Raw genomic sequence first — 54006 nt, forward strand, 5'->3', positions numbered from 1 at the left:
GCCCGGCGGCGGCGCGGGCGGCCGCCAGGCGTTCGGCCAGATCGTCGGCCGCATCCCCGCCACCCACGGCCTTCAGCACCTCGGCCAGGGCGGCCTCGTGTTCCGCCAGTTCGGCCTCGAAGCGGCCGACAAGATCGTCCAGCGACGCCGCGCGCGCCGCCTTCATCGCGGCTTCCCGGTCCAGCCGCTCCAGCGACGCCCGCGCCTGCCCGGCGCGTTGCTCCAGGGCCGGAGGCTCCCGCCGGGCGGCGCGCAACGCCTCATCGGCCGCACGCACACGCGCCAGGGCGGCCGCCGCCGCCTCACGCGCCGCCTTCGCCCGCGGCTCCAGCGCCTCGATCCCGGTCTCGAGCTCGGCGAGGCGCGTCTTCTGCTCCAGGCGGATCGCCGCCGGCTTGGGCGCCTCGGCGCGCGCGGTGAAGCCGTCCCAGCGCCAGAGGTCGCCTTCCTTAGACACCAGCCGCCCGCCGGGCGGCAGCGCCTTCTGCAACCGATCGCCGTCGGCGCGGTCCACGAGCGCCACGAAGGCCAGTCGCGCGGCCAACGCCCCGGGCGCCCGCACCAGCGGACCGAGCGGCGTCGCCCCTTCGGGCCATGCTGGCGCCACGACCTCCCGCCCGCTCCAGTGCGCAGGCGCGGCGGGGTCGAGAGCGGCGTCCAGGTCGTCGCCGAAAGCCGCCGCCAGGGCGGCCTCGTAGCCGCGATCGGGCGCCACGCTGTCGAGCACCGGGGCGAAGCCGCCGCGCTTCGCCTGCGCCACCAGCCCGGCCAGCGCGCGGGCCTCGGCGGTCAGGCGGCCGAGCTGTTCCTCGAGCTTCCGGGCCGCGTCGCGCGCCACCGCCTCGGCCTCGGTAGCCCCTGCGCGCTCGTCCTCGGCGGCGTCCAGGGCGGCGCGAGCGGCCGCAAGGGCGGCCTCGGCGGCGGCCAGAACCGTCCGCGCCGCATCGGCCTGGGGATCCGCGGCGGGGCCTAGCGCGGCGCGCTCGCCACGAGCCTGCTCCAGGGCGCGACGGGTTCGGGCCACGCGCATCTGCGCCTCTTCCACCCGCGCCTGGGCGGCCCGGCGCTCGGCCTCGCGCGCAGCCGCCTGGGCGGCCAGCCGCTCGACGTCGGCGTCGGCCTCCGCACGGGCGGCCTCGGCGGCGCGGGCGACGGCCTCCAGCTCGGGTCCCCGTTCGGGCGCCGCGGAGATCTCGGCCTCCAGCGCGGCCAGGTCGGCAGCCAGCCGCGCCAGCGCCTGCCCGGCGTCCTCGACGATGTGCGTCTCCCGCGCGCGGTCGGCGTCGATCCGCGCGAGGTCGTCGGACAGCCGCTTCAGCTCGGCGGCATGGGCCTCGGCCTCGCGGTCCAGGCGGTCCTTGTCGATGGCCAGCTTGTGCAGGATCGCGGCGGCCACGGTCTCGGCCTCGCGCAGCGGCTTCAGCGCCGCCTCGGCCTCGGCGACCCTCGTCGTCGCCGACGCGGCCGCGCGGGCGGTCTCCTCCACCGCCTGGTGGGCGGCGCGGGCCTCGGCGGCCAGCCGCTCGGCCGCGGCCTTCGCTTCGGTCCACTTCGCCACCAGGACGGCGCCCTGCAGCGCCCGGATCTCGGCCGAGAGCTTCTTGTAGCGCTCGGCCTGCCGCGCTTCGCGCTTCAGGCGGCCCAGGCTGGCCTCGAGCTCCTGGCCCACGTCGTCCAGTCGCGTCAGGTTGGCTTCGGCCGCCCGCAGGCGCAGCTCGGCCTCGTGCCGCCGCGAATGCAGGCCCGAAACGCCAGCGGCCTCCTCCAGGATCAGCCGCCGGTTCTGCGGCTTGGCGGCGATCAGCTCGGAGATCTGGCCCTGGCGCACCAGGGCGGGCGAGCTCGCGCCCGTCGAGGCGTCGGCGAACAGGAGCTGGACATCGCGGGCGCGCACCTCGCGGCCGTTGATCCGGTAGGTCGAGCCCGCGCCCCGGTCGATGCGCCGGATCACCTCGATGACGGGATGGTCGTTGTAGGCCGGCGGGGCGCGCCGGGCGGCGTTGTCGATGGTGAGCGAGACCTCGGCGTGGTTGCGCCCGGGGCGGTTGGCGGCGCCGGCGAAGATCACGTCGTCCATCCCGCCGGCGCGCATCGCCTTGGCGGAATTGGCGCCCATGACCCAGCGCAGCGCCTCCAGCAGGTTCGACTTCCCGCAGCCGTTCGGCCCGACGACGCCCGTGAGTCCCGGCTCGATCCGGAACTCGGTCGGATCGACGAAGGACTTGAAGCCCGCGAGCCTGAGCCGCTGGAAATGCACGGCCGCTAGCGCCTCCCCCCGGTCTTGCTGAGCGCCTTGGCGATGGCCGCGTCGAGCTCGGCCAGGGTGGGCGTGTGGCCCACCTGGAGCATGACGCCGTTGATGAAGAACGTGGGCGTGCCCGTCACCTTGTCGACGCCGGTCGCATATTCCAGGCGACTGGAGAGGGCGTCGTTGGCCTTCGCATCGCTGAGGCAGGCGTCGAACTGGGCCTCGGTGATCCCGTTCTGGGTGGCGATCTCGAGGAAGATCGGCTTGATCTGCCCCGAGCCCCAGCGGCCCTGGCTGCGGAAGACCTGATCCAGGATGGTGAAGTAGCGCGTCCCGCCGTTGCAGCGGGCCAGGAGGAAGCCCGCCGCGGCCACCTGCGCCGGCGCGGTCAGCAACTCCCGCACCGTGAAGTAGACCTTGCCCGTATCGATGTACTTCGCCCTGAACGCCGGGAAGACGTCCTCGTGGAAGTGCGCGCAGTGCGAACAGCTCAGCGAGAGGTATTCCACCACGTGGACCGGCGCCTTCGGGTCGCCCAGGCTCATGTCGCCCGGCGCGGACTTGACCGCCGCACGCGCCGGGACGGCCGCCAGCAACGCGCCGGAGGCGGCGCTCACGCATACGGCGCGGCGCGAGAGGCCCTTCATTCTACTTCGACGCCGCCGCGATCGCGGCGTCCAGCTCTTCGAGGGTCATGGCGCCCTCCTTGGCCACCTTGCCGTTGATGACGAACGTGGGTGTGGAGGTGATGTTCTGACGCCGGGCCGACTGCTCGACGCGGGCGTTCAGCGCCTCGAGGGCCTTCTCATCCTGGATGCAGGCGTTGAACTGCTGCTCGGTCATCCCGGCCGACTGCGCCACCTTGAGCAGCACGCCCCGGGGATCTCCCGAGGTGAACATCTCCTGCTGGCTATGGAAAATGGCGTCCACGACCCCGAAGTACTTGTCCTTCCCCGCGCAACGGGCGGTGAGGAAGCCGGCGGCCGCCACCGCGATGGGCGGCGTCGGGAATTCGTGCAGCGTGTAACGGGCCTTGCCGGTGTCGATGTACTTGGCCTTGAACGCCGGAAGGACCTCGAGCGCGAACTGACCGCAATGGCCGCAGGTCAGGGAGGCGTATTCCTCCACATGCACCGGCGCCTTGGGATCACCCATCGTCATGGCGTCGGCCGAAGCGCCCCCGGCGCCCCCGCCCTGGTTGCAGCTCGCGAGCGCGAGCGCGGCGCCCGCGGCGGCGGCGGCCATCACGAGGCGGCGGCTGAGGTTCGACATGCACACCTTCCGGAGCTTCTGAACAAAGGATTAAAGCGCGATTCCCGCGCGGCCCAACCGCCGTCTTCAGGACGTGACCTCAGGAGGCGGCCGGGGCCAACTGCCGATGCGACCGCGGCGGATGTGTGTCAACCGCCCCCGTTGCGGGTGGAGCCACGGGTCATGACGCCACGACCGAGCTTCAGCAGGGCGTCCTTGAGCCGTCCCTCCGGCGCCCCGGACAGGCCCTCCGCGAGCTCGGCTTCGGCCGCCGCATCGAGCGGAGCGACGGCGCGGCGTGGCGTCGACGCCGCGGCCGGACGGCGAAGAGGACCCTGGACGATCCGGAGCTTCTGCACCGCCTCGGGGCCCAGGAACAGGTTCACCCGCGACAGAATCTCGTGGGCCTGATGCTGGATGATGGCCGCCGCCGGGCCGGCCACCCGGATCTCCAGCGACGACGGCCCCCCGCTCCGGCCACGCGTCAGCTTCACCGGCTCGGTGCGCTGGGCGATCTGCGGCCCGACCACCTCGCGCCAGCGGGCGGCCAGCGCGTCGGCCCCCTGGCCGAAGCGGGCGTCCATGTCCTTCAGGTAGGCGTTCAGCGCCCGGCCCGCGGGCGGCGGGGGGCGATGCGGCGGGCGTGTCCGCCGCGCGGCCAGGATGGCGCGGGCCTCGTCCAGGCTGGGAAGGGGGCGGCGTGGCACGGCCCTAGTCTAGCGCGCCCATCTCCCGAAGCCACCACCGGTTCAGCCGCCAGACGGCGCCTTCCAGGGGCGACAGCCGGCCCTGGACCGTCAGCGGGGCGTTCAGGCCGCGCCAGACGCCGTCGTTGGCGGCGATGTCCTCCTGGTGGACGTGGTCGGTGAAGGCCACGGAAGCCTCGACGATCTGCTCGAAATCCGCCAGCTCCCGCGCGAAGCCGGGCGTGCAGACGTGGATATTGAGCGTCAGCCGGTCGGCCGCGTGAGGGAAGATCTGGTACCAGGCCATGCCGTTGTCGTGCGGCGCGAACAGGAAGTGCGGAAAGGCCGCCGCCGCAAACAGGACGCCCGCCTGGCTGTCGTCCAGCCCGCCCACCAGGCCGGGCTCGCGCGCCTCGCCCGCCGGCGGCATCCGCAGGATGGCCCACGGCTCGTCACGCCCCAGCACCTCGGAGTCGCGGGCGTGGAAGGCGGGCTCGAACGTCGCCGCGTGGGGGCCGATGTGGTGGTAGGCCTCCATGAAGTTCTCGACCAGGACCTTCCAGTTCCAGCGGCTCTCGTAGGTCAGGGTCCTCACGACCGCCATGTCCGCCAGGCCGTAGGCCGCGAACGCGGCCGCGAGCCCGCGCGCCTGCACGGCGAAGGCAGGGGCGTCGGGGTCGAGGTTCGCCATCACGAAGCCTTCCCAGACCTCGGTCCTCACCTGCGGCAGCCGGCAGTCGGCGGGCGGGAAATCCGCAGCACCGTCCATGAGCGGCGCGGCGACCAGTCGGCCGGCCGTGTCGTAGGCCCACGCGTGATAGGGACAGGTGAACAGCCTGCGCCGTCCGCGCCCCTCCGCGATCACCGCCGCCCGGTGCAGGCAGACGTTCGACATGACGCGGAACGTCCCGTCGGTCCCGTGGACCACCAGCAGCGGCTGGCCCAGCACCTCCATGGTCAGGTAGTCGCCGGGCTCGGGAAGCTGGTCCACACGCGCCAGAGGCCACCAGCAGCGCCGGAAGATGCGCTCGCGCTCCAGCGCGTGGATCTCCTCGCTCAGGTAGGCGACAGGGGGCAGCGTCCAGGCTTCTTCCAGCGGCAGGGCCGCGCGCCGGGCCTCCTCGGCCGATATGCCGGGCAGCATCGTCCGATCCCCCTTTTCCGGACGCCACCGTGCCGCGCCGCCACCACGTCAGGCAAGGCTTCGCCGCGGCCGGGCGCGGTGCTAGGCCAGGGCGCGTGAACGTCCAAGCCCTCCGCGCCGCCCTCCTCGACTGGTACGACGCCCGGGCCCGCGACCTGCCCTGGCGGGTCGGGCCGCGCGACCACGCCGCCGGCGTCCGGGCCGATCCGTACCGGGTGTGGCTGTCCGAGGTGATGCTGCAGCAGACCACGGTGCCGCACGCCACACCCTATTTCCTGAAGTTCACCGCGCGATGGCCCACGGTGCGCGATCTCGCCGCCGCTCCGGACGCCGACGTCATGGCCGCCTGGGCGGGCCTCGGCTACTACGCCCGCGCCCGCAACCTGCTGGCCTGCGCCCGCGCCGTCGCGACGGATCACGGCGGCGTCTTCCCCGACACCGAGGACGGCCTGCGCGCCCTGCCCGGCCTCGGCCCCTACACGGCGGCGGCAGTGGGCGCGATCGCCTTCGACCTGCCCACGAACGTGGTGGACGGCAACGTCGAGCGGGTGATGGCCCGGCTGTTCGCGGTGGAGGCGCCGCTGCCGGACGCCAAGCCGGAATTGAAGCGCCTCGCCGCCGGCCTGGTCCGCGAGCACCGGCCCGGCGACTGGGCCCAGGCGCTGATGGACCTGGGCGCCACCGTGTGCCGGCCCAGGGCGCCGCTCTGCGACCGCTGCCCCGTCGCCGCCCATTGCGCCGGCCTGGCGACCGGCGCGCCCGAGGCCTTCCCGCGCAAGGCCGCCAAGGCGGAACGGCCCCACCGCCACGGCGCGGCCTTCATCCTGACCCACGGCTCCCGGATCGCCCTCGTCCGGCGGCCGCCCAAGGGCCTGCTGGGCGGAATGCTGGCGCTCCCCACCACGGACTGGCGCGCCGCGCCCTGGACCGACGCCGAGGCCCATGGCGCCGCGCCCGCCGACGCCGCCTGGCGCGGCGTCGGCGAGGTGGAGCATGGCTTCACCCATTTCACGCTGACGCTACGCCTGCTGCGCGCCGACGGCGACGCCCCCGCCACGCGCGACGACCTCATCTGGGCCCCGCGCCATGACCTGGACGCCCTGCCCAGCGTCTTCCTCAAGGCCGCCCGCGCGGGGCTGTCGAACCTGCTCTAAGCGGGCGACATCGGCGGATGCGACTGGAACAGGTGATCGCAAGGCAGCATATTTTCCGGAAACTCCTCGGGCAGAACCTCGCCGGTAGCCAGCCCTGCCAGGAAGCCGGTGAGGTCGCAATCCAGCACCTCGAACGTGCTCATCCCCCGGCTCCAGACAACGACACGCCAATCCTCGGGCGCGCCGCGCGGCAGCCAGAAGAGATAGTCGCCATTGTCTGTGCCGCCGAAGACAATGAGGCCGCCCGGCTCCGGCCACAGAGGACGCGGATCATCCTCGTCCGGCAAGAACGCGCCGCGGACCGCATGAATCTCCGCCTCGAAGCGCGTGTAGGGGTTCTTAGTCCTCGGAACATTGATTCCGAGGAACTCCATGAAGTAGCCGTATCCATAGACGCGCACGAAATCCTTGTAGTCCTGGGGCAATCTGGTCCCCAGTTCCGCCTCGATCGGCTCCCAGGGTCCGAGGAACGCCTCGGACGGGGTCGCCGGGGGCGGAACCGCCTTCAGCAGAGCCTCGATGGTCATTTCGGCCTCCCCGCCGGATTCCGGACGATCCTGGCCACAGGCGCGCCCTGCGTTCCATACGCCGTCAGCAATATACCCCACGGCGGCAGGGCGCCGGCGTCATACAGCGGTGTGGCGGAATATTCGATGAACTCCCCGTCTCGCACCCTCCGCTTCACGGCTTGCTCGAACCCCCGCATCTCAGGCGTGTTGGCGCCGTTGTGGGTGAGCGTGACGAGATTCCGCGGATCGTGTCCCAAGCCAGCGAAATCCTTCGCGACGAGATGTGCTCTGGCCTCGTTGAAGTCTCGGCCATGCCCCTGCCAGCCGGGCGGGCGTATCCGCGGGTCGGCGCGCGTCCCTGTGCCGAGCATTGCCGGCCTGAGCGACGCGACCGCGCCTTGCGCCTGCCCGTTCTTGTTGAGCTCCCGGTAGCTCGGGTTCGGGCGGTCCCAACGTGGTTCCGGGAGGCGTTGCGGCGGCGGCGCGCCACGTACTCTCGGCACCATCATCAAGGCGTCCGCCGCACTCCCAGCCCTGAGCGCAGCCTCCAGCCTCGCTGGCGAAGCGTTCATCAGCGAAGCAAGGCCATAGGCGGCGCCGGCCAACGGACTCTTCGCCATGAGGGACGCGTTTTCGATGGCCCGTCGGCGCGCCGCCAGTTCGACAGGCGAAATCCGAGGATCGTTGGTCGGGACGAGGACGTTCGCCTGCCCGGTGTCGACCTGCCGGTAGGTCCGACCGCCGATCGTGATGAGGTCATTGGAATAGGGCGTTTGGCGGATGGCGTCCGAACGCCATCCGAACGGCACGAACGCCGAGGTATCCATGGATAGCGGCGACGTGGGCGGAGTCTCTGCGGCCTGCTTCTTCAACCGCTCCTGCCGCATCATTTCATCGTACAGCTCTCCCACCGGATTCGGAACGGAACGCGGTGTCCCCCTCGGCATCGCCGCCATCGAGCACCCCTTCATCAATGTCTGATTTCCGGGAACCGCCAGTCACCGTGTTCCCCGATTACTGGGATTCTCACATGGATAGCCATGTGTGTAAAGAACAAAATAAGAACTATTAGTATCGACAAAAAGTCGGACGGTCGCACGGATCGCCGCTAACGCAATATGGCTCGGAGTGCCGGGGCCCCTAAGCCACGGGCTTCACATCGCGCGGGAACACGAAGGCGAGGGTCGCCAGGGCGACCAGCGACATGGCCAGGGCGGCGGCGGGGATCGCCGGCACGCCGAAGGCCGCCAGGGCCGCACCGCCCATCGTCGCGCCCGTGGCCTGGCCCATGGCGAAGACCGAGCCGTTGAGCGCCAGCGCCACCGGCGCCCCGCCGGTCATCTGGACCAGCCGCGACTGCGTCACCGGCGAGATCGAGAACAGCGCCGTGGCCGCCAGGAAGATCGCGGCCAGCACCAGGCCCTGGGTGGCGAGGCCCTCTGGCAGCGCCTGGTGGGTGGCGGCGTAGTGCAGGCTCATGGCCACGCCCTGAAGCCCGATGCATTGCAGCACCCAGGCCTTGCCGGCGCCCCGGTCGGCGGCGCGCCCGCCCAGCCACAGGCCCATGGCCGCGCCGAAGCCGATCATCGACTGGAACAGCGCCACGCCGGCCCCGGTCACGCCGGCGCCCACCCGCACGATGGGGGCGATGTAGAGGTTGAGCGTCATGTTGGCGGCGAAGGTCAGGAAGCTGGTCAGGTAGATCGGCCAGATGCCGGCGAGGTCCAGCCGGCCGCCCTCACGCTTGGCCGGGGCCGGCACGCTGGGCAGGAAGATCGCCACCGCCGCCAGCGCCACGCCGGCCAGGATGGCCGCCACCACGAAGGTCGCCCGCCACCCGAACATCGCGCCCGCCACGCTGCCGATGGGGATGCCGACCACGAAGGCCAGAGTCATGCCGCCCGTGACCATCGCCAGGGCCGAGCCCCGCCGCTCGGGCGGCGCCAGCGCGGCGGCGGCCACGCTGGCGGCCGGGCCCGACATGGCGCCCGCCACGCCCGCGAGGGCGCGGAAGACCAGCAGGGTCTCGTAGTTGGGCGCGATCGCGCAGGCCAGATGCAGCACCAGCCCGATCGACAGGCCCAGGATCACCACCAGCCGCCGGTCCAGCCGCCCCAGCGCCCACGCCACGACAGGTCCCAGCACCGCGGACGTCAGCACATAGGCCGTCTGGAGCTGGCCCGCGACGGCGGTCGAGACCCCCAGGTCGGCCGCCATCTCCTCCAGCAGGCCCGCGAAGATGAACGCCGCCGAGCCGAACGCGAACGTACACAGCGTCAGGACATAGATGCGCGGGTTCACCGCCGCCGCCCGCCCATGCCATCTCCCCAAACGCTTGTTTGAGACCAGGGTGGCTGAAGACCGGGTATGCCGTCCAGCGTTTCCCGTCCAAGCGGCCGGGAAGGAACGTCAGGCCGGCGTCGCGGCCCGGACCTTGGCCCGCAGGACGTCGATAGGCGCCAGGCCGCCGTCGGTCTTGAAGTGCCAGTAGGTCCAGCCGTTGCAGGCGGGCGCCGACTGGACCATCGCGCCCATCTTGTGGATCGAGCCGGTCAGCTCGCCCACCGCCAGGCTGCCGTCGGCCCGAACCCGCGCGGCGTTCTGGCCACGGGGGCAGTAGAGCACGTCGCCCGGCCGGACGAGGCCTGCCTCGACGAGCTGGCCGAACGGCACCCGCGGCTCGGCCTTCTTCGAGCCGGTCACCACCATCTCCTCGGCGGTGGCCGGGATCACCCGGGCGATCCGCGCCTCGGCGATCTTCGCATACTCGGCCTCACGCTCGATCCCGACGAACCGGCGCCCCAGCCGCCGGGCGACCGCGCCCGTGGTGCCCGTGCCGAAGAACGGGTCCAGGATCACGTCGCCTGGCCGTGTCGAGGCCATGATCACCCGGTGCAGCAGCGCCTCGGGCTTCTGGGTCGGGTGCGCCTTGGCGCCGCTGTCGTCCTTCAGCCGCTCCTCGCCGGTGCAGAGCGGCAGGGTCCAGTCCGAGCGCATCTGGAGCTCGTCGTTGGCCATCTTCATGGCGTCGTAGTTGAAGGTGTAGCGCCGCCCGCCCCGGCTCTTGGCGGCCCAGATCAGGGTCTCGTGGGCGTTGGTGAAGCGCGTGCCCTTGAAGTTCGGCATCGGGTTCGACTTGCGCCAGACCACGTCGTTCAGGATCCAGAAGCCCAGGTCCTGCACCGCCACGCCGACGCGAAAGATGTTGTGGTAGCTGCCGATGACCCACAGCGCGCCGTCGTCCTTCAGCACCCGCCGGCATTCGGCCAGCCAGGCGCGGGTGAAGGCGTCATAGGCGGCGAAGCTCTCGAACTGGTCCCAGTGGTCGTCGACCGCGTCCACCTTGGAGTTGTCGGGCCGCAGCAGGTCGCCGCCGAGCTGGAGGTTGTAGGGCGGGTCGGCGAACACGAGGTCGACCGAACGGTCGGGAAGCTTCTTCAGCTCCTCCAGGCAGTCGCCATTCAGGATGGCGTCGATCGGCAGCCCCATGGCCCAGTCCTCAAAGCCCAATAGACCCTGAATCCTCGGGCGATATGGTGAACGTCCCGTCAACGGACGCTCGTTCCCGGTTGGGCTAAGCCGCCTCGCGCAACGCGATCACATGCGTCTCCAGGGCGCCGAGGAGCTGGGGCACGGAGACCGGCTTGTTCAGGTGGGCGTCGGCCCCCGCGGCGATCCCCGCGTCCACGTGCTCCTGGAGCCCGTTGGCCGAGACGATCAGGATCGGCATCCGTTCGCGGCCGCTCGAACGTTCCCAGGCGCGGATTCGGCGGGTGGACTCGAACCCGTCCATGACCGGCATCTGGATGTCCATCAGCACGGCGTCGAAGGCCCCCGTCATCGCCGCCGCCAGACCCGCACTGCCGTCATCGGCGGCGGCATGCTCGATTCCCACCGCATCCAGCATGAGGCCCAGCACCTGGCGATTCACCGCATTGTCGTCCACCACGAGGATCCGCACGCGCCCCGGCTCAGGCGGGGCGCGTGCGGTGTCCGACTCAGCGTCCGCCCCGGCGTCGGGCCTCAGGTCCATACGCGCGTCCTGACCAGCATCCATGCTGCCCGCCGCCCCGGCATCCGTTTCGGGTTCGCTGGCCAGCAGGGGCAGGTCGAGGTCAAAGGCGAAGACGGCGCCCGCGCCAGGTTCGGACTGCGCGTCCAGCACCCCGCCCATCAGCGCCACATATTCCCGGCAGATCGCCAGCCCCAGGCCCGCGCCGCCGTGACGGCGCGTGGAGCTGTCGTCGGCCTGCTGGAAGCGGCCGAACAGGGCCGCCTTCATCGCCGAGTCGAAACCCGGCCCGGTGTCTCGCACCTCGAACCGCACGGCGTCGCCGGCCCGGGAGAGCGTCAGCACCACACGCCCCTTGTCGGTGAACTTCACGGCGTTGTTCACCAGATTGCCCAGCACCTGGCGCAGCCGAAGCGCATCGCAGGCCACGCGCCCGCCGGCTTCCGGCGCGATCTCCAGGTCCAGCGCCAGGCCCTTCTGTTCGGCGCGCGCCGCATAGAGCCCCCGCACCGAGGCGGCGAGCCCCGCCAGCGACACGGCTTCGGGCCGCAGCACCGCCGCGCCCGCCTCGACCCGCGCCAGGTCCAGAAGATCGGTCAGCAGGGCGTTGAGCAACGAGCCCGAGTCCTGGATCACCCCGACCAGTTCCCGCTGGCGCCCGCTCAGCGCCGTGCCCGCCAGCACGTCGGCCACGCCCAGCACGCCGTTGAGCGGGGTGCGGATCTCGTGGCTCATGTTGGCCAGGAACTGGCTCTTGGCGCGGTTCGCCGCCTCGGCGGCGTCGCGGGCCTGGGCCAGGACGCGCGTGGTCTCGAGTTGTTCGGTGACGTCGGTCATGACCGTCACGCCGCCGCCGTCCGCCGTCGCGAACGACTCGTGACGCAGCGTGCGGCCGTCTGTCGTCAGCAGGTGCATGGCCGGCGATGCGCCGTTGATGGCGTCGCGCCGCCGCTCCAGATAGTCACTTCCGTCCAGCGGCCTCCATCCGGCCCGCAGGGCCGCATCCACCATCTCGTGGCGCGGCATCCCCTCGGAGACGGCGATCCCCACGTCTCGCATCATCCGCTCGTAGGCGCGGTTCCAGGACAGCAGCCGATTGCGGGCGTCGTAGAACGACAACGCGGACGGCACCACGTCCAGAGCGTCGCGCAGCCCTCCTAGCGTCGCCCGGCGGCCGAGCCGCTCCATCACGATCAGACTGCCCCCCGCGGTGAGCAGCATCGCCACCATCACCGCCGCCGCCGATGCCAGAACCGCGCGCCCAGCCAGCTCCGACGGTACGGCCATCGCAGGATCGGGAAGCAGCCGCACCGCCGCCATTGCGGTGAAGTGGAGGCCCACGATCCCCAGAAGCAGCAGCGTTGCGGCCGCCACCCACCGCGCGTGCCCCTTGAACGCCGAGCGAGCGGCGAACGCCGCCGCCCCGGCCACGACACCGATCACCACCGCGGCGACCACGTAGCCCACGTCCCATTCGAAACGGGCCTGGGCGCGCATGGCGGCCACACCCGTGAAGTGCATGGCGCCCACGGCCATGCCGGTCAGTCCGCCGCTCGCCATGGCCACCACGCGACCAGGCTGCAGCACGGGAAAGGCGAAGCCCAGGCCCATACCGACGATCGCCATCACCAGGGACAACGCCGTCTCCACCGGCGCGTAGCCGATGGGAAGCTGGGGCTGGTAGGCCAGCATGGCGATGAAGTGCGTGGCCCAGACGCCCGACCCCGCGACGAGCCCCGTCAGCCCGATCCAGGCCAGGCGGTTGGACATGGCCCGCGCCCGAAGCGCCCGGGCGTGGAAGCCGAAGGCGGCGGCCGACGCCGCGGCGCAGACCAGCGCCGCGAGGACCACCAGGCGCAGGTCGTGCTCGACGAGAACGCAGGTCAGAATCGAAGCCATCGCACGCTCACCCGGGGGCCTGGACGCGCGAACCTAGACGACGCGACTTAACAAGGCGCGACTCGTTTCAACCTAAAGTTGCCCCGAGATTCGACAACATCCGGAAACGCCACCGAGGCGCAAACAGGCCACCGGCCGGACTTGCGGCGCGGAGGAAGAGGCGATCAGAACGGCAGCTCGTCCTGTACGCCGCCCACGCTGCGCGGGTCGACTCCGGCCAGCACCAGCTTCACCGGCCGCCAGGCCCGCCGATGGATCTCGCACGGCCCCAGGGCGACCAGGGCTTCGAGGTGGCTGGGGGCGTTGTAGCCCTTGTGACGGGCGAAACCGTAACCGGGATAGCGCGCGTCCATCTCGGTCATCAGCCGGTCGCGGGCGACCTTAGCCAGGATCGAGGCCGCCGCGATCGACTTCGACTTGGCGTCTCCGCCCACCACGGTCCTCACCTCGCACGGCAGATCGAAGCGGTAGTTCCCGTCCACCAGGGCGTAGGCCGGCGGGAGGCTGAGCGCCGCGATCGCCCGGCGCATCGCCAGCCCCGTGGCGTGCAGGATGTTCAGCTCGTGGATCTCCTCGACAGAAGCGAAGCCCACGCCCCAGGCCATCGCCGTCGCCTTGATCTCGACCTCCAGCCCCTCGCGGGCCTTGGCCGTGAGCTTCTTGGAATCGTCCAGGCCCTTGGGGACCTTTCGCGGATTGTCCGGCAGGATCACCGCGGCCGCCGACACGGGCCCCGCCCACGGCCCCCGCCCAGCCTCGTCCACGCCGCAGACCGGACCGCCCACGAAGGCGCGTTCGAGCAGGAGGGTAGGCCCGCGCGCCATGACTACTCCTTGGCCGGCATGGTCGCGCCGTCCGCCCCGCGGCCCGGTGCCAGCCGGCCCGCGTCCATCGCGCCGTACATGTGTTCGCAGCCCGCAAGCAGCAGCGCGACGGCCAGGACCAGAGCCCTCATCGCGCCAGCCGCTTCACACGCTGGTGCTGCGGACACGAGGTCATGTGGTCGTTCACGATCCCCACCGCCTGCATCCAGGCATAGACGATCACCGGCCCCACGAACTTGAACCCCTTGGCCTTCAGCGCCTTGGACATCTCCACCGCCAGCGGCGTCTGGGCGGGAACCTGCCCCGGAGCCGTCCAGGCGTTCTGCACCGGCCTGCCGCCCGTGAAGCTCCAGCAGAACGCCGAGAAATCCTCACCCCGGTCGCGCATGTCCAGGTAGATGCGGGCGCCGTTGATGGCCGCGTCGATCTTGGCGTTCGAGCGCACGATGCCGGCGTCGGCCATCAGCCGCGCGCGGTCGGCCTCGCCGTAGCGCGCCACCTTCTCGGGGTCGAAGCCGTCGAAGGCCGCGCGGAAGGCGTCGCGCTTGCGCAGGATGGTGATCCAGGCAAGCCCCGCCTGGAACCCGTCCAGCACCAGCTTCTCCCACAGCGCGCGGGAATCGTATTCCGGCACGCCCCATTCGTCGTCGTGGTACGCCTCGTACAGCGTATCGCCGGCCATGCCGCGCCATTCGCAACGAGTCAGGGTCTCGGACATGGGCGCACTCTCGCCGGTCCCAGGCTCCGGAACAAGAGGGGAACCGATGCCGTTCGAGGGTTTCACGCTGTCGCAGGTCGACCTGCCCCAGGTGTCGGTGCGCGTCCGCCACGGCGGATCCGGACCGCCGCTCCTGCTCCTGCACGGCTATCCCGAGACGCACATGATGTGGGATCGCGTGGCCGTGGGCCTGGCCCGCGACTTCACCGTCGTCTGCCCCGACCTGCGCGGCTACGGCGGCTCGACCCTGCCGCCCGCATCGGACGACCACGAGACCTCGTCCAAGCGCGCCATGGCCCGCGATGCGATCGCCCTGATGGCGCACTTCGGCTTCGAGCGGTTCGCCGTGGCCGGGCACGACCGCGGCGGCCGCGTGGCCTATCGCCTCGCGCTGGACCATCCCGCCGCGGTGCGCCGCGTCTCCATCCTCGACATCATCCCCACGGGCGAGGTCTGGGCCCGCGCCGACCGCCGCTTCGCCCTGGGCTACTGGCACTGGAGCTTCCTGGCCCAGCCGCACCCGTTCCCCGAGACGCTGATCGCCGCCGATCCCGAAGGTTTCATGTTTCGCGCCCAGTTCCGGGGCGCCGTCACGGGCTTCGATCCCCACGCCTACGCCGACTATCTGGCCGCCGCGCGCCGGCCCGAGGTGATCCACGGCATGTGCGAGGACTATCGCGCCGGCGCCGGCTACGATCGCGTGCTGGACGAGACCGACCGAAAGGCCGGGCGCAGGATCGCCTGCCCGGTCCAGGTCCTGTGGGGCGGTCGGGGCGCGCTCGCCGCCTGGTACGATACCCTGGCCGTCTGGCGCGAATGGGCCGACGACGTCCAGGGACAGGCCCTCGACTGCGGCCACTTCATCCCCGAGGAGAAGCCCGACGAGACCCTGGCGCTGCTGAGGGGGTTCTTCACGGCGTGATTGCGCGCGCGCGGCGGCCCAACTAGCCTTCCCCTCGGACCGGGGGGGCCAACATGCGCGGGTATGCGATCGTCGCCGGAGGACTCGGCCTGGTCGTCGTTTCGGCGGCGGTGGTGATCGCGAGCCGTTGGGGTCAGATTTCCGGAGGCCCACTCGAGGTCATCGGCGTTCTGCTTCTCGAACTGGGGCCAATCTCCAAGCTGGCCGCCCTGATGTCCGTCGGACTGGTCGTCGGGGCGATCGCCGCGGCCTCGACACAGCTCGGCCGCTCGAACTCCCCTGCGGATATGGGCCTGCTGCGATTGCTCGCTCTGGTGGCCCCGCTTCCCGGGATCTCAGCCGCGGCGCTAGACGCCTATACGATTCATGCCGCCGCGCAGAGGATCGGGGACGTCAGCTTCGCGGTCGTGGCGCCGAGCGTCGCCGGCGCCGCCCTGATGGCCGGCGCCGGCCTGTTCTCGGGTGCGCTCGCGGCCGCCGCCTACGCCGTCGTCGCGGGCCGTAATCGGTCAGCCTGAAGCCTCAGCCACCGCCTCCGTCATCCAGGCCGGAACCTCGGCCCGCGCCGGGCGCCCCTCCACCGTCAGGTCGGCTCCCAGCGCCCGGTCCAGCCTCAGCAGCGCCATCGCCCGGCCCGGCCCGCCCGTCAGCACCTCGCCCGCGCGCCGTTCGCCCGCCAGCACCTCGGTTCCGGGCGGCGGCGGCGGGCCCTCGAACACGATCGGCAGCATCCGGGTCCGGATCGTCCCGCGGCGCTTCATCCGCGACGTCGTCTCCTGGCCGACGAAGCAGCCCTTCTTGAAGTCGATGCCGTTCAGCAGGTCGAAATCCGCCTCGATGGGATAGGTGCGCTCGACGCCCCAGTCCGCCGGGCCGGGCACGCCCAGGCGCAGCTTCTGCGCCTCGCGCGCGGCCTCGTCCGCCACGACCGCCCCCGCCGGCGCCGCTGCGCCATAACCCCGCCAACCCAGGTCCGGCAGGCGCGGATCGGCGGCCCAGAAGCCTCCGCCCGGACGCTGCGGGACGCTTCCGGGTTCCGCCGAGAACAGGGCCGACACCGGCGCGTCGTCCGCCGCCAGCGTCACCTTGGCCCGCAGCCGGTACATCGCCAGCCGCCGGAACAGGGCCTCGCGGTGCGCGGCCTCCACGTCCAGCCAGGCCCCCTCTTCCCGGCCCACCACGAACAGGTCGTGGAGCAGCCGCCCCTGCGGCGTCAGCAGCGCGCCGAACCGCGCCTCGCCCGGCGCCAGGCCGGTCACGTCCTGGGTGATCAGGTTGTTGAGGAAGCCGCGCCAGTCGTCCCCGCCCACGGCGATCAGGGCGCGGCTGTCGAGACGGGCGAAGATCGGAGCATCGGACATGACGGCAATTTGGGACGCGCCGCGGTGGAGCGCCAGCGCCCGGCGACCTATAAGCGCGCGATGGCTCCCGCCTCCGCCTTTCCCATCCTCTTCATCACGGCCACGCGCATCGGGGACGCGGTGCTGTCGTCCGGCCTGGTCAAGCGCCTCGCCGACGAGATCCCGAACGCGCGCTTCACCATCGTGGCCGGCCCCGACGCCGCGCCGCTGTTCGCCCACGTCCCGGGACTCGCCCGAGTCATCGTGATGGCCAAGTCGCCGTTGGGCGGCCACTGGTTCGGCCTGTGGCGGCAGGTGCGGCGCACCAAGTGGGGGCTGATCGTCGACCTGCGCGGCTCGGGGATCTCGCGCTTCCTGTCCACCCGGCGCCGGGCGATCCACCGCAAGGGCGCCCAGCCGGCGCACAAGGTGCTGGAGGCCGCGCGCACCCTGCGCATCGACGACGAACCGGCCCCGCCCCACATCTTCACCAGCCCCGAGGTGGAGGCCCTGGCCGACGAACTGACCGCCGGCGCCGGCCCCATCCTCGCCCTGGCGCCCGCCGCCAACTGGATCGGCAAGACCTGGCCGGCCGAGCGCTTCGCCCAGACGGCCATGCGCCTGCTCCGCGACCCCGGCGCGCCCCTCTACGGCGGCCGCATCATGGTGCTGGGCGGCCCCGGCGACGAGCGGCTGGCCCTGGCGCTGCGCGACGTGTCCCGCAAGGGGTTCATCGACCTGGCCGGCAAGGCCGACCTCGTCACGGCCTTCGCCTGTCTCAAGCGGGCGCGGCTGTTCATCGGCAACGACTCGGGCGCCATGCACCTGGCCGCCGCGGCCGGATGTCCCACGCTGGGCCTGTTCGGACCGTCGGACGAGCGGCTCTATGCGCCCTGGGGACCGGACGCGCGCGTCGTCCGCGGCCCGCGCAACTTCGACGAGATCCGCGCCGCCGATCCGGGATTCGGCCAGGCGATCTGCCATATGATGGACCTGCGGATCGAAACGGTCGTATCCGCCGCCAAGGACCTGCTGAAAGCCACGGAACGCGCCGATGCCCAATAAGCCCAACGGGACCTATGACCTGATCGTCCGCGGCGGCGAGGTGGTGAACCATGCCGGGCGCGGGCGCGCCGACGTCGGCGTCCGCGACGGCCGGTTCGCCGCCATCGGCGACCTCTCCCAGGCCTCGGCCGGCGAGGTGTTCGACGCCACGGGCCTCACCGTCCTGCCCGGAGTCATCGACACCCAGGTCCATTTCCGCGAGCCCGGCCTGGAATGGAAGGAGGACCTCGAGACCGGCGCCCGCGGCGCGGTCCTGGGCGGCGTCGTCGCCGTGTTCGAGATGCCGAACACCGAGCCCACCACCACCGATCCCGACACGCTGGCCGACAAGCTGGCCCGGGCGAAGGGGCGCATGCACTGCGATCACGCCTTCTACGTCGGCGGCACGCACGAGAACGCCCGCTTCCTGGGGGATCTGGAGCGCCTCCCCGGCTGCTGCGGCATCAAGGTGTTCATGGGCGCCTCGACCGGCACCCTGCTGGTGCAGGACGACGAAGGCGTCGAGGACGTGCTGCGCCACATCAACCGCCGCGCCGCCTTCCATTCCGAGGACGAATACCGGCTGGCCGAGCGCCGCCCCCTGGCGCGCACCGGCGACTGGACCAGCCACCCCGAGGTGCGCGACGCCCAGTCGGCCATCCAGTCCACCGAACGGCTCGTGCGGCTCGCCCGCAAGACGGGCAAGCGCATCCATGTCCTGCACGTCACGACCCGTGAGGAGATCGCCTACCTGGCCGCCCACAAGGACGTGGCCTCGGTGGAGGTGACGCCCCAGCACCTGACCCTCGCCGCCCCCGAGGCCTATGAGCGGCTGAAGGCCTTCGCCCAGATGAACCCACCCATCCGCACCGCCGAGCATCGCGACGGCCTGTGGGCCGGCGTGGCGAACGGCGTCGCCGACGTCATCGGCTCGGACCACGCGCCCCACACCCGCGAGGAGAAGGCCCGGCCCTATCCCGCCTCGCCCTCGGGCATGCCCGGCGTGCAGACCCTGGTGCCGCTGATGCTCACGCACGTGGCCGACGGCCGCCTCTCGCTGGAGCGTTTCGTCGATCTCACCAGCCATGGCGCCAACCGCGTCTTCGGCCTGGCCAACAAGGGGCGCATGGCCGTGGGCTACGACGCCGACCTGACCATCGTGGACCTCAAGGCCCGCCGCACCATCACCCACGACTGGATGGCCACCCGCTCGGGCTGGACGCCCTTCGACGGCGTCGAGGCCAAGGGCTGGCCGATGGCCACCATCGTCCGCGGCCGCATCGTCATGCGCGACGACGAGATCGTGGCCCCCGGCCTCGGCGAGCCGGTGCGGTTCCTGGAGACGCTGGGGAGTTAGAAGGCCTTGCGGGTGGCGTTCATACGCGCGTGCAGGACGCGCTCGATCATCACGACATCGGACAGGACGCGATAGAACGCCACATAGTTGTCGATGGACAGGGCTCTGAGGCCGGCTGCGAGATCCTCACGCGCCACGCCCATGTAGGGAAAGTCCGCCAGGCGCTCGACGGCCGATACGAGCCGTTCGATGAGCTTGTCGGCCATCGCCTCGCTGTCCGAGGCGACGTACCACCAGATGTCGTCCAGGTCGGCAAGCGCCGCCTGCGAGCGTTCGAGCCTCACCGGCCTCCGCGCTCAAGGGCCAATCGTTCACGGGCCAGTCGCTCACGGCCGCGCCGCTTGACGCCCTCGGCCAAGTCAGGTTCCCAAGGCGCCTTTGGGCTTGCAATACCGGCGTCGATCTCGTGCTTCAACGCACGGAACTCCGCTTCCTGCTGGTCCAACAGCAGGAAGGCCTCACGGGTCGCGTCCAGCGCCGTCGCATACCGGCCGGACTTCACCGCCTCTTCGACGATGGCTTCGAGCTCGGGCGGAAGTTCGAGTTTCATGGTGCGACAGCCTATCACTCCAGCGCCGGGCCGAGAACCGCCGCCATAACGCCCCGGAAAGCCGCGCGCATATCCTGCGCCGCCTGTCGAATCCCGCGCCGCCCGCGCGTCTCCCCGGTGACGCGCGCATCCGCGTCGCGCAATCTCAGGCCCGAAGGGGACACGCCATGCAGTACATGATCCTGATCTACGAACCCGAGGACGGCTATGCGGGCGAAGCGGGCGAGGCCGCGCTGATGGAGATCGTCGGCAAGCACGTGGCCCTGGCCGAGGACCTCGAAACCCGGGGCGTGCTGCGCGGCGGCGGCGGGCTGAAGGAGACCTCCACGGCCACCACCATCGTCACCAGAGACGGCCGGCAGACGCTGCACGACGGCCCCTTCGCCGAGACCCGCGAGCACCTCGGCGGCTACTACCTGATCGAGGTCCCCGATCTGGACGCCGCCCTCGAGATCGCGCGCCGCGTGCCGGTGATCGACGGCGGCAAGGTCGAGGTGCGGCCGCTCGCGGACTACTAGATGGAGCGGATCGGCGCGGCGATCGCATCAGCCCGGCCCCGCGTTGTGGCCGCGCTGGCCGGCCGGCTGCGCGACCTCGACCTGGCCGAGGACGCCTTCTCCGACGCCGCCGCAGCCGCCGTGGCGGCCTGGCCGGAACAGCCGCCGCACGATCCCGCCGCCTGGCTCTGGCGCGCCGCGCTGCGCCGGGCGATCGACGCGAAGCGCCGCGCCGCCGTGCGGGAGCGGGCGACCCACGACGCGCCGGCCCCCGCGCCCACGCCCGAGGACATCCTCATGGCGGCCGACCAGCCCATTCCCGACGAGCGGCTGCGGCTGATCTTCGTCTGCTGCCATCCGGCCCTGGCGCCCGACGCCCGCGCCGCGCTGACGCTGAAGGTGGTCTGCGGCCTTTCCACCGGCCGGCTGGCCCGCGCCTTCTTCGTCGCCGAGCCGGCCATGCTCCAGCGGATCACCCGCGCCAAGCGCAAGATCGCGGCCGCCGGCGTCCCGTTCGAGATCCCCGGCCGCTCCGCCTGGCCCGAACGGGTCGAGGCGGTGTTGTCCACCCTGGAGGTCGCGTACGCCCAGGCCTACGAGGACGCGGCCCTGTCGGATGGCGACGTGGCGCCCTTCGCCGCCGAGATACTGCGGCTGTCGGGCCTGCTGGCCGAACTCATGCCGGACGAGCCCGAGGTCCTGGGACTGGCCGCCCTGGTCCGTTTCGCCGAGGCGCGGCGACCCGCCCGGCTGGACGCCCAGGGCGCCGCGGTCCCGCCCGAAGCCCAGGACGCCGCGCTCTGGCGCTCCGACCTCATCGGCGAGGCCGCCCGCCTGCTGGACCGCGCGGCCGGCTTCGGCCGCAGCGGCCCCCGCCAGATCCTGGCGGCGGTCCACGGCGCCCACTGCGCCCGGCGCGAGACCGGCCGCACCGACTGGGACGTGATCGCGGCGCTGTACGACATCCTCGCGCGCATCCGCCCCGGCCCCGCGGTGGCGGTCAGCCGCGCCGTGGCCCACGGCGAGGCCTTCGGCGCCGACGCCGGCCTCGCGATCCTGGCCGACGTCCCGGACATGGACGCCTGGCTGCCCTGGCAAGCCACCCGCGCCCACCTCTGCGCCCGCGCCGGCCGCGCGCCCGAGGCCGCGGTGGCCTGGGCGGCCGCCCTGTCGCTCGACCCGCCACCCGCCGAGCGCCTCTACCTGGAACGGCGGCTGCGCGCGTTGACGTGAGCGCCGGTTGAGCCGGCGTCCCCCCCGGGCTATCGCGCTCCCGGACGATGCGGCGGCCAGCGCCTCTGCACGAAAGCGCCCGAGGAACCGCCATGCCGCAAGACCGTCTCGACTCCCTTCGCGACGCCGCCCGGACCGCCTGGCTCTACGTCCTGCCCCTGATCGAGATGGCCTCGCCGCGCACCCGCGCCTTCGCCGGCGGCGCCCCGCCCAACGCCTTCGCCCACGGCCGCGACCTCGTGGGTCCTGCGGACCGCGACATCACCACGCCGAACAACGACACCCTCTATTCCTCGGCCCACCTCGACCTGTCGCAGGGGCCCGTCACCCTCACCCTGCCGCCCAGTGGCGACCGCTACCTGTCGGTGGCGCTGATGGACGCCTACACCAACAACTTCGCCGTCCTGGGAACGCGCACCACGGGCCGCAACGGCGGTCGCTTCCGCCTGGTCGGCCCGACAGAGGCCGCCCAGGGCCCCGACGTGGTGCGCGCGCCCACCCCGTCCGTCTGGGCTCTGGGCCGGATCCTGGTGGACGGCCCGCACGACCTCGACGCCGCACGCGCCGTCCAGTCGGGCTTGACGGTCCAGGGGCCGGCCGCCGAGCCGCCGCCGCCCTGCGCCGAGCGCCACGCCGACTGGCCGGCCTACTTCGCCAGCGCGGCCCGACTCCTGACCCGAAACCCGCCCCCGGTCACGGACCGCGCCCGGCTGGAGTCGATCGCGCCCCTTCGCCTGGACGATTTCCGGCCCGACCGCTTTTCGCCCGAGGAGGCCGCCGCCATCGCCGACGGCGTCGAGCTGGCCCGCGGCGACATCTGGCGCAGCGGGATCAAGGGCCAGGGCTTCGTGGACGGCTGGTCCTATCCCTACACGCGCCTGGGCGACTTCGCGCAGGAGCATCACTATCGCGCCAGCGTCGCGGTGGGCGGCCTGGCCGCCCTGCCGCCGGAGGAGGCCATGTACATGCGCGCGCGGGGCGACCTGCCGCGCGCCCTGTTCGACGGACGCCATGACTGGCGCCTGCATTTCCCGGCCGAGGCGCCGCTGCCGGTGGACAGCTTCTGGTCGCTCAGCCTCTACGAATCGACGCCCGACGGGCAGTTCTTCTTCACCGACAACGCGCTCGGCCGCTACGCCATCGGCGATCGCACCCGCGGGCTCGCCCGAAACCCTGACGGCTCGCTCGACATCTGGATCGGCGCCCGGCCCCCGGCGGCCGGCGACTCCAACTGGCTGCCCGCGCCCGAGGGGCCCTTCGCCCTCTTCATGCGCGCCTACCTGCCCCGGCCCGAGCTGCTCCACGGCGCCTACCGCCTGCCGCCTGTCCGCCGCGTGGACGACTGAAGGCCGGAACCCGGCGCGCGCCGGGCCTTCAGCTCATCCCGTGCGCCTCGGGGATGGGCGACGGCGCGCCCTCAGGCCGGCGGACAAGGTCCTCGGCCTTACGTCGAGGTTCGCGAAGGCGAGGCGGCGCGAAAAGGCTGGCGCCCGCGGCGGGGACGCGCCAACGTCCCGCGGGGTCGGGGGACCTCTGGCCGGGGAGACGACTTTGACCATGATCGACAGACAGCGCCGCCGGGCCGCGCAGGCCATAGCGAGCGGGGCCGTGGCTGCGGCCGTCTTCGGCGTCGGGCTGGCGGGCCCGACACAGGCCCAGGCGCAGCCACAGCGCAAGCCCGACCTGGCCGACGCCGTGGCGGGGACCTATGCCGGCGACGTGATCTCGGATTCCAGGGGATCGAGCCGCAGCGGCGTGACCCTGACGGTGACGCGCACCGGGCCCAACACGGTGCAGGTGACTTCGGACTATCCGCGGCTGCCGGTGATCACCGTGCCTCTGACCACGGCCATGAACACCATCCAGGCGGCGCGCGGGGACAGCGTCTTCCTCTACGACCGCGACCGGAAGCAGCTCGACGTCAGCTTCCACATGGAGGTGAGCTGGTCGGGGGTCCGGCAGTAGGCGGCAGCTCGCTCGCGCCGCAGGCGTGGGGATAGGACCGCGGAAGAACGCGGAAGTGGGCGCTCCGGCCCGCAGGCCTTCCGCGCCCTTCCGCGATAGCTTTCCGTCTGCGCTGACGCACGGGCGTCAGATCGCGCCGAAGCACCAGGCGAGGATCGACTTCTGGGCGTGGATGCGGTTCTCGGCCTCGTCCCAGATCAGGCTGGCGGGACCGTCTATGACCTCGTCGGTCACCTCCTCGCCGCGGTGGGCGGGCAGGCAGTGGAGGAAGACCGCGTCCTTGGCCGCCTCGCCCATCAGGCGGGCGTCGACCTGGTAGGGCTCCAAGGCCTCGAGCCGCTCGTCGTGGTCGGTGTCGCCCATCGAGACCCAGGTGTCGGTGATGACGCAGTCGGCGCCGCGCACCGCCTCGCGCGGGTCCCGGGTGGTCGTGACCTGGCCCTGCTGCTCGGCCGCGCGCGCCAGGTCCATCATGTCGGGATGGAAGACGGCGGGCGTGGCGATGTTGAGCCGGAAGCCCAGCTTGGGCGCCGCGTGGATGAAGCTGGAGCAGACGTTGTTGCCGTCGCCCACCCAGGCGAAGGTCTTGCCCTCCACCGACCCGCGATGCTCCTCGAAGGTCATCAGGTCCGCCAGGATCTGGCAGGGATGGCTCTTGTCGCTGAGGCCGTTGATCACCGGGATCGACGCGCACATGGCGAGGCGCTCGACGTCCTCGTGGAGGTTGGAGCGGATCATCACGGCGTCGACCATCCGCGACAGCACGCGGGCCGTGTCCTCGATCGGCTCGCCCCGGCCGAGCTGCATGTCGACCGCGTTGGAGATGATCACGTCGCCGCCGAGCTGGCGCATCGCCGCGTCGAACGAGAAGCGGGTCCGGGTGGAGTTCTTCTCGAAGATCATCGCCAGCGTCCGCCCCTCGGCCGGACGGTCGGCGTCGGGCCGGCCCTTGGGCCAGCCCCTGCGGGCGGCCTTGCGGGCCTTGGCGTCCTCGAGGATGGCGCGCAGCTCGTGGCCTTCGAGCTTCCAGATGTCCAGGAAGTGCCGGGGCGAAGGCGCGGTCATGCCGGGACCGCCGGCTGGGCCTTGCCCTGGGCCTGCGCCCGCGCGACGTCGCAGGCGCGTTCCAGCATCTCCATCGCCTCGCGCGCCTCGTCCAGCGACAGATTGAGGGGCGGGAGAAGCCGCACGCAGTTGTCGCCCCCGCCGGCGATCAGCAGGTGCTGGTCGCGGGCGTGCTGCATGAACTCACGGTTGGGCGTGGCCAGCTTGATGCCGATCAGCAGGCCCTTGCCGCGGATGTCGAGCACCACGTCGGGGAACCGGTCCTTCAGGCCCGAGAGCTGCTGGTTGAAATAGCCGGCGACCTCCCGGGCATGGGCCAGGAGCTCGGGCTTCACCAGTTCCTCCACCGAGGCGACGCCCACGGCCATCGCCAGGGGGTTGCCGCCATAGGTCGAGCCGTGGCTGCCCGGCGTCATGCCGCGCGCCGCCTCCGCGGTCGCGAGGCAGGCGCCGACCGGGAAGCCGCCGCCCAGGGCCTTGGCCACCGCCATGATGTCGGGATCGGCCCCGCCGTCGGCCCACTCGTAGGCGAACAGCTTGCCCGTGCGGCCCAGGCCGCACTGGATCTCGTCGTAGATCAGCAGCGTGCCGGTCGCGTCGCAGAGCTGGCGGACGGCCTTGAGCTCGGTTTCGGACCACGAGCGCGCGCCGCCCTCGCCCTGCACGGGTTCGAGCAGGATGGCGGCGGTGGTCGGCCCGACCAGGGCCTTCAGCCCTTCGAGGTCGCCGAACTTCGCCTGGACGAAGCCGGGCAGCGCGGGGCCGAAGCCCTCGACGTAACTCGGATTGCCGGCGGCGAAGATCGTCGCGATCGTCCGGCCGTGGAACGAACCGTCGAAGCCGATGATATCGACCCGCTCGGGGTTCCCCTTGACCCAGTGATACTTGCGCGCCGCCTTGATGGCGCATTCGATCGCCTCGGCGCCCGAGTTGGTGAAGAAGGCCACGTCCGCGAAGGTGTTGTCCGTGAGCAGCTTCGCCAGCTTCTCCTGGTTGGGGATGCGGAAGATGTTTGACGTGTGCCAGAGCTTCTCGGCCTGGTCCTTCACCGCCTGCACCAGCCGGGGATGGCTGTGGCCCAGGGCGTTGACCGCGATGCCGGCCATGCAGTCCAGGTAGGCCTCGCCCTCGGCGGTGTAGAGGCGCGAGCCCTCGCCTCGCTCGAACGCCAGCGGGGCGCGCGCGTAGACGCCCATGATGTGGTCGCTGGGAACGGGCGCGGCGGTCGTCTCGGCCACTTCGAAAGCCCTCCTGAAAAGGAAGCGTCCCCGCGGCGCGTGCGGCGGGGACCGGAAGGCCTGGCGTTTTCCGCTTCGCGCCCCCGCGTGTCAATGATTTGCGAGGCCGCGGATTGATCCGCCGCAAGGCCGGCCGGAACGCCCGGCGCCAGCTTGCCGTTCAACGGCCAGGAGGCTTCATGATCGAACTGCTCGAATCCCCCGACCACGTGTTCGCCTGCCGCATCGAAGGCGTCGTGGACGGGGCGGACTACGACCGCGCCATCCAGGCGGTGGAGGCCAGGCTGGCGGCGCACCCCCGGATCGGGCTCTACGCCGACATGACCGGCTTCTCCTCGATGACGGCCGAGGCGTTCATGAAGGACCTCCGCTACAACTTCGAGAAGCTGGGCCAGTGGAGTCGCTTCCCGCGGGCGGCGATCGTCACCGACGAGCCCTGGCTGCGGGCCTCGGTCCGCCTTCTCGACCCCATCTTCCCACAGTTCGAGGCGCGCGCCTTCGCGGCGGGCGAGGAGGCCGCCGCCATGGCCTGGGCGTCCGACATCCCCGGCGTCAGGTCTTGATCTTGTAGCCCACGCGGAACATCCACAGGCAGGCCCAGCCCAGCGCCAGGGTCAGGATCGCCGTCATGGCGGCGCCCACGGCCAGGTCGCTCTCGGCCTGGCCCAGGAAGCCGTACCGGAAGCCGTCGATCAGGTAGAAGAACGGATTGTAGTGGCTGAGCGTGCGGAACGGCTCGGGCAGCCGCTCGACGAGGTAGAACGTGCCCGACAGGAACGTCATCGGCATGATGACGAAGTTGGTCACCGCGGCCATATGGTCGAACTTCTCGGCCCACAGGCCGGCCATGATCCCGATGAAGCCCATGATCAGCGCCGCGCCCAGGCCGAAGTAGGCGATGGCCCAGGGCTGGGCCACCGGCAGGCGCGCGAACGGCAGGATGGCCGCCAGGCTGACCACCCCCACGAGGATGCCCCGCGTGGCCGCCCCGGCGCCGAAGCCGACCACATGCTCGCCGGGCGTGAGCGGCGGGGTGAGGAAGTCGCCCATCAGGCCGTTGAACTTCGCCTGCAAGAGCGATGACGACGAGTTGGCGAAGGCGTTCGAGAGGATCTGCATCATGATCAGGCCGGGGGCCACGAAGGTCCCGTAGGCCACGCCATGCACCTCGCGCGCGCCGCCCACCGCCACCACGAACACCAGCATGTAGAGGAGCGCCGTCACCACCGGCGCGGCCAGGGTCTGCAGGCCCACCTTCAGGAAGCGCCGCACCTCGCGCACGTAGAGCGTCCTGAGGCCCGGCCAGTTCACGCCGGGATAGGCGCGCGGCTGGGGCGGCAGGACGGTCTCGGCGTCGGGCATGTCTCGCATGGCCGAGATGTGCGCCCCCGGGCGCGGGAGCGCAAGGCGGCGCGCAGCGTCCGCGGCGCGCCCAGCCGGCGCCCAATTCCGACTCAACATCTAGTTCCTGTGGATGACCGCGATGGCGCCTATTGTGGCCGTTAGCGAGTTGTTTACTACTGATAGTGGTTGGTGGGCAGCGAGATTGCTGATCGCCACAAGATATTGACGCCGGCGCTGTCTGGGGCGCGCCGGGCCCTCTGGTGGGAGGCCGATCATGGGCTGGACCGACGAACGCGTCGAACTTCTGAAGAAGCTCTGGCAGGACGGCCTCTCGGCCAGTCAGATCGCCAAGCAATTGGGCGGGGTGACCCGCAACGCCGTCATCGGCAAGGTCCACAGGCTGGGCCTGTCGGGTCGCGCCGCGCCGTCCAAGCCGCAACGGACGACGTTCAAGGCGCCGCGTCCTGCGCGCCCGGCGCCCGCGGCCCCCGCCGCCCCGCGCCGCATCGCCGAACCGGTGGCGGCGCAACACGCCGCGCCGGCGCCCGTGCGATATGTCGACGAGACCCCCGGCACGGCGACCGTGCTGACCCTGGGCGCCCATATGTGCAAGTGGCCGATCGGCGACCCCTCGCTGGACAGCTTCACCTTCTGCGGCCGCCGGTCGGAGGAGAACGGGCCCTACTGCCACGAACACGCCCAGGTGGCCTACCAGCCCGCCCAGACCAAGAAGAAGTCCAGCGCCGCCGAGCTCGCCCGCAGCCTGCGCCGCTACATCTGAGATCCGCTGCGAAGCGGCCCGACATCCGTTGGGGATGGGAGGCGCGCCGGGAGCCGAAGGTCGCGAAAGCATCCTTGAGGTTCCGGGCGCGCTTCTTTCGTTCCGGGCCGGCGGATCGCAGCTTCCGTGAACGGCCTGCACTGCGGCTGGACATGGCCGGGCCAGAGTGAGCCGGAAGCAACCTCGACGAGGCAGACCGTGATCGCCCTCGCCTGGATCGGCGCCGTGACCGGACCGTTCGCCGCCTGGTGGCTCTGGCGGCGCGGCGCGACAATCACGCACGTCGTCGTGGGCATCCTGGCCGTGGCCTACCTGCTGGCCGTGTGGGCGGTGCTCATCGAGCCCCGCACCCTGACCGTGCGCCACGTGGCGGTGGACAGCCCGGGCTGGCGGGGCCCGCCGCTTCGGATCGGCGTCCTGTCCGACACGCACGTGGGCTCGGGGCACGTGACCGTCCCGGGACTTCGCCGGACGCTGGCGCGGCTGAACGCCGAGCGGCCCGACCTCATCGTCTTCCTCGGCGACTATGCCGGCGGCCACCTTCCCGAGGGCGACCGCAGTCCTGCCGACCGCGCCGCAGTGCTGGACGGCGCGGCGGCGCTGGCCGAGGCCCGGGCGCCGCTGGGCCGCTACGCGGTGCTGGGCAACCACGACTGGTGGTTCGGCGGGCCTTCGGTGGAAGCGGCCGTCCGCGGGGCTGGCGTTCCGGTCCTGGAGAACGCGGCGGTGCGGATCGCTCGGCCCGAGGGCGCATTCTGGCTGGCGGGCCTGGCCGACCTCTATTCCGCGCGATCCGCGCCCTCGGCGGCGGCGGCGCTGGGGGAGGTTCCCGCCAGCGAACCGGCGATCGTGCTGACGCACTGGCCCGACACCTTCCCCGGCGTGCCGGACCGTGTCGCCCTGACCCTGGCCGGGCACAGTCATTGCGGCCAGGTGAACCTGCCGTTCGTGGGGCGGCCCGTCCTGCCGTCCCCCGGCTCGGCGCGATGGCCCTGCGGCCTCTATCGCGAGGGCAAGCGACGGCTCTATGTCACCGGCGGCGTCGGGACATCGATCCTGCCCGTCCGTTTCCGCGCCCCGCCCGAGATCGTGATTGTGACCCTGAGCGCAGCCCCCTAGCCTGCGCCCCGCATGACGGAATCCGCCGACACCGCTCCCGCCGCCGACAGTGGCAACGCCAAGGCCTATTCGGTCTCGGAACTGGCGTTCGCCCTGAAGCGGACGCTGGAGGATTCCTACGGCTTCGTGCGGCTGCGCGGCGAGCTGTCGAAGGTCACCCACCATTCCAACGGCCACGTCTACCTGACCCTGAAGGACGAGCGCGCAGCTATCGACGGCGTGGTCTGGAAGGGCAGCGTCCGCAACCTCGCCATCCGGCCCGAGCAGGGCCTGGAGGTGGTGGTCACCGGCAAGATCACCACCTATCCGCAGGGCTCCCGCTACCAGATCGTCATCGAGACGATGGAGGCGGCCGGCATCGGCGCGCTTCTGGCCCAGTTGGAACGACTGAAGCAGAAGCTGGCCGCCGAAGGCCTGTTCGACGCCGCCCGCAAGCAGCCCCTGCCCGCCATGCCGGCAGTGGTCGGGGTGATCACCAGCCCGACCGGCGCGGTGATCCGCGACATCCTGCACCGCATCCGCGACCGGTGGCCCTGCCGCGTGATCGTCTGGCCGGTTGTGGTGCAAGGCGATGCGGCGGCGGCCCAGGTCTCGGCGGCGATCCGCGGCTTCTGCGCGCTTGCGCCCGACGGCCCGGTTCCGCGGCCCGACATCCTGATCGTCGCCCGCGGCGGCGGGTCGGTGGAGGATCTGTGGCCGTTCAACGACGAGGGCCTGGCGCGCACCGTCGCCGACTGCCCCATCCCGCTGATCAGCGCCGTGGGGCACGAGACCGACACCACCCTGATCGACTTCGTCTCGGACCGCCGCGCGCCCACGCCCACGGCCGCGGCCGAGATGGCGACGCCGGTGCTGGCCGAACTGAAGGCCCTCGTCTCGGACCTGGGCGCGCGGATGCACCGCTGCGGCGGCCGCGTGGTCCAGGACCGGCGCGCACGGATCGACGCGGCCGAACGGGCGCTGCGCCGCGTGCCCGACCTCGTCCGGCTGGCGGAACAGCGCTTCGACATCGTCTCGGGCCGGCTGGGCGCGGGCCTGGCCCGGAACGCGGCGATCCACGAGCGCGAGCTGGTGCGGGTGGCCACGCGGTTCTCGCCCCTGCTGCTGCAACGCCCTCAGGCGGTGCAGAAGGATCGGCTGGACCGGCTGATGGTGCGGCTCGAGCCGGCCGCCCGGCGGCGGCTGGAACGGGCCTCGGAACGTCTCGACGGCCTCGGAAAACTGCTGCTCTCGGCCGATCCCGACCGACCGCTCCAGCGGGGCTTCGCCCGGGTTTCCCGCGCCGACGGAAGCCTGGCGCGTGCGGGGGCCGACCTCATGGCGGGCGAGACCGTGGCCATCACCTTCGGCGACCGCGTGACCCGCCACGCGGTGATCGACGCCGCCACCGGCGACGTTGCGCCCCTCTCCGCTCCGGCTCCGCCTTCGAGGTCCGCCCGGCCCAGGCCGAAGGCCGCGCCGCCGGAGCAGGGCGACCTGTTCTGAGGCGGCCTCGCCCGCGAGCACCTGTCAAGCGACGGCCGGACACGCTAAATAGCGGACATGAACGCCCACGATCGATCCCTCGGCGCCAACGACCTCGCCAAGCTGCACTACGGCGACGGCGACTATGCGGTGCTGCGGCCGGGCCGCCACGTGCTCTGCGCCGTGACCGGTCAGAAGATTCCCCTGGAGCAGCTCCGCTACTGGAGCGCCGAGTTGCAGGAAGCCTACGCCGGCCCCACCGAGTCCCTGAAACGCTGGCGCGAGACGCGCTGAGCTTCCTTTCCCGCCAGGCGGGAAGAAGGTCAGCGCGCCGGAAGGCCTATCTGCGATACACCTCGTTCGGCCAGCGCTTGTGGACCCAGAACCATTCGGCCGGGCGGGCGCGGATGCGATCCTCCACGAAGGCGTTGATTCGCCGCACGCCGGCCTCGACGTCGGCGGCGCGATCGCCCGTGTCCTCCAGGCGGATCGGCGCGTGCGCGATCACCTTGAACCGCGCCCCGGGGCCGGTGCGCTGGACGCTCATGGGCTGGAGCGGGATACCGAACCGAAGCGCAAAGGTGGAGGGGCCGGGCGCGGTGTGCGCCATGACGCCGAAGAAGGGCGCGGCCACGCCGCCATTGAACTTCTGATCGTTCATGAGCGCGACGGATTCCCCCCGCTCCAACCCCCGCACCAGCTCGCGCGCGCCGTCCAGCCCCTTGGGGGCGAACAGGCGGACCCCATAGCGGAAGCGGCTGCGCCGCACGCGCGCGTCCACGTACGGGTTGTTCATGGCCCGGTAGGTGATCTGGCACCGGACGCCGGCCTTGATGATCATCGCCGGCATCACCTCGAAACTGGAGAAGTGGCCCGAGACGAACACCACCGGCCCCGCGCCGGCCGCGATCTCGGCGAGGCGTTCCGCCCCCTCCACTTCCACGCGGCCTGTGTCGGCAACGATACGGTCGAGGATGAGGAATTCCGCTAGGGTGCGTCCCAGTTCAGTCCATTGCGCCCGGAGGAGTTGGTTAATCTCGGCCTCGGCCGCCTCGGGGAAGGCGATGCGGAGATTACGCTCCGCGACCCGGTGGGCGCTGGTCACGGGCCCCAGCACGCGAAAAATTCGCGCGCCAAAATTTGAAACAGAATCAATTGGAAAGAGGCGTGCGACGGCGCAGACTGCGTCAAATAGCGCCGCCTCTAGCATCCAAATCGAAACTGCCACGTATGAGTGCTTAGGTGCGGCCATTAACCTTCCTAGGCCAGGCTGCACGGGGTCGGCAATGGAGGCTGCTGGCGTGAGAGTTGCGATGTCTCAACCACGGAGTCCCGAAGCGGGACTAAGGGAAATCATGGTCGGGGATTCCATGGACGAGATCGACATCCACCTGGGTCGGCGTCTCCGCCGCCGGCGTCGCCTCCTCGGGCTCACCCAGCAGGAACTGGCGCATGCATGCGGCGTGCGGTTCCAGCAGATCCAGAAGTACGAGTGCGCGGCCAACCGCATGTCGGCGGCCCGCCTGTGGCAACTCGCGGAAGTGCTGGAAGTTCCCATCAGCTACTTCTACGAGGGCCTGACGCGGGACCAGCGCGAGAGCATCGAGCGCGAGACGACCAGCGCAAACGAGACCCTGGCCAGCAAGGAAACCCAGGACCTCATCCATGCCTACTACCAGCTCGGCGAGCGTCCGCGCCGCCGCCTGCTGGACCTCGCCAAGGCGATGAACGGCGAGATCGAGGCCTGACCCCGATCCGCCGGACGGCCTGCCTCGCGCGTCCGAGATTCGCCTGACGCATCGGCCGCGAGACAGGCTAAACGGGGGCCATGAGCGCCCCCGCAACCTCTCTCTCCGCTTCCCGTCTGGCCGAGCTGGACAGCTTCATCCTGGAGCTGAACCGCGCGGCCGCCGACGTGATCCTGCCCCTCTTCCGCGGCGCGCACGGGGTGGTGAACAAGCATGCCGCGGGCTTTGACCCCGTCACCGAGGCCGACAAGGGCGCCGAGCGCGCCATCCGGTCGCTGATCGCCGCGCGTTATCCGGACCACGGCGTGATCGGCGAGGAGTATGGCGAAGACCGCCCGAACGCCGAGTTCGTGTGGGTGCTGGACCCGGTGGACGGGACCCGGGCCTTCATCGCCGGCCTTCCCCTGTGGTGCACCCTGATCGGCCTCCGCCATGCCGGCGCGCCGGCGCTGGGCTCGATCGGCCAGTCGTACCTGGGGGAGATCTACCTGGGCCACGCCGGCGGCTCACGACTGGTGAGCCCCGCGGGCGAACGACCGTTGAAGGTGCGCGCCTGTCCCAGGCTGACCGACGCCCTGATCGCCACCACCGACCCGGAGGCGTGTTTCACGGGTTCGGAACTGGGCGCGTGGCGCCAGGTGCGGGCGGCCTCGCGGCTGGCGCGCCTGGGATGCGATGCCTACGCCTACGCCATGGTGGCGGCGGGCACGATGGACCTCGTGGTCGAGGCCGGGCTGAAGAGCTGGGACATCGAAGCCGCGATCCCGGTGATCGCCGGCGCCGGCGGGATCACCACCGACTGGCGCGGCCAGCCGGTGGGGCGCGACGGGGGGCAGATCGCCATCGCCGGGGACCGCGCCTGCCTGGACCAGGCGCTCATCTCACTTCGCCGCGCCGCCGCCTGACGCGGCGCGGGCCTCCCCCGAAGCCGGTCAAACACGGGGCCGATCAAGCATCGGGGCCGGTCAGGCCTTGGCCGGCGGCTTCTTCGCGGCCTTGGGGGCAGCCTTCGCCTTGGGCGCCGCCTTCGCCGCCGCAGGCTTGGCCTTGGGAGCGACAGCCTTCACAGGCGCGGCCTTGGCCGACTTCGTCTTGGCCGGAGTGGCTTTGGCCGCGGTCACCTTGGCCGCGGTCACCTTGGCGGGGGTCGCCTTGGCCGGAGTCGCCGGAGCCTTGGCCTTCGGAGCGGCCTTGGCCGGCGCAGCCTTGGGCTTGGCGGCCGGCTTGGCCGATGCGGGCTGGGCGGCCTTCGCCTTGGGAGCCGGCTTTGCAGGCGCAGCCTTCGCCGCCGCCTTGGCCGGCTTGGACGCCGCAGCCTTCGCCGCCTTCGCCGCGGGGGCCTTCACTACCGGAGCCTTGGCCTTAGGCTTCGCGGGAGCCTTGGGCGCCGCAGGCGCCTTCGCAGCCCTGGGCTTGGCCGCCTTCGCCTTGACCGCCGGTGGCTTGGGCGCTGCGGGAGCGGCCTCGACGACGGCAACCGGCGCGGGTTCGGACGCCGCCAGAGCGGGCGCGGGCGCGGGTTCCGGGACAGGCTCCGGCGCGGGCGCGGGCTTCGGGGCTTCCGCGACAGGCTCCGGCTTGGGCGCTTGGGCGGCGGGCGCAGGCGCGGGTTTCGGGGCTTCGGCGGGCTTCGGCGCCGCCTTTCCGGTGAGCGCGTCGAACACTCGCAGGAAGATGTTACGCATGTCGTCCGTCTCCATCAGGATTTCGTGGTACGCGCCGGGGACGGCGACGAGCCGGCCCTGGGGAAGGTTGCGGGCCGCCGCAGCCTGGGCGGCGTTGTCGACCAGGCGTTCCTCGCCCGCCGACAGGATCTCGACAGGAATGGTCACGCCACGCAGCCGTTCGGGCTGCGACAGCCACGCCGTGGCCTTCAGCGCGAAGTCGAGCCAGCCCCAGGTGGGGCTTCCGAGCGCGAGGTCGGGGCAGGCCGCGAGCTGGGCGCGGTAGCGGGCGTAGCGCGCCGGATCATGGGTCAGCACATTAGCTTCGAACGCCTCGGCGAACGGGTCGCTGGCGCCGCCCACCGTGTAGCGTCCGGCCCGGCCCAGGGTGACGTTCAGCCACGTCAGCGCCCCGGCGACGCGCGGCGAGACCTTGCCGAACTGCAATCCCAGCATCGGCGCCGACAGGCAGGCGCCCACGAAGCGGGGCTCCCCATGAGCCAGCGCCAGCAAGGTGAGGCAGCCCCCCATCGAATGACCCACCGCGACCCAGGGCTTCGGCAGGCGGGGCTCGTAGGCGTCGAGCAGGCGACGGTAGTCCTCCAGGAAGCTGCGGTATCCGCGGGCGTGCCCCTTCAGCCGGTCCGGCAGGTCCCGCGCCGACAGCCCCTGGCCGCGCCAGTCATGGGCGAGGACGACGAAGCCGCGCGCCATGAAGTCGGAGATGGTCTCGAAATACTTCTCGATGGGCTCGGTGCGCCCGCCCGAGAGCACCACCGAGCCGCGATGCGGCCCCGGCGGCGTGAACAGCGCCGCGCGCAGCTTCGCCCCGCCGGCGCCGGCGAACCAGGCCGCTTCGGCGCCCTGTGGCACAGGCGCCTCGGGGACGCCGATGAGGGGGGCGATATCGCTCATGGCCGGCTAGGCCGCTCTCTCGAACAGCGCCTGGATCTGCGGCTGGAGGCTGAAGGCGAGGCTCATGTCGGAGAGCTTCATGCGGCCGGTCATCACCGCGCGCATGGGATCGAGCTCACCCTTGCCGAGGCGGACGAGGTCGGCGCGGCTGACGGAAACCACGAGGTCGGCGGGGCGGTCGTCATTGGTCACGACCGGGCCGTCCACATGGATCACGCCCTCGCCCTTCAGGTCGAGCTTGACCGTACGCGACAGCCCCTCGCCGGACGCCGCAGCCTGGCGGATCCGGTCGGTCAATTCCTCGAGACTGGCCATGCCCCGTCGCGACGCTCCTGAGTCGGCCGCGAGCTTCGCTTCGCGCGCGGGCCATGTAAACCTTCGCCGCTGCCGCTACGCGGGTTTGACGAACTTCAGCGTCATCCGGTCGCTCTCACCGATGGCGTCGTAGGCGGTGCGGTCGAAGTTCGGATCATCGGGCTGGCCTCTGGGCGACGAGCGCCCGACCGGCGGCAGGGTCCAGACGCCGAAAGGGTGGTCGCGGGTGTCCCTGGGGTTGGCGTTGATCTCGCTGGTCGCGGCCAGGCGAAACCCTGCCTCCTGCCCCAGGCGGATGGCGTAGGCCTGGTCCACATACCCACTCTCGGCCAGGACGTCAGGCACGCCGCCCGGAACGGCCCGATGCTCCTCCACGCCCAGGACGCCGCCGGGCCTCAGGGCCAGGAAGGCGTCGCGGAACGCCTTCTCGGCGATGCCAGCGGCCATCCAGTTGTGGAGGTTGCGCAGAAACAGGGCGACATCGGCCGATCCTGCCGGGGCCACCGGACCGCTGGTGGCGCCGAACGCCGTGACTTCGACGTCGCCATAGAGTCCGCGCCCGTTGGCGAACCGCCGGCGATAGGCCTCCACCACTTCGCGGGCCGCGGGATCGGGCGGATCGCCGAGTTGCAGGTGGGCGGCATAGAGGCGGCCGCGCGTGCCCGCCAGGAACGGCGCCAGGATTTCGGTGTACCACCCGGCCCCTGGCCAGAACTCCACGACCCTGTCGCCGGGCTTCAGCCCCCAGAAGGCGAGACTCTCGGCAGGATGTCGCCAGCGGTCGCGCGCCCGGTCGGCCGGCGCACGCCAGGGACCGGCCACCGCCTCGGTCACGGTGCGGGGCGGCCGCTGGCCCGGCGGGTCGCCGCAACCCGCAAGGGCCGCAGCGCCCGCCAGCACCAGGCGTCGGGAGGGATGGATCATGGGCGGGGAGCCCCTTGCGTTCGAGCGCCCCCGCGGCCGATCGTCCCGCGTGTGCTAGCCGCTGGGGCCGCGCGGGTCAAAGGCCCCATCGGACCTTCATGACGCGGCCTTGACGAACCGCAGGGTCATCCGGTCGCTCTCGCCGATGGCGTCGTACTTGGTCCGATCGAAGTTCGGATCGTCGGGCTGACCGAACGGTGCGGTGCGGCGAACAGGCGGCAGGGTCCAGACCCCGAACGGATGGTCCTTGGTGTCCTTGGCGTTGGCGTTCACCTCGGACTTGGCCTGCAGCTTGAAGCCGGCCTTCTCGACGGCGGCGATCACGGTGGCTTCCGACATGTAGCCAGTGGCGAACTTGGGGTCCTCGGGCTTGGGATCGGAGCGGTGCTCCTCAACGGCCAGGATCCCGCCGGGCTTGAGGACGGCGTGGATGTCCTTCAGCACCTTCTCCAGGAGGGCGGGCTGGGTCGCCCAGTTGTGGATGTTGCGGGCGGTGATCACCATGTCGGCCGACCCGGCCGCGCCCAGCGGGCCGGACGTGGGGCCGAAGTTGGCGTAGCGCACCTTGCCGAACCTCGCCTCGTCGGCGTAGCGGGCTTCGAACGCAGCGCGACCCTTCTTCGCGGCGTCCGGGAGATTGGGGTTGTCCAGGTCGGCGGCGGTGGCGACATAGGTCCCGCCGGTCGCCTTGGCGTACGGCGCGAGGATTTCCGTCCAGTAGCCGCTGCCGGGGGACAGCTCGATCACCGTCTGATTGGGCTTCAGGCCCCAGAACGTCAGGGTCTCGACGGGATTGCGCGCGCCGTCGCGGGCCTTGTGGGCGGCGCTGCGCTGATCGCCGGCGACGGCGGCCGCGAGCCGGGCGTCGGCGGCCTGGGTCGCCGCGAGGGCCACGGCTGGAACGGTGAGCGTGAACGCGGCGGCGGCGACCATGACGGCGCGGAGCATCGGGGGTTCCTCCTGGTTCCGATCGCGCGACCGTAGGGCGTGAGGCGGTGTTGGCAACCCCTTGAGACCCTCGCTTCCTTGAAGCTCCCGCCCCCTTGAAACCCCACAGGGCACGCCTAACTCATGGCGTGGAGGCGCTGGATGTCCGGGCCTCCTGGGCTGAAGGCGCCGCCATTCCGGGGCGCCGCAGGTCCAATCCAGAACGCAACCTTGCTTTGAAAGAAGGATGTGACCGCATGCGTACGATCGACTTCTCCCCCCTCTATCGCTCCGTCGTAGGCTTCGACCGCCTGGCGAACCTGCTGGAGACCGCGGCCGCCGACGCCGCCACGGGCTATCCGCCCTACAACATCGAGCGCACCGACGAGAACGCCTACCGCATCGACATCGCGGTGGCCGGCTTCCGTCCGGAAGAGCTCAATGTCGAGGTCAAGGAGAACCTCCTGACCGTCACCGGCAAGAAAGCCGCCAACGACGAGGCCCGCCGCTATCTCCACCGCGGCCTCGCCGAGCGGAATTTCGAACGCCGCTTCCAACTCGCCGACTATGTGATCGTGACCGACGCCAACCTGGCCGACGGCCTGCTGTCGATCTCGCTGAAGCGCGAGCTGCCCGAGGCTCTCAAGCCGCGGAGCGTGCAGATCACCACCGGCCCTTCCACCCTGATCGAGGGCGAAAAGGCCGCCTGACGCGGTCCGGAAGGCCACTGACCACCAGGGCGGCGCTCGCAAGGGCGCCGCCTTTTTCGTGACGATCGGCCACGCGCGGAAGCATCGCGGCGGCGGCCTGATCTCAGATCGCGTCGTCCAGGCCTCGTGCGCCCTGCCGGAAGGCGCCCGTGAAATTGGCCTGCTTGAGCAGGGCGCCGCTGAAATTGGCCCGGCTGACGTCGGCGTCCTGGAAGACCGCGTGCCGAACGTCGGCGCCCGTCAGGTCGGCGCCCTTGAGCTGGGCGCCCGCGAGGTTGCAGGGCAGCACGCGGTCGGCCCCCAGGAGCAGCGGCCCGAGCTGGGCCTCGCGCAGGTCCGCGCCCGACAGCTTGGCACCCACGAGGCGCGCGCCCCTCAGGTCGGCGCGGCGCAGGACGGTGTTGCGCAGGTCGGCGCCTTCGAGGTGGGCGCCCTGGAGTTGCACGCCCTCCATGTCGAGGCCGTAGAACGTCGCCTGCTTGGCGGTGAGCGCGGTGAGGTTGTAGCCCCGGATCGAACTCAGGGCCCGCAGGTCGGCGTTGTCGAACGACGACGGCTTGCCCTCGGCGCCGCCCGTCTCGCACCAGCGGGCGTGGTCCCGGATCATCTCGGCATAGGGCAGGTCGGTGAGCGCGCGGCCGGCCGGTTCGTCGGTGAGCGCGCCGGCCATGTTAGCCTGCGAGACGTTCCAGGCGACGGTGCGCGCGCCGACCAGGATCGCGTCGCGCAGGTCGGCACCGGCGAGGTCCGCCCCCGAAAGGTCCGCCCCCGAGAGGTTGGCCCCGGCCAGGGTCGCCTGCTTCAGGTTGGCGCGGATGAGCTTGGCGTCCTTCATCACCGCGTCGGTGAAGTCGGCGCGGACGGCCATGGCGCCCGACAGGCGTGAACGCTCCAGGTTGGCGCCGGCCAGGATCGCGCCCTGCAGCTCGCCCGAGTTGGGCTTGCCGATCTCGAGCTTCCGGAAACCGAAGCGCCGGTCGCCGGCGGCCAGGGCGCCCTCGCGCAGGTCGGCCTCGAAGAGGTCGGCGCCGGTCAGGTCGACGCTGCGCATGCACGAGCCGCGCAGGTCGGCGCGGCGCAGCGAGGCCTCGCGCAGGTCCGAGCCGGTCAGGTCGGCGCAGAACAGGTTGGCGTTGTCGAGCCGCGCGCCGCGGAGGTCGCAGTCGTTGACGATGGCGCCGGTGAAGTCGGCGTCGCAGAGGTTGCGGCCGCCGAGCTTCGTTCCCGACAGGTCCTTGAACGCGAACACCGCGCGCGCCCCGCCGGGCTTGGAGCTCCAGAGGCGATCGTGCTTGGCGCAGATGGCGTCGACCTCGGCCTGGGTCAGGCGGTCCTGGACGAGCGTTCTGACGTTTTCGGCGGGGAGCATGCTTCCGGCAGGCGCAGTAAGAGACGGTGAACCATGCTAGGCGCCCAGGATTAACGGCGACTTTCCAGGGTTCGGCCCGAAGCGGGGGCGGGGCAAGCCCCTCAGCCTGCCGCCGGGCGGTAGTCCGCATAGAGCGCCGCCGCCTCGTCCGCCAGCAGGCCCACCTCGACGGCCATCCCGTGTTCGCGCAGGCGCCGCACGCCGGCGCCGTCGGCGAAGACCGACTCGTCGACGCAGGCCACGACCACGCGGGCGACGCCCGCCGCCGCCAGCCGCTCGCTGCACGACAGGCCCCCGGACGAGCGCCGGGCGCAGGGCTCCAGCGTGACATAAGCCGTGGCGCGGGCAGCCGCGCCGCCGGCCGCGTCGAGGGCCTGCTCCTCGGCGTGGGGCCGCCCGCCCGGCGCGGTGGCGCCCTCGCCGACGATGGCGCCGGCGGCCACGATCACGCAGCCCACAGACGGGTTGTCGGCCGTCCGGCCCACGTTCTCCGCCGCAAGCGCAATGGCCCGGCGCATGAAATCCTCGTCGCGCATCGTCTCCATCCTGGTCCGGTCGCCGCTCCGCCTACTTGTAGATCGCGCGCTCCGCCGACAACATCCGATCGCCGCGCGTGGCGTCTCCCTGCGGCCACCTCGGGGGCCTTCGATGCGACGTCTGATCCTCACTGCCCTCGCCACGGTCGGAGCCCTCGCCGTCTGGGCCGCGGTCTTCCTCGCCGGAACGCTGGAGGGGTGGTGGCGCCGGCCGCTGGCGCCGCCCGGAGACGCCGCCGCCTTTATGTCGGCCGCCGCGCGGCTGGCCGACGCCGAAAGGCCAGGCGCGCTGTCCCTGCTGCTGATCGAAGGTGGCCGGCCCACGGGGGAACATCACCTCTCGCTCGGCGCGCCCGTGGATCGGGACACGCTGTTCCAGGTGGCCTCGCTGAGCAAGTGGGTGACCGCGCTGGGCGTCATGACGCTGGCCGAGGGCGGCCGGATCGACCTTGATGCGCCGGTCGACACCTACCTGAAGCGCTGGCGCCTTCCACCCGGCGACTTCGACAACCGTGGCGTCACCGTCCGTCGACTCCTCAGCCATACCGCCGGCCTGACCGACGGGCTGGGCTATGCGGGCTTCGAGCCGGGCCAGCCGCTCCAACCGTTGCCCGAATCGCTTGCCCGCGCCGCCGACGCTTCCCCCGGCCGGGATGGATACGTGCGCGTCGGGCAGACGCCCGGCGAAGCCTGGCGATACTCGGGCGGCGGCTACACCCTGCTGCAACTCCTGATCGAGGACGTCACCGGCGAGACCTTCGAGGCCTATATGCAGCGCGCCGTGCTGCAACCCCTGGGCATGGCGCGGTCCACCTTCGTGACCCCGGCCGAGGGCGTCGAGAACCTGGCCGGCTTCTACGGCGAGGGGGGCAAACCCGCGACGCACTACCGCTTCACGGCCGCGGCGGCGGCGGCGCTCTACACCAGCGCGGCCGACATGGCCCGCCTGATCCAGGCCCACCTGCCCGGCCCCGACGGCGCCGCGCCGGGCCGCGGCGTGCTGAGTCCCTCGACGCTGGCGGAGATGCGCCGCCCCCATGCGCGGCAGATGGGGGCCGACTTCTGGGGCCTGGGCCTCATCCTGTACGCCCCGAACGGCGCCGGCGGCCACATCGTGGGCCACGACGGCAACAACGAGCCGGCGATCAACACCGCCGCCCGCTTCGATCCGGCCAGCGGCGACGGCATCGTCGTTCTGGAAAGCGGCGCGCCGCTGCTGGCCACCCGCCTGGCCGGCGAGTGGGTGTTCTGGCGGACCGGTAAGGTCGACACCTTCCTACTGCTGATGGAGGCGCGCAGAACGGCGACGATCCTGGCCGCGGGCGCCGTCCTGATCCTCCTCGCGGGCGTCATCCTGGGCTGGCGAATGCGCCCCCGGCAGGCCGCCGCCTGAAGGTCGGGTATCAGACGGGCGGGATGGCCGTCGCCCGCTCGGCGTCCAGGTAGCGCGCGGCGGTGGGCTTCAGCCCGGCGTCCAGCTCGATCACCAGCGGGTTCGAGGTGGGAATCTCCACGCTCACGATGGCGTCGTCCGAGACGCCGAACAGCAGCTTCACGATGGCGCGCAGCGAATTGCCGTGAGCGGCCACCAGCAGGGTCTCGCCCGCCTTCAGGCAAGGCGCGATCTCGGCGTCCCAGTAGGGTTGGACCCGCACCAGTGTGGTCTTCAGGCTCTCGGTGACCGGCAGGTCGAGGCCGGCGTACCGGCGGTCCTTCGAGAAATCGAACTCGCCGCCCGGCGCCAGGTCCGGCGGCGGGATGTCGTAGCTGCGGCGCCAGATCTTCACCTGATCGTCGCCGTGTTTCGCCGCGGTCTCGGTCTTGTTCAGGCCGGTCAGGCCCCCATAGTGGCGCTCGTTCAGCCGCCAGTCCTTGATCTCGGGCACATAGGCCTGGCCGGCGGCGTGCAACGCCAGCCATGAGGTGCGGATGGCGCGGGTCAGCACCGAGGTGAAGACGCGGTCGATGGCGATACCGGCCGCCTTGATGAGTTCGCCGCCCTTCTTCGCCTCGGCCTCGCCCCGGGGCGTCAGGTCCACGTCCACCCATCCGGTGAAGCGGTCCTCCAGGTTCCACTGGCTCTGGCCGTGGCGCAGCAGGATCAGGGTGGGCAAGGGCGGGCTCCTTCGGGCGTGCGGGCGGGCGTGCGAGGCGGTCCGGCTAGGCAATCGCGCCGGGGCCGTCAAGTTTCGCACTTCGCCCAGAGCGGCTATAGCGGGCCGATGCTGGACCGCTTCTACCTGCCGCTCCTTGGGCTTGCCGCCGCGGCCGCCGTCGCGCTGGCGATGGTCTGGCCGCAGGGGCTGGGCGACCGCTCGCCGGCGCCGTTCGGCCACGAGCCCGTGCAACGCACCGCCGAGATGCAGGCCCGGATGCAGCGCCAGCACGAAGCCGCCCAGCGCCGGGCGGAACAGGCGCGCCAGGCCGTCCGCAACATCCAGAACCAGGCGATCGCCCCCTCCCAATGACTCGCCATGACACCATCGCCGTCGGCCGCCGGGTGCTGGAGACGGAATCCGAGGCCCTCGGCCGGATGGCCGCCGGCCTGGGCGAGCCGTTCGCCGAGGCGGTGGAGATGCTGTTCCAGGCCCAGGATGCGCCAAGGAGCGGCCGCATCGTCTGCACCGGCATCGGCAAGTCGGGGCATGTGGCCCGCAAGGTCGCCGCCACGCTCGCCTCCACCGGCTCGGCGGCGATCTTCGTCCACGCCAGCGAGGCCAGCCACGGCGACCTGGGCATGATCGGGGCCGACGACGTGATCCTGGCGCTCAGCAAGACCGGCGAGACGCGCGAGCTGGCCGACGTGATCGCCTACGCCGCCCGCTTCCACATCCCGCTCATCGGCATGACGACGGCGCCCGAAAGCGCCCTGGGCCTGGCGTCCGACATCGTGCTCCAGCTTCCCGACGCGCCCGAGGCGGCCGCGGCGGTGAACGCGCCCACCACCTCCACCACCCTGCAGATCGCCCTGGGCGACGCCCTGGCCGTGGCGCTGCTGGAGCGGCGCGGCTTCCGGCCCGAGCAGTTCCGGGACTTCCACCCCGGCGGCAAGCTGGGCGCCATGCTGCGCACCGCCGCCGACCTGATGCACGGCCGCGAGGAGCTGCCGCTGGTGGCCCCCGGGACGCCGATGCGCGAGGCCCTGCTGGTGATGAGCGAGAAGCGCTGGGGGATCGTCGGCGTAGTGGATCCCCAGGGCCGGCTCCTGGGCGCCATCACCGACGGCGACCTGCGCCGCCACATCGAGGGCTTGCTGGACCACACCGCCGGCGAGGTGATGACGCCGGGCCCGAGAAAGACGGCCCCGCCGGGCATGCTGGCCGGCGAGGCCCTGGCCCTGATGAGCGATCCGCCTCCGGCGGTGACCGTCCTGTTCGTGGTCGAGGACGGCAAGCCCCTGGGCATCCTCCATGTCCACGACCTGCTGCGCGCCGGGGTGATGTGATCGCTCCTGCCCTGTCGCGAAGACGACGGGGGAGGAACCTTTCCCCGTTAAGCCTTCCGCAGTGGCCTCGCCATTAGGGGCGGGCTAGACACGCCCGACACGCCGTCCGCCCGGAGTCCTCATGCTTTCCGCCCCCCGCGCCGACCTGAAGCCCAACACCTTCGAATACGAGAACGCCCCGCTGGTGAAAGCGACCGGCTTCCGGGAATACGACGCGCGCTGGCTGTTCGGGCCCGAGATCAACCTGCTGGGCGTCCAGGCCCTGGGCCTGGGCCTGGGCACGCTGATCCACGAGATGGGCCAGACGCGGATTGTCGTGGGCCACGACTTCCGCAGCTATTCGCTGTCGATCAAGCAGGCGCTGACGATCGGCCTGGTGGCTGCGGGCTGCGAGGTGCTGGACATCGGGCTGGCGGTCTCGCCGATGGCCTATTTCGCCCAGTTCGATCTGGACGCGCCGTGCGTGGCGATGGTGACCGCCAGCCACAACGAGAACGGATGGACCGGCGTGAAGATGGGCGCCCAGCGGCCGCTCACCTTCGGCCCCGACGAGATGGGGCGGCTGAAGGAGATCGTGCTGGGCGGCAAGTGGGCCCAGCGGCCCGGCGGTTCGGTGGCCCACATCGCCGGCGTCGCCGAACGCTACATCGAGGACGCGGCCGCCCGGGTCAGCCTGAAGCGGCCCCTGACCGTGATCGCCGCCTGCGGCAACGGCACGGCCGGCGCCTTCGCGCCCCAGGCGCTGCGCAAGATGGGCGTCGCGAACCTGATCGAGATGGACTGCGAGCTGGACTGGACGTTCCCGAAGTACAATCCGAACCCCGAGGACAGCGTGATGCTCCACGCCATGGCCGCGGCGGTGAAGGACCACGGCGCCGACCTGGCCCTGGGCTTCGACGGCGACGGCGACCGCTGCGGCGTGGTGGACGACGAGGGCGAGGAGATCTTCGCCGACAAGATCGGCCTGATGCTGGCCCGCGACCTGTCGGCCCTGCACGGGGACGCGACGTTCGTGGTGGACGTGAAGTCCACGGGCCTCTTCGCCACCGACGAGGTGCTGAAGGCCAACGGCGCCAGGACGGTCTACTGGAAGACCGGCCACAGCTACATCAAGCGCAAGACCGCCGAACTGGGCGCCCTGGCCGGCTTCGAGAAGAGCGGCCACTTCTTCATGAACCCGCCGATCGGGCGCGGCTACGACGACGGGCTGGTGGCCGCCGCCGCCATCCTGGCCATGCTGGAGCGCAACCCGGGCAAGAAGCTCAGCGACCTCAAGAAGGCCCTGCCGGTCGCCTGGACCTCGCTGACCATGAGCCCGCACTGCGCCGACGAGGAGAAGTACGGCGTCGTGGACGACGTGGTGGCCGAGTACACGGCCCTGCGCGACGCGGGCGGGACCATCCTGGGCCGCAGGATCGTGGACCTGGTGACGGTGAACGGCGTGCGCGCGGCGCTGGAGGACGGCTCGTGGGTGCTGGTGCGCGCCTCGTCCAACAAGCCCGAGATCGTGGTTGTGGTGGAGAGCACGCAGTCCGAGGACGACATGCGCGCCCTGTTCCGCGACGAGGTGAAGCCCCGCCTGGCCAAGCGGCCGCAGGTGGGCGCCTACAATCAGGAGATCTGAGCGGTCAGAGAGCGAGACGCGGGATCGCCACGAGGTGGCGGGCGTGTTGTTGCCGAGGTCTGCAATCGACCCCGTTGCGGACCTTGGCCCCAGATTCTCAAATCTGAACGTCATCGCCGGGCTTGTCCCGGCGATCCATGTTTCCGCCGCCGCTATGCTGTGCGGCGGGCCGCCCCCTGGCGGCCCGCACCCGCTGCCTCGCCGCCGAGGGATGGATCCCCGGGACGGGGCCCGGGGATGACGAGCAAGGAGAGAGGAAGAGGCGCGGACGTCGCCTCTCCACCCCTCGCCGAACCTTGAGCCCGATCAGATCGCGGGCTTCGCGTCCGTCTTCGGGAAGTCGTCGCCCTTGAACAGCAGGCCGTCGCCTTCGCGCTCGGCCAGAGCGTAGGCGAAGCAGTCGCCGAGGTTCAACGGGCCGCCGACGCCTTTGCCGAAGCGTGCGAAAGCCCCATAGGCGAGATGAGCGTCCAGCGCGCCGACCTCTGCGACCTGAACACCGAGGGCGGAGACGATGTTGAGCGCGCGGTTGGCGCCTGGTTCCTTGGCTTCCTTGTGGGCCCGAGCCAGGACTTCCCAGTAGTTGACGGGGGAAATCAGCGACGGGTTGGCCTCGAGGACGCGTCGGAATGCATCGGCTTCAGGCTCGTCAAGGAGGATCGCAAGCAGCGCCGAGGCATCGACCACGATCACTTGGGCACGATCACTTGGGAAGGCCATAGTCGTCGTAGAGGTCGTCGTCGGCGAGCGTCTCGCCCGTCTTCGGGAGCGCCCGAAACTCGGCGAGCAAACGGTCCACTTCGCGCCTGCGATCCTCTGGACTTCGGACACGCCTGGCGCGTTCCGCCACAAGCCGCGCCCCTTCCGCGACCACCTTCGTGATCGAAAGGCCCGTCAGCGCGGCGGCCTCGCGGACCTCCCGGACGGCGTCGTCATTCCTGATCTGGATCGGCTTTGTCATGACGGGATGCAATTTATCATGATCGCAGGTTCTTCACCATCGGCCCGCAAATTGCTGCACCGCGATACCGTTGTGCCGTTGCGGCGCGGGCGCCTGCGTGGTGAAAGGCGCTGCCTTCCAGGGAGTTCTTGAATGCGCGTGGCGATGATCGGGACGGGCTATGTGGGCCTCGTCAGCGGGGCCTGTTTCGCCGACTTCGGCCACACCGTGACCTGTATCGACAAGGACGCCTCCAAGATCGAGCAGCTCAAGGCCGGCGGCATCCCCATCTACGAGCCGGGGCTGGACCAGCTGGTGGCCAGCAACGTGAAGGCGGGCCGCCTGTTCTTCGACACCGACGCCACCCAGGCGATCCGCGAGGCCGACGCGGTGTTCATCGGCGTGGGCACCCCGTCGCGGCGGGGGGACGGCTACGCCGATCTCTCCTACGTCTACGCCGCGGCCGAGGAGATCGCGGGCCTGGTCCAGGGCTTTACCGTGGTGGTGACCAAGTCGACCGTGCCGGTCGGCACCGGCGACGAGATCGAGGCCATCTTCAAGCGCGTGCGGCCCGACGCCGACGTGGCCATCGTGTCGAACCCCGAGTTCCTGCGCGAGGGCGCGGCCATCGAGGACTTCAAGCGGCCCGACCGCGTGGTGGTGGGCACGACGGACGAGCGCGCCCAGGCGGTGATGCGCGAACTGTACCGCCCTCTGTACCTCAACGAGACCCCGATCCTGTTCACCAGCCGCCGCACCAGCGAACTGATCAAGTACGCCGCCAACGCCTTCCTGGCGCTGAAGATCACCTACATCAACGAGATGGCCGACCTCTGCGAGGCGGTGGGCGCCGATGTGCAGCAGGTGGCCAAGGGCATCGGCCTGGATGGCCGGATCGGCGGCAAGTTCCTGAACGCCGGCCCCGGCTATGGCGGCTCGTGCTTCCCGAAGGACACCATCGCCCTGGTGCGCACCGCGCGCGACGCCGGCTCGCCCGTGGAGCTGGTGGAGACCACCATCAAGGTCAACGACGAGCGCAAGCGCGCCATGGCCCGCAAGGTGGTCAAGGCGCTGGACGGGGACCTCAAGGGCAAGACGGTCGGCGTCCTGGGCCTGACCTTCAAGCCCAACACCGACGACATGCGCGACGCGCCGTCGCTGGCCATCGTGCCGTCGCTGCAGGACAAGGGCGCCCGGGTCCAGGCCTACGACCCCGAGGGCCACGAGGCGCGCGCGCTGCTGTCGGACGTCGACTTCAAGGACGATCCCTACGCGGTCGCCGAGGGGGCCGACGCCCTGGTGATCATCACCGAATGGGACCAGTTCCGCGCCCTGGACCTCGACCGCATCAAGCTCCTCATGAAGAAGCCGGTGCTCGTCGACCTGCGCAACATCTACAAACCCGCGGACATGCGCGCCCGCGGCTTCCAGTATCTCAGCGTCGGGCGGAGCTGAGCCTGCGCAGCAGCGCAGGCGGAGCCGACTGTCAGAAGCCCAGGCCGGGGGTGTGGAGAACGCGCTCCACGATGACCGCGGCGCCGGCCCAGAAGGCGGCTCCGAGAAGTCCCACGAAAGCCAGGCACGCGATCGAGCGGGCCGGCCGCTCGATATGCCGCGCAGCGCCACCAAGGGCGAGATCACGCCGCATGAAATCCTCCCAAGTTCCGTCGTGCTCACCCATGTCGAGCCGGGTGATTGTGTCCACGATGACACAAGGATTCAGGAATGGCTAGGGTTACGGGCGCCGGCGGCTCGGGGGAACGCGCGCTCCGGCGTCGCGGCATGGCGGGCCCCGAACCCCGGGGTCGCGGGGGCGGCAATACGGCTCTGCCGCGCGCGAGGAGGACGTCGGGAACGCCGGGGTCCGTGAGGGTCCGCCGCGAGGGTCCGCCTTCAGGCGGCGGCCTTCTTCACGGCGCCGGCGATCTCCTCGACCACCTGGCTCACGAGCTTCGCGTCGTCGCCCTCGGCCATGATGCGGATGAGGGGTTCGGTGCCGGACGCCCGGATGACGAGGCGGCCCGAGCCGTTCAGGCGCTGTTCGGCCTCGGCGACCACCTGCTTCACCACGTCGTTCTCCAACGGCTTGCCGCCTGAGAAGCGCACGTTCTCCAGCAGTTGCGGCACGGGTTCGAACTGCCGGGCCAGCGCGCTCATCGGCCGGTCGCCCTCCTTCAGGACGGCCAGCACCTGGAGCGCGCAGAGCAGGCCGTCCCCCGTGGTCGAGAAGTCGGACAGGATGATGTGGCCCGACTGCTCACCGCCCACGTTGTAGCCGGCCTCGCGCATGCGCATCATGACCGCCCGGTCGCCAACCGCCGTGCGCTCGAGCTTGAGCTGGCGGTCGGCCAGGAAGCGTTCGAGGCCGAGGTTGGAATAGACCGTGGCGACCACGCCGCCGCCCCGCAACCGCTGGCGGCGGGCCCATTCGCCGGCGATGATGGCCATGATCTGGTCGCCGTCGACGACCTGGCCCCTCTCGTCGCAGATCACCAGCCGGTCGGCATCGCCGTCCAGGGCGATGCCGATGTCGGCGCGATACTCCTTCACCGCCTTCTGCATGGCGGCGGGATGGGTGGAGCCGCACTCCTCGTTGATGTTGCTCCCGTTTGGCGCGACCCCGACGGGAATCACCTCCGCCCCCAGCTCGTAGAGGGCCGCAGGCGCCACCTTGTACGAGGCCCCGTTTGCGCAATCGATCACGATGCGCATGCCCGACAGGTTGAGCCGGCGCGGGAAGGTGGCCTTGGCGATCTCGATGTAGCGGGCCTGGGAATCGTCGATCCGCTGCACACGGCCCAGCGCCCCCGGCGCGGCCAGGTTCTGCTCCAGCCCCTCGTCCATGCGGGCTTCGATCGCCAGTTCCTGCTCGTCCGAGAGCTTGTAGCCATCCGGCCCGAACAGCTTGATGCCGTTGTCGGTGTAGGCGTTGTGCGACGCCGAGATCATGACGCCCAGGTCGGCGCGCAGGCTCCGGGTCATCATCGCCACGCCGGGGGTCGGCAGGGGGCCGAACAATCGCACATCCATGCCCACGCTGGTGAAGCCGGCGACCAGGGCGGGCTCGATCATGTAGCCGGAAAGCCGCGTGTCCTTGCCGATCACGACCAGGTGACGCCGGTCGTCCTTCGACATGAAGAGCTTGCCGGCGGCCATGCCGACCCTGAGGGCCACCTCGGCCGTCATGGGATGGCGGTTGGCTTCGCCGCGAATGCCGTCAGTGCCGAAGTAGGCGCGCTTGCTCATGGGATAATCTGCCGGAAATGCTCTGGAAACGAACCGAAACCCAGATTTAGTCCATGTGGCCTTTGCTAATGCTAAAGGCGCCGGTCACGGGGTGACCGCACCGGATTCGCCCTTACCATATAAGGAAGCCCAGGCCACATGTGCGGTATCATCGGCATCGTCGGCACGCATTCGGTGCAGGAACGGCTCATCGAGAGCCTGAAGCGGCTGGAGTACCGCGGATATGATTCGGCCGGCGTCGCCGGGATCATGGGCGACGATGTCGTCCGGCGGCGCGCCGCGGGCAAGATCAGGGCGCTCGAGGAGGTCCTGGCCGCTGATCCCCTCTCCGCCACGGTGGGTATCGGGCACACCCGCTGGGCCACCCACGGCGCCCCCACCGAACGAAACGCCCATCCTCACAGGGCCGGCCGGGTGACCCTGGTCCACAACGGCATCATCGAGAACTACGCTGAGATCCGAGAGCGCCTGGCGGCCGCCGGGCGGACGTTCGAGAGCGACACCGACACCGAGGTGATCGCCGCCCTGCTGGACCACGAACTGTCCACGGGCAAGGCGCCGCTGGAGGCGTTCACGGCCGCGCTGGACCAGCTTGTCGGCGCCTATGCGCTGGGCGTGCTGATCGCAGGAGAGGATGGCCTCGTCCTGGGCGCACGTCGCGGGAGCCCGCTGGTGGTGGGGTATGGCGACGGCGAGATGTTCATCGGCTCAGACGCCCTGGCCGTAGGTCCCTTCACGAACCGGGTGTCGTACCTGGACGAAGGCGACTACGTGGCCATCCGCCACGGCGAGGCCCGCATCTTCGACCAGTCCGGCGCGCCTGCGACGCGGCCCGTCCGAGTCGTGCCCGCCTCTGCGGCCCTGGTCGAAAAGGGCAACTATCGCCACTTCATGGAAAAGGAGATCCACGACCAGCCGGAGGGGTGCCAGCGTACCGTGGCCGCCTATGTGGACGCCACCACGGGCCGCACGGCCGTGCCGGGCGGGATCGACTTCGCCAGGCTGGAACGCATCCAGATCGTGGCCTGCGGCACCGCCTTCATCGCGGGCCTGTTGGGCAAGTACCTGATCGAGCAACTCGCCGACCTGCCCGTGGATGTCGAGATCGCTTCGGAGTTCCGCTACCGCCAGCCCGCCCTGCGCCCGGACTCGCTCGTGATCGCCGTGTCCCAGTCCGGCGAGACGGCCGACACCCTGGCGGCCCTGCGCTACTGCCAGGCCAAGGGCATGAAGAGCGCCGCCATCGTGAACGCCCAGGAATCCACCATGGCCCGCGAAGCCGACGTGGTCTGGCCCATCCACTGCGGCCCGGAGATCGGCGTGGCCTCGACCAAGGCCTTCACGGCCCAGGTCAGCGTGCTGACGGCGCTTGCGGTCGCCGCGGCCCGCGCCCGCGGCCGGATCGACGAAGCCGAGGAGCAGCGGATGGTCCGCCTTCTGCTGGAGGCCCCTCGCCTCATCGCCGAATCGATCGAGCTGGAGGATGCGGTCCGCGCCGTGGCCCAGGAGGTCGCGAAGGCGCGGGATGTCCTCTACCTGGGCCGCGGGCCGATGTACGCCCTGGCGCTGGAGGGCGCGCTGAAGCTGAAGGAACTGAGCTATATCCACGCCGAGGGCTATGCGGCGGGCGAGCTCAAGCACGGCCCCATCGCCCTGGTGGACGAGCAGACGCCCATCGTGATCCTGGCGCCTTTCGACAGCTACTTCGAGAAGTCGGCTTCCAACATGAACGAGGTGATGTCGCGCGGCGGACAGGTGGTGTTCATCACGGACTCCGAAGGCGAACGGCACGCGCCGAAGGGGGCCCGGGTGGTGGTGACCGCGCCGCGATGCGACCCGCTGATCGCGCCGCTGGTCTATTCGCCGCCGATCCAGCTGCTGGCCTATCACGTGGCCGTGCAGAAGGGCGCCGACGTGGATCAGCCGCGGAACCTGGCCAAGTCGGTGACCGTCGAATAGCGCAAAGGAAAACGGCCGCCCCGGGCGGGACGGCCGTTCCAGAATTCCGAGCCGGTCCGATCGTCCGGCTTACTTCGCAGGCTCGGTCGCCGGCGGGGCGGCCATCATCGAATCGGTCGCGGGAGCCGCATCCGCGGGCGCCGCGGCGTCGGCCGGCGGGGCTTCGACGGCCGGTTCGGCGGCGGCGTCGACAGGCGCGGCGTCGGCGGCCGGAGCCGCTTCTTCCTTCTGTTGGCAGGCGGCCAGGCCAAGGGCCATGACGCCGGCGGCGGTGATCGTGAGCACGCGAAGCTTCATGTACAGGCTCCCCTGGGGGTGAATCCCCCGACGGCGGGGACGTTACACAACTTCCCGTAATCTCAAAATCGTGATGGGCTGACGTACCGCAGAAGCGCGCGCTGCGGCGGCGGATCGCTTTAGGGGAGCGCCCAGGTGGCGTGCGGAGGACCCATGAACAGGCAGGTGAAGAAGGCGGTGCTGCCGGTGGCGGGCCTCGGCACACGCGTTCTGCCGGCTGGCAAGACCACCCCGAAGAACCTGCTGAACGTCGTCGACCGCCCCATCCTGAGCTACATCGTCGAGGAAGCCCGCGCGGCGGGAATCGAGCACCTGGTCTTCATCGTCGGCCGCGGCCAGGCCGCCATCGAGGACTATTTCGACGCCATCCCGGAGATCGAGCAGGCCCTGGCCGCCAAGGGCAAGGTCGACATCCTGGAAGACCTGCGCCGGGATCTGCCCGAGCCGGGACAGATGAGCTTCATCCGCCAGATGGCGCCGCTGGGCCTGGGTCACGCGGTCTGGTGCGCCCGCCACGTCATCGGCGACGAGCCTTTCGCGGTGATGCTGCCCGACATGCTGATGCAGGCCGACCCGCCCGCCCTGGTCCAGGCGGTGGAGGCCTACCAGAAGACCGGCGGCAACGTCGTCGTCGTCGAGCCGGCCCCGGAGGGCGAGGCGCACAAGTACGGGATCGTCGCCCTGGAAGGTCAGAACGGCCGCCTCAACCGCATGGTCGGCATGATCGAGAAGCCGCCGCCTGGGACCGAGCCGTCGAACCTGTTCATCTCGGGCCGCTACATCCTGCAGCCTGAGATCTTCGGGATTCTGGAGACGCAGGAACGCGGCGCGGGCGGGGAAATCCAGCTCACCGACGGCATGGTGAACCTCATGAAGACCCAGCCCTTCCACGCCCTGGAGTACGAGGGGACCACCTACGACTGCGGAGACAAGATCGGCCTCCTGCGCGCCAATGTGGCCTTCGCCCTGGCGCGACCCGACCTGGGCGACGCAGCCCGCAGGGCCATCGGGGAGCTGCTGTAGGGGCGAACAGGATGCGCCTCTTCCTCTTCGGTTACGGCTTTTCCGGTCGGGCGCTGGCCCTTCGGCTGGCCGCCCGGGGCTGGACCGCATGCGCCACCTACAGGGACGCCGAAGGCCGGAGCCGCATCGCCGCCGACGGGTTCGAGCCTCTGGACCTCGCCGACCGCAATGCGCTCACGGAGGCGCTCGGCCGCTCCAGGGCCCTGCTGATCACCGCGCCGCCGGGGCCGCAGGGATGCCCCGGACTCAACACGCTCGTCGGGCCGATGGCCGAGGCCGGGGCCTTTCCCGACTGGACCGGCTATCTCTCCACGACCGGGGTCTACGGCGACCGCAGGGGCGGCTGGGTCAGCGAGCGCAGCCGGCTGGCCGCCCAGTCGGTGGAAGCGGCCCGACGGGTCGGCGCCGAGCGCGACTGGCTCGAAGTGGGGCGCGGCATGGGCCTGACCGTGACCGCCTTTCGCCTCCCGGGCATCTACGGTCCCGGCCGCTCGGCCTTCGACCGGCTGCGGGCGGGCCAAGCGCGCCGGATCGCTGCGCCCGGCCAGGTGTTCTCGCGCATCCACGTGGACGACCTGGCCGCCGGCCTGGAGGCGTCGATCGCCCGGCCGCGCGCGGGAGCGGCCTACAACCTGTGCGACGACGAGCCCGCGCCCAACAGCGACGTGATCGCCCACGCCGCCGGACTGCTGGGCCTGGCGCCGCCGCCGGAGACGGCGCTGGCGGACGCGGGCCTCTCCCCGGCGGCCCTGCGCTTCTACGCCGAGAGCAAGCGCGTCTCGAACGCCCTGGCCAAGGCCGAGCTGGGCTGGCGGCCGGCCTATCCGACCTATCGCGAGGGCCTGGCGGCGATCCTGGCGGCCGAGCGCCGGCCCTAGGCCAGCTCATCCACCGCCGCGATCAGGCGGGCGATGTCCTGCGGCCGCGACAGGCGGTGGTCGCCGTCCCTGACGAGGGTGAAGACCACGTCCTCGCCCTTCAGCGCCTGGGCCAGCTCCAGCGCGTGGCGCCACGGCACGTCGGGGTCCTGACCGCCCTGGAGCACGCGCACGGGAACCGCGATCGGAACGGGCTGGCCGTCCAGGATCGACCAGCGGGCGCCGTCCTCCAGCAGGGTGCGCCGGATCGGATAGGGGTCGCCATACTCGGAGGGGCGCATCCAGACACCTTCGGCCGCCAGCGCCGCACGACCCTCGGGCGGGATCTCCGGCGCCATCAGCTTCTCGGTGAAGTCCGGCGCCGGCGCGATCAGCACCATGCCCGTCACGCGCTCCGGCCGCGCCAGGGCGGCCAGGCAGGCCAGCCAGCCGCCCATGGAAGACCCCACCAGCACGACGTCACCCGTCGTCAGTTCGTCCACGACGGCCAGGGCGTCCTCGCGCCACCGGCTGATCGTGCCGTCCGCGAAGGCCCCCGAGGATTCGCCATGCCCCAGGTAGTCGAACCGCACATAGCCGCGGCCCGACGCCAGCGCCCAGTCGGCCAGGGCCTGGGCCTTGGTTCCCGTCATGTCCGACATGAACCCCCCCAGCCAGACCACCGTAGGCCCGGCGCCGTCCACGCGCTTCCAGGCCAGGCGCTCGCCGTCCGGCCGCGGGAGGTGTCCTTGCGTCTCCATGTCTACCGTTTCCGCGTCCCTCGCCGTCATGTCCAGGCCCCCGCCATGATGGATGCGGCCGCCCGACCGGAGCTTGCCGGCTAGTTCGCCGCCTTCCACGCGCCGTCGATCCGGGACACGCTGGCCCATTCGCCCGGTCCCAGCATGACGGCGGCCGTCTCGCGACGGATCACCACGCGGCGCGGCGATTTCAGGCGCCGGATCATCTCGGCCGCGAAGCGGGGCGCCTGCTTCATCATCTCCGGCGGGGCCTGGCGCAGGCCTTCCGCCGCCGAGGGCGTGGAGAGCGCCGCGACGGCGTCCAGGTCGCGGCGGCCCAGCGCCTCGGCGCGCGCCCGCAGCACCTTCACCGGCTCGGACGCGGCGGCGGCCGCGCCCTTCA

59 protein-coding genes (1 of these 59 only partly in view) are annotated in these 54006 nt (G+C 71.3%); 25 read left to right on the forward strand and 34 right to left on the reverse strand.

Annotation, left to right across the window (positions count from 1 at the left end):
• The 5 genes from WG212_RS13955 to WG212_RS13975 form a co-directional block, all read right to left on the reverse strand.
• The coding region (locus tag WG212_RS13955; RefSeq protein WP_337187715.1) for an AAA family ATPase at positions 1–2257 on the reverse strand (2257 nt) is incomplete at its 3' end.
• A gap of 5 nt (positions 2258–2262) precedes the next feature.
• Complete coding sequence (locus WG212_RS13960) at positions 2263–2865, reverse strand: DsbA family protein (protein ID WP_337187716.1); 603 nt, start codon at positions 2863–2865, stop codon at positions 2263–2265.
• Between the two features lie 31 nt (positions 2866–2896).
• On the reverse strand, positions 2897–3520 hold the full coding sequence (locus WG212_RS13965; RefSeq protein ID WP_337187717.1) for a DsbA family protein: 624 nt from the start codon (positions 3518–3520) through the stop codon (positions 2897–2899).
• A gap of 128 nt (positions 3521–3648) precedes the next feature.
• On the reverse strand, positions 3649–4206 hold the full coding sequence (locus WG212_RS13970) for a DciA family protein (RefSeq protein ID WP_337187718.1): 558 nt from the start codon (positions 4204–4206) through the stop codon (positions 3649–3651).
• 4 nt (positions 4207–4210) lie between these two features.
• Positions 4211–5329: an aromatic ring-hydroxylating dioxygenase subunit alpha gene (locus WG212_RS13975; RefSeq protein ID WP_337187719.1), complete on the reverse strand. Its 1119-nt coding sequence runs from the start codon at positions 5327–5329 to the stop codon at positions 4211–4213.
• Positions 5330–5424: 95 nt separating this feature from the next.
• Between WG212_RS13975 and mutY the strand changes: the two genes are divergently transcribed.
• Positions 5425–6483 (forward strand): A/G-specific adenine glycosylase, encoded by a 1059-nt coding sequence (gene mutY / locus WG212_RS13980; protein WP_337187720.1) that lies wholly within the window; start codon positions 5425–5427, stop codon positions 6481–6483.
• Here the strand turns inward: mutY and WG212_RS13985 are convergent.
• The 8 genes from WG212_RS13985 to WG212_RS14020 all read right to left on the reverse strand — a co-directional run bounded on the left by WG212_RS13985 (position 6480) and on the right by WG212_RS14020 (position 14445).
• Positions 6480–7010: an SMI1/KNR4 family protein gene (locus WG212_RS13985; protein ID WP_337187721.1), complete on the reverse strand. Its 531-nt coding sequence runs from the start codon at positions 7008–7010 to the stop codon at positions 6480–6482. The genes mutY and WG212_RS13985 overlap by 4 nt on opposite strands.
• Positions 7007–7948 carry a DNA/RNA non-specific endonuclease gene (locus WG212_RS13990; RefSeq protein WP_337187722.1) on the reverse strand — a complete coding sequence of 314 codons (942 nt, stop codon included), beginning with the start codon at positions 7946–7948 and terminating at the stop codon, positions 7007–7009. The genes WG212_RS13985 and WG212_RS13990 overlap by 4 nt, the downstream gene beginning before the upstream one ends.
• A gap of 184 nt (positions 7949–8132) precedes the next feature.
• Positions 8133–9293: an MFS transporter gene (locus tag WG212_RS13995; RefSeq protein WP_337187723.1), complete on the reverse strand. Its 1161-nt coding sequence runs from the start codon at positions 9291–9293 to the stop codon at positions 8133–8135.
• A gap of 108 nt (positions 9294–9401) precedes the next feature.
• Positions 9402–10481: a site-specific DNA-methyltransferase gene (locus tag WG212_RS14000; protein WP_337187724.1), complete on the reverse strand. Its 1080-nt coding sequence runs from the start codon at positions 10479–10481 to the stop codon at positions 9402–9404.
• Positions 10482–10566: 85 nt separating this feature from the next.
• Positions 10567–12903, reverse strand: coding sequence for an MHYT domain-containing protein (locus WG212_RS14005; protein ID WP_337187725.1), 2337 nt, complete (start codon positions 12901–12903; stop codon positions 10567–10569).
• Positions 12904–13067: 164 nt separating this feature from the next.
• Positions 13068–13727 (reverse strand): ribonuclease HII, encoded by a 660-nt coding sequence (locus tag WG212_RS14010; protein WP_337187726.1) that lies wholly within the window; start codon positions 13725–13727, stop codon positions 13068–13070.
• A 2-nt stretch (positions 13728–13729) separates the two neighbouring features.
• Positions 13730–13858, reverse strand: a complete 129-nt coding sequence (locus WG212_RS14015; RefSeq protein ID WP_337187727.1) for a hypothetical protein — start codon at positions 13856–13858, stop codon at positions 13730–13732.
• The gene (locus WG212_RS14020) at positions 13855–14445 is read right to left on the reverse strand and encodes a DNA-3-methyladenine glycosylase I (RefSeq protein WP_337187728.1); all 591 of its coding nucleotides are present in this window, start codon (positions 14443–14445) and stop codon (positions 13855–13857) included. Before WG212_RS14020 ends, WG212_RS14015 begins: the two co-directional genes overlap by 4 nt.
• Positions 14446–14491: 46 nt before the next feature.
• Between WG212_RS14020 and WG212_RS14025 the strand changes: the two genes are divergently transcribed.
• Both WG212_RS14025 and WG212_RS14030 read left to right on the forward strand, forming a co-directional pair.
• On the forward strand, positions 14492–15367 hold the full coding sequence (locus tag WG212_RS14025) for an alpha/beta hydrolase (RefSeq protein ID WP_337187729.1): 876 nt from the start codon (positions 14492–14494) through the stop codon (positions 15365–15367).
• A 53-nt stretch (positions 15368–15420) separates the two neighbouring features.
• Positions 15421–15885 carry a hypothetical protein gene (locus WG212_RS14030; RefSeq protein WP_337187730.1) on the forward strand — a complete coding sequence of 155 codons (465 nt, stop codon included), beginning with the start codon at positions 15421–15423 and terminating at the stop codon, positions 15883–15885.
• Here the strand turns inward: WG212_RS14030 and WG212_RS14035 are convergent.
• The gene (locus tag WG212_RS14035) at positions 15877–16728 is read right to left on the reverse strand and encodes a folate-binding protein (protein ID WP_337187731.1); all 852 of its coding nucleotides are present in this window, start codon (positions 16726–16728) and stop codon (positions 15877–15879) included. The genes WG212_RS14030 and WG212_RS14035 overlap by 9 nt on opposite strands.
• A 60-nt stretch (positions 16729–16788) precedes the next feature.
• Here WG212_RS14035 and WG212_RS14040 point away from each other — a divergent pair, with 60 nt between their 5' ends.
• On the forward strand, positions 16789–17772 hold the full coding sequence (locus tag WG212_RS14040) for a glycosyltransferase family 9 protein (RefSeq protein WP_337187732.1): 984 nt from the start codon (positions 16789–16791) through the stop codon (positions 17770–17772).
• Positions 17762–19108, forward strand: coding sequence for a dihydroorotase (locus tag WG212_RS14045; RefSeq protein WP_337187733.1), 1347 nt, complete (start codon positions 17762–17764; stop codon positions 19106–19108). The genes WG212_RS14040 and WG212_RS14045 overlap by 11 nt, the downstream gene beginning before the upstream one ends.
• Here the strand turns inward: WG212_RS14045 and WG212_RS14050 are convergent.
• Both WG212_RS14050 and WG212_RS14055 read right to left on the reverse strand, forming a co-directional pair.
• Entirely contained in the window at positions 19105–19392 is a 288-nt protein-coding gene (locus WG212_RS14050; protein WP_337187734.1) for a type II toxin-antitoxin system RelE/ParE family toxin, read from the reverse strand. The two genes, WG212_RS14045 and WG212_RS14050, sit on opposite strands and share 4 nt — an antisense overlap.
• Positions 19389–19658 carry a type II toxin-antitoxin system ParD family antitoxin gene (locus tag WG212_RS14055; protein WP_337187735.1) on the reverse strand — a complete coding sequence of 90 codons (270 nt, stop codon included), beginning with the start codon at positions 19656–19658 and terminating at the stop codon, positions 19389–19391. Before WG212_RS14055 ends, WG212_RS14050 begins: the two co-directional genes overlap by 4 nt.
• 167 nt (positions 19659–19825) lie before the next feature.
• Here WG212_RS14055 and WG212_RS14060 point away from each other — a divergent pair, with 167 nt between their 5' ends.
• The 4 genes from WG212_RS14060 to WG212_RS14075 all read left to right on the forward strand — a co-directional run bounded on the left by WG212_RS14060 (position 19826) and on the right by WG212_RS14075 (position 23353).
• Entirely contained in the window at positions 19826–20176 is a 351-nt protein-coding gene (locus tag WG212_RS14060) for a YciI family protein (RefSeq protein WP_337187736.1), read from the forward strand.
• Entirely contained in the window at positions 20177–21388 is a 1212-nt protein-coding gene (locus WG212_RS14065; protein ID WP_337187737.1) for a DUF6596 domain-containing protein, read from the forward strand.
• Between the two features lie 92 nt (positions 21389–21480).
• A complete protein-coding gene (locus WG212_RS14070) occupies positions 21481–22734 on the forward strand; it encodes a DUF1254 domain-containing protein (protein ID WP_337187738.1) in 1254 nt (417 codons plus the stop codon).
• Positions 22735–22945: 211 nt separating this feature from the next.
• Positions 22946–23353, forward strand: coding sequence for a hypothetical protein (locus WG212_RS14075; RefSeq protein ID WP_337187739.1), 408 nt, complete (start codon positions 22946–22948; stop codon positions 23351–23353).
• 126 nt (positions 23354–23479) lie between these two features.
• Here the strand turns inward: WG212_RS14075 and argF are convergent, their stop codons facing one another.
• Together argF and WG212_RS14085 are read right to left on the reverse strand one after the other, a co-directional pair.
• Positions 23480–24418 (reverse strand): ornithine carbamoyltransferase, encoded by a 939-nt coding sequence (argF, locus tag WG212_RS14080; protein WP_337187740.1) that lies wholly within the window; start codon positions 24416–24418, stop codon positions 23480–23482.
• Positions 24415–25614: an aspartate aminotransferase family protein gene (locus tag WG212_RS14085; RefSeq protein ID WP_337187780.1), complete on the reverse strand. Its 1200-nt coding sequence runs from the start codon at positions 25612–25614 to the stop codon at positions 24415–24417. The genes argF and WG212_RS14085 overlap by 4 nt, the downstream gene beginning before the upstream one ends.
• A 221-nt stretch (positions 25615–25835) precedes the next feature.
• Here WG212_RS14085 and WG212_RS14090 point away from each other — a divergent pair, with 221 nt between their 5' ends.
• A complete protein-coding gene (locus WG212_RS14090; RefSeq protein WP_337187741.1) occupies positions 25836–26219 on the forward strand; it encodes an STAS/SEC14 domain-containing protein in 384 nt (127 codons plus the stop codon).
• Here WG212_RS14090 and WG212_RS14095 read toward each other — a convergent pair.
• Positions 26209–27027 (reverse strand): ABC transporter permease, encoded by an 819-nt coding sequence (locus WG212_RS14095; protein WP_337187742.1) that lies wholly within the window; start codon positions 27025–27027, stop codon positions 26209–26211. The two genes, WG212_RS14090 and WG212_RS14095, sit on opposite strands and share 11 nt — an antisense overlap.
• 247 nt (positions 27028–27274) lie before the next feature.
• On the opposite strand from WG212_RS14095, the gene WG212_RS14100 reads away from it, so the two are divergent.
• The 4 genes from WG212_RS14100 to WG212_RS14115 all read left to right on the forward strand — a co-directional run bounded on the left by WG212_RS14100 (position 27275) and on the right by WG212_RS14115 (position 30658).
• Positions 27275–27781 (forward strand): GcrA family cell cycle regulator, encoded by a 507-nt coding sequence (locus WG212_RS14100; RefSeq protein WP_337187743.1) that lies wholly within the window; start codon positions 27275–27277, stop codon positions 27779–27781.
• 198 nt (positions 27782–27979) lie between these two features.
• On the forward strand, positions 27980–28900 hold the full coding sequence (locus tag WG212_RS14105) for a metallophosphoesterase (protein ID WP_337187744.1): 921 nt from the start codon (positions 27980–27982) through the stop codon (positions 28898–28900).
• Between the two features lie 12 nt (positions 28901–28912).
• Positions 28913–30385, forward strand: coding sequence for an exodeoxyribonuclease VII large subunit (xseA, locus tag WG212_RS14110; protein ID WP_337187745.1), 1473 nt, complete (start codon positions 28913–28915; stop codon positions 30383–30385).
• Between the two features lie 57 nt (positions 30386–30442).
• Entirely contained in the window at positions 30443–30658 is a 216-nt protein-coding gene (locus WG212_RS14115) for a DUF2093 domain-containing protein (protein WP_337187746.1), read from the forward strand.
• Between the two features lie 46 nt (positions 30659–30704).
• Here the strand turns inward: WG212_RS14115 and WG212_RS14120 are convergent, their stop codons facing one another.
• The gene (locus tag WG212_RS14120; RefSeq protein ID WP_337187747.1) at positions 30705–31616 is read right to left on the reverse strand and encodes a lysophospholipid acyltransferase family protein; all 912 of its coding nucleotides are present in this window, start codon (positions 31614–31616) and stop codon (positions 30705–30707) included.
• Positions 31617–31719: 103 nt separating this feature from the next.
• Between WG212_RS14120 and WG212_RS14125 the strand changes: the two genes are divergently transcribed.
• Both WG212_RS14125 and hisN read left to right on the forward strand, forming a co-directional pair.
• Positions 31720–32112: a helix-turn-helix transcriptional regulator gene (locus tag WG212_RS14125; RefSeq protein ID WP_337187748.1), complete on the forward strand. Its 393-nt coding sequence runs from the start codon at positions 31720–31722 to the stop codon at positions 32110–32112.
• A gap of 80 nt (positions 32113–32192) precedes the next feature.
• On the forward strand, positions 32193–33017 hold the full coding sequence (gene hisN, locus WG212_RS14130; RefSeq protein WP_337187749.1) for a histidinol-phosphatase: 825 nt from the start codon (positions 32193–32195) through the stop codon (positions 33015–33017).
• A 60-nt stretch (positions 33018–33077) separates the two neighbouring features.
• On the opposite strand, the gene WG212_RS14135 is transcribed toward hisN, so the two are convergent.
• The 4 genes from WG212_RS14135 to WG212_RS14150 form a co-directional block, all read right to left on the reverse strand.
• A complete protein-coding gene (locus tag WG212_RS14135; RefSeq protein WP_337187750.1) occupies positions 33078–34691 on the reverse strand; it encodes an alpha/beta hydrolase in 1614 nt (537 codons plus the stop codon).
• Between the two features lie 6 nt (positions 34692–34697).
• The gene (locus WG212_RS14140) at positions 34698–35006 is read right to left on the reverse strand and encodes an SCP2 sterol-binding domain-containing protein (protein ID WP_337187751.1); all 309 of its coding nucleotides are present in this window, start codon (positions 35004–35006) and stop codon (positions 34698–34700) included.
• A 75-nt stretch (positions 35007–35081) separates the two neighbouring features.
• The gene (locus WG212_RS14145) at positions 35082–35930 is read right to left on the reverse strand and encodes a methyltransferase (RefSeq protein ID WP_337187752.1); all 849 of its coding nucleotides are present in this window, start codon (positions 35928–35930) and stop codon (positions 35082–35084) included.
• Between the two features lie 96 nt (positions 35931–36026).
• Positions 36027–36878, reverse strand: a complete 852-nt coding sequence (locus WG212_RS14150; protein ID WP_337187753.1) for a methyltransferase domain-containing protein — start codon at positions 36876–36878, stop codon at positions 36027–36029.
• Between the two features lie 236 nt (positions 36879–37114).
• Between WG212_RS14150 and WG212_RS14155 the strand changes: the two genes are divergently transcribed.
• Positions 37115–37567 carry an Hsp20 family protein gene (locus tag WG212_RS14155; protein ID WP_337187754.1) on the forward strand — a complete coding sequence of 151 codons (453 nt, stop codon included), beginning with the start codon at positions 37115–37117 and terminating at the stop codon, positions 37565–37567.
• A 103-nt stretch (positions 37568–37670) separates the two neighbouring features.
• Here the strand turns inward: WG212_RS14155 and WG212_RS14160 are convergent, their stop codons facing one another.
• Entirely contained in the window at positions 37671–38936 is a 1266-nt protein-coding gene (locus WG212_RS14160; RefSeq protein WP_337187755.1) for a pentapeptide repeat-containing protein, read from the reverse strand.
• 101 nt (positions 38937–39037) lie between these two features.
• Positions 39038–39472 (reverse strand): deaminase, encoded by a 435-nt coding sequence (locus WG212_RS14165; protein WP_337187756.1) that lies wholly within the window; start codon positions 39470–39472, stop codon positions 39038–39040.
• A gap of 112 nt (positions 39473–39584) precedes the next feature.
• Between WG212_RS14165 and WG212_RS14170 the strand changes: the two genes are divergently transcribed.
• On the forward strand, positions 39585–40865 hold the full coding sequence (locus WG212_RS14170; protein WP_337187757.1) for a serine hydrolase domain-containing protein: 1281 nt from the start codon (positions 39585–39587) through the stop codon (positions 40863–40865).
• 10 nt (positions 40866–40875) lie between these two features.
• Here WG212_RS14170 and gpmA read toward each other — a convergent pair whose 3' ends face one another.
• Positions 40876–41586: a 2,3-diphosphoglycerate-dependent phosphoglycerate mutase gene (gene gpmA, locus WG212_RS14175; protein WP_337187758.1), complete on the reverse strand. Its 711-nt coding sequence runs from the start codon at positions 41584–41586 to the stop codon at positions 40876–40878.
• 108 nt (positions 41587–41694) lie between these two features.
• On the opposite strand from gpmA, the gene WG212_RS14180 reads away from it, so the two are divergent.
• The 3 genes from WG212_RS14180 to WG212_RS14190 all read left to right on the forward strand — a co-directional run bounded on the left by WG212_RS14180 (position 41695) and on the right by WG212_RS14190 (position 44541).
• Positions 41695–41940, forward strand: a complete 246-nt coding sequence (locus WG212_RS14180; RefSeq protein WP_337187759.1) for a hypothetical protein — start codon at positions 41695–41697, stop codon at positions 41938–41940.
• Positions 41937–42917, forward strand: coding sequence for a KpsF/GutQ family sugar-phosphate isomerase (locus WG212_RS14185; protein ID WP_337187760.1), 981 nt, complete (start codon positions 41937–41939; stop codon positions 42915–42917). The genes WG212_RS14180 and WG212_RS14185 overlap by 4 nt, the downstream gene beginning before the upstream one ends.
• A 121-nt stretch (positions 42918–43038) precedes the next feature.
• Positions 43039–44541 carry a phosphomannomutase/phosphoglucomutase gene (locus tag WG212_RS14190; protein WP_337187761.1) on the forward strand — a complete coding sequence of 501 codons (1503 nt, stop codon included), beginning with the start codon at positions 43039–43041 and terminating at the stop codon, positions 44539–44541.
• A 306-nt stretch (positions 44542–44847) separates the two neighbouring features.
• Here WG212_RS14190 and WG212_RS14195 read toward each other — a convergent pair whose 3' ends face one another.
• Both WG212_RS14195 and WG212_RS14200 read right to left on the reverse strand, forming a co-directional pair.
• Positions 44848–45234 carry a type II toxin-antitoxin system VapC family toxin gene (locus WG212_RS14195; protein WP_337187762.1) on the reverse strand — a complete coding sequence of 129 codons (387 nt, stop codon included), beginning with the start codon at positions 45232–45234 and terminating at the stop codon, positions 44848–44850.
• 10 nt (positions 45235–45244) lie between these two features.
• Positions 45245–45502, reverse strand: coding sequence for a type II toxin-antitoxin system VapB family antitoxin (locus WG212_RS14200; RefSeq protein WP_337187763.1), 258 nt, complete (start codon positions 45500–45502; stop codon positions 45245–45247).
• A 132-nt stretch (positions 45503–45634) separates the two neighbouring features.
• Between WG212_RS14200 and WG212_RS14205 the strand changes: the two genes are divergently transcribed.
• Positions 45635–46936 (forward strand): UDP-glucose/GDP-mannose dehydrogenase family protein, encoded by a 1302-nt coding sequence (locus tag WG212_RS14205; RefSeq protein ID WP_337187764.1) that lies wholly within the window; start codon positions 45635–45637, stop codon positions 46934–46936.
• Between the two features lie 31 nt (positions 46937–46967).
• Here WG212_RS14205 and WG212_RS14210 read toward each other — a convergent pair whose 3' ends face one another.
• Together WG212_RS14210 and glmM are read right to left on the reverse strand one after the other, a co-directional pair.
• Positions 46968–47129 (reverse strand): hypothetical protein, encoded by a 162-nt coding sequence (locus WG212_RS14210; RefSeq protein ID WP_337187765.1) that lies wholly within the window; start codon positions 47127–47129, stop codon positions 46968–46970.
• Positions 47130–47374: 245 nt separating this feature from the next.
• A complete protein-coding gene (glmM, locus tag WG212_RS14215) occupies positions 47375–48727 on the reverse strand; it encodes a phosphoglucosamine mutase (protein WP_337187766.1) in 1353 nt (450 codons plus the stop codon).
• Between the two features lie 138 nt (positions 48728–48865).
• On the opposite strand from glmM, the gene glmS reads away from it, so the two are divergent.
• Positions 48866–50686 carry a glutamine--fructose-6-phosphate transaminase (isomerizing) gene (gene glmS, locus WG212_RS14220; protein ID WP_337187767.1) on the forward strand — a complete coding sequence of 607 codons (1821 nt, stop codon included), beginning with the start codon at positions 48866–48868 and terminating at the stop codon, positions 50684–50686.
• Between the two features lie 69 nt (positions 50687–50755).
• On the opposite strand, the gene WG212_RS14225 is transcribed toward glmS, so the two are convergent.
• Positions 50756–50983, reverse strand: coding sequence for a hypothetical protein (locus tag WG212_RS14225; RefSeq protein WP_337187768.1), 228 nt, complete (start codon positions 50981–50983; stop codon positions 50756–50758).
• 153 nt (positions 50984–51136) lie between these two features.
• Here WG212_RS14225 and WG212_RS14230 point away from each other — a divergent pair, with 153 nt between their 5' ends.
• Together WG212_RS14230 and WG212_RS14235 are read left to right on the forward strand one after the other, a co-directional pair.
• Positions 51137–52006, forward strand: coding sequence for a UTP--glucose-1-phosphate uridylyltransferase (locus WG212_RS14230; RefSeq protein WP_337187769.1), 870 nt, complete (start codon positions 51137–51139; stop codon positions 52004–52006).
• Between the two features lie 11 nt (positions 52007–52017).
• Positions 52018–52884 (forward strand): SDR family NAD(P)-dependent oxidoreductase, encoded by an 867-nt coding sequence (locus WG212_RS14235; protein ID WP_337187770.1) that lies wholly within the window; start codon positions 52018–52020, stop codon positions 52882–52884.
• Here the strand turns inward: WG212_RS14235 and WG212_RS14240 are convergent.
• The gene (locus tag WG212_RS14240; RefSeq protein WP_337187771.1) at positions 52881–53624 is read right to left on the reverse strand and encodes an alpha/beta hydrolase; all 744 of its coding nucleotides are present in this window, start codon (positions 53622–53624) and stop codon (positions 52881–52883) included. The two genes, WG212_RS14235 and WG212_RS14240, sit on opposite strands and share 4 nt — an antisense overlap.
• Positions 53625–53704: 80 nt before the next feature.
• Positions 53705–54006 carry the 3' portion of a hypothetical protein gene (locus WG212_RS14245; RefSeq protein ID WP_337187772.1) on the reverse strand. The gene runs 511 nt beyond the window's last position, so the window shows 302 of its 813 coding nt (coding positions 512–813); its start codon lies off the right edge, out of view — the gene reads right to left on this strand; it ends in the stop codon at positions 53705–53707.

The sequence above is a fragment of the Phenylobacterium sp. genome, from assembly GCF_037189685.1.
GTDB lineage: Bacteria > Pseudomonadota > Alphaproteobacteria > Caulobacterales > Caulobacteraceae > Phenylobacterium.

Bases quoted from the DNA above. Each gene is read 5' to 3' on its own strand.
- WG212_RS13965 (WP_337187717.1), bottom strand. From the start codon at position 3,520: ATGTCGAACCTCAGCCGCCGCCTCGTGATGGCCGCCGCCGCCGCGGGC.
- WG212_RS13975 (WP_337187719.1), bottom strand. From the start codon at position 5,329: ATGCTGCCCGGCATATCGGCCGAGGAGGCCCGGCGCGCGGCCCTGCCG.
- WG212_RS13985 (WP_337187721.1), bottom strand. From the start codon at position 7,010: ATGACCATCGAGGCTCTGCTGAAGGCGGTTCCGCCCCCGGCGACCCCG.
- WG212_RS13990 (WP_337187722.1), bottom strand. From the start codon at position 7,948: ATGGCGGCGATGCCGAGGGGGACACCGCGTTCCGTTCCGAATCCGGTG.
- WG212_RS14000 (WP_337187724.1), bottom strand. From the start codon at position 10,481: ATGGGGCTGCCGATCGACGCCATCCTGAATGGCGACTGCCTGGAGGAG.
- WG212_RS14005 (WP_337187725.1), bottom strand. From the start codon at position 12,903: ATGGCTTCGATTCTGACCTGCGTTCTCGTCGAGCACGACCTGCGCCTG.
- WG212_RS14010 (WP_337187726.1), bottom strand. From the start codon at position 13,727: ATGGCGCGCGGGCCTACCCTCCTGCTCGAACGCGCCTTCGTGGGCGGT.
- WG212_RS14015 (WP_337187727.1), bottom strand. From the start codon at position 13,858: ATGAGGGCTCTGGTCCTGGCCGTCGCGCTGCTGCTTGCGGGCTGCGAA.
- WG212_RS14020 (WP_337187728.1), bottom strand. From the start codon at position 14,445: ATGTCCGAGACCCTGACTCGTTGCGAATGGCGCGGCATGGCCGGCGAT.
- WG212_RS14025 (WP_337187729.1), top strand. From the start codon at position 14,492: ATGCCGTTCGAGGGTTTCACGCTGTCGCAGGTCGACCTGCCCCAGGTG.
- WG212_RS14030 (WP_337187730.1), top strand. From the start codon at position 15,421: ATGCGCGGGTATGCGATCGTCGCCGGAGGACTCGGCCTGGTCGTCGTT.
- WG212_RS14035 (WP_337187731.1), bottom strand. From the start codon at position 16,728: ATGTCCGATGCTCCGATCTTCGCCCGTCTCGACAGCCGCGCCCTGATC.
- WG212_RS14040 (WP_337187732.1), top strand. From the start codon at position 16,789: ATGGCTCCCGCCTCCGCCTTTCCCATCCTCTTCATCACGGCCACGCGC.
- WG212_RS14045 (WP_337187733.1), top strand. From the start codon at position 17,762: ATGCCCAATAAGCCCAACGGGACCTATGACCTGATCGTCCGCGGCGGC.
- WG212_RS14055 (WP_337187735.1), bottom strand. From the start codon at position 19,658: ATGAAACTCGAACTTCCGCCCGAGCTCGAAGCCATCGTCGAAGAGGCG.
- WG212_RS14060 (WP_337187736.1), top strand. From the start codon at position 19,826: ATGCAGTACATGATCCTGATCTACGAACCCGAGGACGGCTATGCGGGC.
- WG212_RS14065 (WP_337187737.1), top strand. From the start codon at position 20,177: ATGGAGCGGATCGGCGCGGCGATCGCATCAGCCCGGCCCCGCGTTGTG.
- WG212_RS14070 (WP_337187738.1), top strand. From the start codon at position 21,481: ATGCCGCAAGACCGTCTCGACTCCCTTCGCGACGCCGCCCGGACCGCC.
- WG212_RS14075 (WP_337187739.1), top strand. From the start codon at position 22,946: ATGATCGACAGACAGCGCCGCCGGGCCGCGCAGGCCATAGCGAGCGGG.
- argF (WP_337187740.1), bottom strand. From the start codon at position 24,418: ATGACCGCGCCTTCGCCCCGGCACTTCCTGGACATCTGGAAGCTCGAA.
- WG212_RS14085 (WP_337187780.1), bottom strand. From the start codon at position 25,614: ATGGGCGTCTACGCGCGCGCCCCGCTGGCGTTCGAGCGAGGCGAGGGC.
- WG212_RS14090 (WP_337187741.1), top strand. From the start codon at position 25,836: ATGATCGAACTGCTCGAATCCCCCGACCACGTGTTCGCCTGCCGCATC.
- WG212_RS14095 (WP_337187742.1), bottom strand. From the start codon at position 27,027: ATGCGAGACATGCCCGACGCCGAGACCGTCCTGCCGCCCCAGCCGCGC.
- WG212_RS14100 (WP_337187743.1), top strand. From the start codon at position 27,275: ATGGGCTGGACCGACGAACGCGTCGAACTTCTGAAGAAGCTCTGGCAG.
- xseA (WP_337187745.1), top strand. From the start codon at position 28,913: ATGACGGAATCCGCCGACACCGCTCCCGCCGCCGACAGTGGCAACGCC.
- WG212_RS14115 (WP_337187746.1), top strand. From the start codon at position 30,443: ATGAACGCCCACGATCGATCCCTCGGCGCCAACGACCTCGCCAAGCTG.
- WG212_RS14120 (WP_337187747.1), bottom strand. From the start codon at position 31,616: ATGGCCGCACCTAAGCACTCATACGTGGCAGTTTCGATTTGGATGCTA.
- WG212_RS14125 (WP_337187748.1), top strand. From the start codon at position 31,720: ATGGTCGGGGATTCCATGGACGAGATCGACATCCACCTGGGTCGGCGT.
- hisN (WP_337187749.1), top strand. From the start codon at position 32,193: ATGAGCGCCCCCGCAACCTCTCTCTCCGCTTCCCGTCTGGCCGAGCTG.
- WG212_RS14135 (WP_337187750.1), bottom strand. From the start codon at position 34,691: ATGAGCGATATCGCCCCCCTCATCGGCGTCCCCGAGGCGCCTGTGCCA.
- WG212_RS14140 (WP_337187751.1), bottom strand. From the start codon at position 35,006: ATGGCCAGTCTCGAGGAATTGACCGACCGGATCCGCCAGGCTGCGGCG.
- WG212_RS14145 (WP_337187752.1), bottom strand. From the start codon at position 35,930: ATGATCCATCCCTCCCGACGCCTGGTGCTGGCGGGCGCTGCGGCCCTT.
- WG212_RS14150 (WP_337187753.1), bottom strand. From the start codon at position 36,878: ATGCTCCGCGCCGTCATGGTCGCCGCCGCCGCGTTCACGCTCACCGTT.
- WG212_RS14155 (WP_337187754.1), top strand. From the start codon at position 37,115: ATGCGTACGATCGACTTCTCCCCCCTCTATCGCTCCGTCGTAGGCTTC.
- WG212_RS14160 (WP_337187755.1), bottom strand. From the start codon at position 38,936: ATGCTCCCCGCCGAAAACGTCAGAACGCTCGTCCAGGACCGCCTGACC.
- WG212_RS14165 (WP_337187756.1), bottom strand. From the start codon at position 39,472: ATGCGCGACGAGGATTTCATGCGCCGGGCCATTGCGCTTGCGGCGGAG.
- WG212_RS14170 (WP_337187757.1), top strand. From the start codon at position 39,585: ATGCGACGTCTGATCCTCACTGCCCTCGCCACGGTCGGAGCCCTCGCC.
- WG212_RS14180 (WP_337187759.1), top strand. From the start codon at position 41,695: ATGCTGGACCGCTTCTACCTGCCGCTCCTTGGGCTTGCCGCCGCGGCC.
- WG212_RS14185 (WP_337187760.1), top strand. From the start codon at position 41,937: ATGACTCGCCATGACACCATCGCCGTCGGCCGCCGGGTGCTGGAGACG.
- WG212_RS14190 (WP_337187761.1), top strand. From the start codon at position 43,039: ATGCTTTCCGCCCCCCGCGCCGACCTGAAGCCCAACACCTTCGAATAC.
- WG212_RS14200 (WP_337187763.1), bottom strand. From the start codon at position 45,502: ATGACAAAGCCGATCCAGATCAGGAATGACGACGCCGTCCGGGAGGTC.
- WG212_RS14205 (WP_337187764.1), top strand. From the start codon at position 45,635: ATGCGCGTGGCGATGATCGGGACGGGCTATGTGGGCCTCGTCAGCGGG.
- WG212_RS14210 (WP_337187765.1), bottom strand. From the start codon at position 47,129: ATGCGGCGTGATCTCGCCCTTGGTGGCGCTGCGCGGCATATCGAGCGG.
- glmM (WP_337187766.1), bottom strand. From the start codon at position 48,727: ATGAGCAAGCGCGCCTACTTCGGCACTGACGGCATTCGCGGCGAAGCC.
- glmS (WP_337187767.1), top strand. From the start codon at position 48,866: ATGTGCGGTATCATCGGCATCGTCGGCACGCATTCGGTGCAGGAACGG.
- WG212_RS14225 (WP_337187768.1), bottom strand. From the start codon at position 50,983: ATGAAGCTTCGCGTGCTCACGATCACCGCCGCCGGCGTCATGGCCCTT.
- WG212_RS14230 (WP_337187769.1), top strand. From the start codon at position 51,137: ATGAACAGGCAGGTGAAGAAGGCGGTGCTGCCGGTGGCGGGCCTCGGC.
- WG212_RS14235 (WP_337187770.1), top strand. From the start codon at position 52,018: ATGCGCCTCTTCCTCTTCGGTTACGGCTTTTCCGGTCGGGCGCTGGCC.
- WG212_RS14240 (WP_337187771.1), bottom strand. From the start codon at position 53,624: ATGGAGACGCAAGGACACCTCCCGCGGCCGGACGGCGAGCGCCTGGCC.